Source organism: Dactylosporangium sp. CA-152071 (genome assembly GCF_050936335.1).
GTDB classification, from domain to species: domain Bacteria; phylum Actinomycetota; class Actinomycetes; order Mycobacteriales; family Micromonosporaceae; genus Dactylosporangium; species Dactylosporangium maewongense.
This window is the reverse complement of record NZ_JBNJMZ010000001.1, coordinates 1,482,963-1,537,320: the sequence shown is the minus strand read 5'-3', so window position 1 is coordinate 1,537,320 and position 54,358 is coordinate 1,482,963. Positions and strand designations below refer to the sequence as shown.

Annotated in this window: 62 protein-coding genes and 1 pseudogene (2 of these 63 only partly in view); 28 read left to right on the top strand and 35 right to left on the bottom strand. The window is 68.8% G+C overall.

Features of this window, described 5'->3' with window-relative positions; all coding sequences use genetic code 11:
• A protein-coding gene (locus ACQEVZ_RS06505) for a sensor histidine kinase (RefSeq protein ID WP_433362621.1) crosses the window boundary here: on the bottom strand, positions 1–1,480 show its 5' portion. Its footprint begins 404 nt before the window's first position; the window shows 1,480 of its 1,884 coding nt (coding positions 1–1,480); it begins with the start codon at positions 1,478–1,480; the stop codon falls past the left edge of the window.
• A gap of 558 nt (positions 1,481–2,038) precedes the next feature.
• Between ACQEVZ_RS06505 and ACQEVZ_RS06500 the strand changes: the two genes are divergently transcribed.
• Complete coding sequence (locus ACQEVZ_RS06500; RefSeq protein WP_344513522.1) at positions 2,039–2,392, top strand: hypothetical protein; 354 nt, start codon at positions 2,039–2,041, stop codon at positions 2,390–2,392.
• Between the two features lie 329 nt (positions 2,393–2,721).
• Here the strand turns inward: ACQEVZ_RS06500 and ACQEVZ_RS06495 are convergent, their stop codons facing one another.
• Positions 2,722–3,552: a TrmH family RNA methyltransferase gene (locus ACQEVZ_RS06495; protein WP_433362617.1), complete on the bottom strand. Its 831-nt coding sequence runs from the start codon at positions 3,550–3,552 to the stop codon at positions 2,722–2,724.
• A 62-nt stretch (positions 3,553–3,614) separates the two neighbouring features.
• The gene (locus ACQEVZ_RS06490) at positions 3,615–4,427 is read right to left on the bottom strand and encodes a phytanoyl-CoA dioxygenase family protein (RefSeq protein ID WP_433362614.1); all 813 of its coding nucleotides are present in this window, start codon (positions 4,425–4,427) and stop codon (positions 3,615–3,617) included.
• Positions 4,428–4,747: 320 nt separating this feature from the next.
• Between ACQEVZ_RS06490 and ACQEVZ_RS06485 the strand changes: the two genes are divergently transcribed.
• Positions 4,748–5,242: a GyrI-like domain-containing protein gene (locus ACQEVZ_RS06485; RefSeq protein ID WP_433362611.1), complete on the top strand. Its 495-nt coding sequence runs from the start codon at positions 4,748–4,750 to the stop codon at positions 5,240–5,242.
• A 383-nt stretch (positions 5,243–5,625) separates the two neighbouring features.
• Here ACQEVZ_RS06485 and ACQEVZ_RS06480 read toward each other — a convergent pair whose 3' ends face one another.
• Both ACQEVZ_RS06480 and ACQEVZ_RS06475 read right to left on the bottom strand, forming a co-directional pair.
• Positions 5,626–5,874 carry a hypothetical protein gene (locus tag ACQEVZ_RS06480; protein ID WP_433362608.1) on the bottom strand — a complete coding sequence of 83 codons (249 nt, stop codon included), beginning with the start codon at positions 5,872–5,874 and terminating at the stop codon, positions 5,626–5,628.
• 1,102 nt (positions 5,875–6,976) lie between these two features.
• The gene (locus ACQEVZ_RS06475) at positions 6,977–7,165 is read right to left on the bottom strand and encodes a hypothetical protein (RefSeq protein ID WP_433362606.1); all 189 of its coding nucleotides are present in this window, start codon (positions 7,163–7,165) and stop codon (positions 6,977–6,979) included.
• Between the two features lie 294 nt (positions 7,166–7,459).
• Here ACQEVZ_RS06475 and ACQEVZ_RS06470 point away from each other — a divergent pair, with 294 nt between their 5' ends.
• Positions 7,460–8,209: a DUF2795 domain-containing protein gene (locus ACQEVZ_RS06470; RefSeq protein WP_433362603.1), complete on the top strand. Its 750-nt coding sequence runs from the start codon at positions 7,460–7,462 to the stop codon at positions 8,207–8,209.
• Here ACQEVZ_RS06470 and ACQEVZ_RS06465 read toward each other — a convergent pair.
• The gene (locus ACQEVZ_RS06465; RefSeq protein WP_433376649.1) at positions 8,121–8,513 is read right to left on the bottom strand and encodes a PP2C family protein-serine/threonine phosphatase; all 393 of its coding nucleotides are present in this window, start codon (positions 8,511–8,513) and stop codon (positions 8,121–8,123) included. The two genes, ACQEVZ_RS06470 and ACQEVZ_RS06465, sit on opposite strands and share 89 nt — an antisense overlap.
• Entirely contained in the window at positions 8,483–8,734 is a 252-nt protein-coding gene (locus ACQEVZ_RS06460) for a SpoIIE family protein phosphatase (RefSeq protein ID WP_433362600.1), read from the bottom strand. Before ACQEVZ_RS06460 ends, ACQEVZ_RS06465 begins: the two co-directional genes overlap by 31 nt.
• A gap of 637 nt (positions 8,735–9,371) precedes the next feature.
• Here ACQEVZ_RS06460 and ACQEVZ_RS06455 point away from each other — a divergent pair.
• Positions 9,372–9,761, top strand: coding sequence for an STAS domain-containing protein (locus ACQEVZ_RS06455; RefSeq protein ID WP_433362597.1), 390 nt, complete (start codon positions 9,372–9,374; stop codon positions 9,759–9,761).
• Between the two features lie 6 nt (positions 9,762–9,767).
• Here ACQEVZ_RS06455 and ACQEVZ_RS06450 read toward each other — a convergent pair whose 3' ends face one another.
• Both ACQEVZ_RS06450 and ACQEVZ_RS06445 read right to left on the bottom strand, forming a co-directional pair.
• Entirely contained in the window at positions 9,768–10,235 is a 468-nt protein-coding gene (locus ACQEVZ_RS06450; RefSeq protein WP_433362594.1) for a response regulator, read from the bottom strand.
• A 177-nt stretch (positions 10,236–10,412) separates the two neighbouring features.
• Positions 10,413–11,153 carry an RNA polymerase sigma factor SigF gene (locus ACQEVZ_RS06445; RefSeq protein ID WP_433362591.1) on the bottom strand — a complete coding sequence of 247 codons (741 nt, stop codon included), beginning with the start codon at positions 11,151–11,153 and terminating at the stop codon, positions 10,413–10,415.
• Here ACQEVZ_RS06445 and ACQEVZ_RS06440 point away from each other — a divergent pair.
• Positions 11,152–11,295 carry a hypothetical protein gene (locus tag ACQEVZ_RS06440; protein ID WP_433362588.1) on the top strand — a complete coding sequence of 48 codons (144 nt, stop codon included), beginning with the start codon at positions 11,152–11,154 and terminating at the stop codon, positions 11,293–11,295. The genes ACQEVZ_RS06445 and ACQEVZ_RS06440 overlap by 2 nt on opposite strands.
• A 481-nt stretch (positions 11,296–11,776) precedes the next feature.
• On the opposite strand, the gene ACQEVZ_RS06435 is transcribed toward ACQEVZ_RS06440, so the two are convergent.
• The 4 genes from ACQEVZ_RS06435 to ACQEVZ_RS06420 all read right to left on the bottom strand — a co-directional run bounded on the left by ACQEVZ_RS06435 (position 11,777) and on the right by ACQEVZ_RS06420 (position 13,982).
• Complete coding sequence (locus ACQEVZ_RS06435; RefSeq protein WP_433362586.1) at positions 11,777–12,112, bottom strand: STAS domain-containing protein; 336 nt, start codon at positions 12,110–12,112, stop codon at positions 11,777–11,779.
• A gap of 250 nt (positions 12,113–12,362) precedes the next feature.
• On the bottom strand, positions 12,363–12,974 hold the full coding sequence (locus ACQEVZ_RS06430) for a flavodoxin family protein (RefSeq protein WP_433362583.1): 612 nt from the start codon (positions 12,972–12,974) through the stop codon (positions 12,363–12,365).
• A 256-nt stretch (positions 12,975–13,230) separates the two neighbouring features.
• Positions 13,231–13,638, bottom strand: a complete 408-nt coding sequence (locus ACQEVZ_RS06425; RefSeq protein ID WP_354894065.1) for an ATP-binding protein — start codon at positions 13,636–13,638, stop codon at positions 13,231–13,233.
• A 203-nt stretch (positions 13,639–13,841) separates the two neighbouring features.
• On the bottom strand, positions 13,842–13,982 hold the full coding sequence (locus ACQEVZ_RS06420) for a hypothetical protein (RefSeq protein ID WP_433362580.1): 141 nt from the start codon (positions 13,980–13,982) through the stop codon (positions 13,842–13,844).
• Positions 13,983–14,002: 20 nt separating this feature from the next.
• Here ACQEVZ_RS06420 and ACQEVZ_RS06415 point away from each other — a divergent pair, with 20 nt between their 5' ends.
• Together ACQEVZ_RS06415 and ACQEVZ_RS06410 are read left to right on the top strand one after the other, a co-directional pair.
• Positions 14,003–14,800 (top strand): oxygenase MpaB family protein, encoded by a 798-nt coding sequence (locus ACQEVZ_RS06415; RefSeq protein WP_433362577.1) that lies wholly within the window; start codon positions 14,003–14,005, stop codon positions 14,798–14,800.
• Positions 14,801–15,023: 223 nt separating this feature from the next.
• A complete protein-coding gene (locus ACQEVZ_RS06410) occupies positions 15,024–15,959 on the top strand; it encodes a hypothetical protein (protein WP_433362574.1) in 936 nt (311 codons plus the stop codon).
• A gap of 326 nt (positions 15,960–16,285) precedes the next feature.
• Here the strand turns inward: ACQEVZ_RS06410 and ACQEVZ_RS06405 are convergent, their stop codons facing one another.
• On the bottom strand, positions 16,286–17,203 hold the full coding sequence (locus tag ACQEVZ_RS06405; RefSeq protein WP_433362571.1) for a helix-turn-helix transcriptional regulator: 918 nt from the start codon (positions 17,201–17,203) through the stop codon (positions 16,286–16,288).
• A 125-nt stretch (positions 17,204–17,328) separates the two neighbouring features.
• Here ACQEVZ_RS06405 and ACQEVZ_RS06400 point away from each other — a divergent pair, with 125 nt between their 5' ends.
• Positions 17,329–18,282, top strand: coding sequence for an aldo/keto reductase (locus ACQEVZ_RS06400; RefSeq protein WP_433362568.1), 954 nt, complete (start codon positions 17,329–17,331; stop codon positions 18,280–18,282).
• 37 nt (positions 18,283–18,319) lie between these two features.
• Complete coding sequence (locus ACQEVZ_RS06395; RefSeq protein WP_433376646.1) at positions 18,320–20,533, top strand: LamG-like jellyroll fold domain-containing protein; 2,214 nt, start codon at positions 18,320–18,322, stop codon at positions 20,531–20,533.
• Positions 20,534–20,537: 4 nt separating this feature from the next.
• Here ACQEVZ_RS06395 and ACQEVZ_RS06390 read toward each other — a convergent pair whose 3' ends face one another.
• On the bottom strand, positions 20,538–20,846 hold the full coding sequence (locus ACQEVZ_RS06390; protein ID WP_433362565.1) for a hypothetical protein: 309 nt from the start codon (positions 20,844–20,846) through the stop codon (positions 20,538–20,540).
• 344 nt (positions 20,847–21,190) lie between these two features.
• Here ACQEVZ_RS06390 and ACQEVZ_RS06385 point away from each other — a divergent pair, with 344 nt between their 5' ends.
• The 4 genes from ACQEVZ_RS06385 (at position 21,191) to ACQEVZ_RS06370 (ending at position 24,327) form a co-directional block, all read left to right on the top strand.
• A complete protein-coding gene (locus ACQEVZ_RS06385; protein ID WP_433362561.1) occupies positions 21,191–21,643 on the top strand; it encodes a hypothetical protein in 453 nt (150 codons plus the stop codon).
• A 185-nt stretch (positions 21,644–21,828) separates the two neighbouring features.
• A complete protein-coding gene (locus ACQEVZ_RS06380) occupies positions 21,829–22,542 on the top strand; it encodes a DUF2625 family protein (RefSeq protein ID WP_433362558.1) in 714 nt (237 codons plus the stop codon).
• 407 nt (positions 22,543–22,949) lie between these two features.
• Positions 22,950–23,162, top strand: coding sequence for a hypothetical protein (locus tag ACQEVZ_RS06375; RefSeq protein ID WP_433362555.1), 213 nt, complete (start codon positions 22,950–22,952; stop codon positions 23,160–23,162).
• Between the two features lie 211 nt (positions 23,163–23,373).
• Complete coding sequence (locus tag ACQEVZ_RS06370; protein ID WP_433362552.1) at positions 23,374–24,327, top strand: DUF6928 family protein; 954 nt, start codon at positions 23,374–23,376, stop codon at positions 24,325–24,327.
• Positions 24,328–24,516: 189 nt separating this feature from the next.
• Here ACQEVZ_RS06370 and ACQEVZ_RS06365 read toward each other — a convergent pair whose 3' ends face one another.
• The 3 genes from ACQEVZ_RS06365 to ACQEVZ_RS06355 form a co-directional block, all read right to left on the bottom strand.
• Positions 24,517–25,179, bottom strand: a complete 663-nt coding sequence (locus ACQEVZ_RS06365) for a hypothetical protein (RefSeq protein WP_433362549.1) — start codon at positions 25,177–25,179, stop codon at positions 24,517–24,519.
• Positions 25,180–25,459: 280 nt separating this feature from the next.
• Positions 25,460–26,071, bottom strand: coding sequence for a DUF6193 family natural product biosynthesis protein (locus ACQEVZ_RS06360; RefSeq protein ID WP_433362546.1), 612 nt, complete (start codon positions 26,069–26,071; stop codon positions 25,460–25,462).
• Positions 26,072–26,269: 198 nt separating this feature from the next.
• Complete coding sequence (locus tag ACQEVZ_RS06355; protein ID WP_433362543.1) at positions 26,270–27,187, bottom strand: HEAT repeat domain-containing protein; 918 nt, start codon at positions 27,185–27,187, stop codon at positions 26,270–26,272.
• A gap of 33 nt (positions 27,188–27,220) precedes the next feature.
• Between ACQEVZ_RS06355 and ACQEVZ_RS06350 the strand changes: the two are divergent.
• A pseudogene (locus ACQEVZ_RS06350) lies at positions 27,221–27,660 on the top strand (DDE-type integrase/transposase/recombinase).
• Here ACQEVZ_RS06350 and ACQEVZ_RS06345 read toward each other — a convergent pair.
• Positions 27,616–27,930 (bottom strand): twin-arginine translocation signal domain-containing protein, encoded by a 315-nt coding sequence (locus tag ACQEVZ_RS06345; protein ID WP_433362540.1) that lies wholly within the window; start codon positions 27,928–27,930, stop codon positions 27,616–27,618. The pseudogene ACQEVZ_RS06350 and the gene ACQEVZ_RS06345 sit on opposite strands and share 45 nt — an antisense overlap.
• A gap of 185 nt (positions 27,931–28,115) precedes the next feature.
• Between ACQEVZ_RS06345 and ACQEVZ_RS06340 the strand changes: the two genes are divergently transcribed.
• Positions 28,116–29,237 carry a glycoside hydrolase family 19 protein gene (locus ACQEVZ_RS06340; RefSeq protein ID WP_433362537.1) on the top strand — a complete coding sequence of 374 codons (1,122 nt, stop codon included), beginning with the start codon at positions 28,116–28,118 and terminating at the stop codon, positions 29,235–29,237.
• A 420-nt stretch (positions 29,238–29,657) separates the two neighbouring features.
• Here the strand turns inward: ACQEVZ_RS06340 and ACQEVZ_RS06335 are convergent, their stop codons facing one another.
• A complete protein-coding gene (locus ACQEVZ_RS06335) occupies positions 29,658–30,266 on the bottom strand; it encodes a TetR/AcrR family transcriptional regulator (protein ID WP_433362534.1) in 609 nt (202 codons plus the stop codon).
• A gap of 74 nt (positions 30,267–30,340) precedes the next feature.
• Positions 30,341–30,634, bottom strand: coding sequence for a putative quinol monooxygenase (locus ACQEVZ_RS06330; protein WP_433362531.1), 294 nt, complete (start codon positions 30,632–30,634; stop codon positions 30,341–30,343).
• A 102-nt stretch (positions 30,635–30,736) separates the two neighbouring features.
• Here ACQEVZ_RS06330 and ACQEVZ_RS06325 point away from each other — a divergent pair, with 102 nt between their 5' ends.
• Positions 30,737–31,348, top strand: a complete 612-nt coding sequence (locus tag ACQEVZ_RS06325) for an NAD(P)-dependent oxidoreductase (RefSeq protein ID WP_433362528.1) — start codon at positions 30,737–30,739, stop codon at positions 31,346–31,348.
• 271 nt (positions 31,349–31,619) lie between these two features.
• Here the strand turns inward: ACQEVZ_RS06325 and ACQEVZ_RS06320 are convergent, their stop codons facing one another.
• A complete protein-coding gene (locus ACQEVZ_RS06320) occupies positions 31,620–32,843 on the bottom strand; it encodes a D-alanyl-D-alanine carboxypeptidase family protein (protein ID WP_344506021.1) in 1,224 nt (407 codons plus the stop codon).
• A gap of 229 nt (positions 32,844–33,072) precedes the next feature.
• Entirely contained in the window at positions 33,073–34,047 is a 975-nt protein-coding gene (locus tag ACQEVZ_RS06315) for a helix-turn-helix transcriptional regulator (RefSeq protein ID WP_433362524.1), read from the bottom strand.
• A 62-nt stretch (positions 34,048–34,109) separates the two neighbouring features.
• On the opposite strand from ACQEVZ_RS06315, the gene ACQEVZ_RS06310 reads away from it, so the two are divergent.
• Positions 34,110–34,559 (top strand): hypothetical protein, encoded by a 450-nt coding sequence (locus tag ACQEVZ_RS06310; protein WP_433362521.1) that lies wholly within the window; start codon positions 34,110–34,112, stop codon positions 34,557–34,559.
• Between the two features lie 323 nt (positions 34,560–34,882).
• Positions 34,883–35,287: an SMI1/KNR4 family protein gene (locus tag ACQEVZ_RS06305; RefSeq protein ID WP_433362518.1), complete on the top strand. Its 405-nt coding sequence runs from the start codon at positions 34,883–34,885 to the stop codon at positions 35,285–35,287.
• A gap of 65 nt (positions 35,288–35,352) precedes the next feature.
• Here the strand turns inward: ACQEVZ_RS06305 and ACQEVZ_RS06300 are convergent, their stop codons facing one another.
• From ACQEVZ_RS06300 to ACQEVZ_RS06275, 6 genes are all read right to left on the bottom strand, one after another.
• Positions 35,353–35,682 carry an ATP-binding protein gene (locus tag ACQEVZ_RS06300; protein ID WP_433376643.1) on the bottom strand — a complete coding sequence of 110 codons (330 nt, stop codon included), beginning with the start codon at positions 35,680–35,682 and terminating at the stop codon, positions 35,353–35,355.
• Between the two features lie 246 nt (positions 35,683–35,928).
• Positions 35,929–36,711 carry a class I SAM-dependent methyltransferase gene (locus tag ACQEVZ_RS06295; RefSeq protein ID WP_433376640.1) on the bottom strand — a complete coding sequence of 261 codons (783 nt, stop codon included), beginning with the start codon at positions 36,709–36,711 and terminating at the stop codon, positions 35,929–35,931.
• A gap of 241 nt (positions 36,712–36,952) precedes the next feature.
• Positions 36,953–37,759, bottom strand: coding sequence for a hypothetical protein (locus ACQEVZ_RS06290; RefSeq protein WP_433362515.1), 807 nt, complete (start codon positions 37,757–37,759; stop codon positions 36,953–36,955).
• Complete coding sequence (locus ACQEVZ_RS06285) at positions 37,760–37,882, bottom strand: hypothetical protein (RefSeq protein ID WP_433362512.1); 123 nt, start codon at positions 37,880–37,882, stop codon at positions 37,760–37,762. It lies immediately after the preceding gene.
• 128 nt (positions 37,883–38,010) lie between these two features.
• Positions 38,011–38,616: a hypothetical protein gene (locus tag ACQEVZ_RS06280; protein ID WP_433362509.1), complete on the bottom strand. Its 606-nt coding sequence runs from the start codon at positions 38,614–38,616 to the stop codon at positions 38,011–38,013.
• A gap of 173 nt (positions 38,617–38,789) precedes the next feature.
• Positions 38,790–39,206: a hypothetical protein gene (locus ACQEVZ_RS06275; protein ID WP_433362506.1), complete on the bottom strand. Its 417-nt coding sequence runs from the start codon at positions 39,204–39,206 to the stop codon at positions 38,790–38,792.
• 312 nt (positions 39,207–39,518) lie between these two features.
• On the opposite strand from ACQEVZ_RS06275, the gene ACQEVZ_RS06270 reads away from it, so the two are divergent.
• Positions 39,519–39,869 carry a PadR family transcriptional regulator gene (locus ACQEVZ_RS06270; RefSeq protein WP_344506030.1) on the top strand — a complete coding sequence of 117 codons (351 nt, stop codon included), beginning with the start codon at positions 39,519–39,521 and terminating at the stop codon, positions 39,867–39,869.
• A 56-nt stretch (positions 39,870–39,925) separates the two neighbouring features.
• A complete protein-coding gene (locus tag ACQEVZ_RS06265; protein WP_433362502.1) occupies positions 39,926–40,942 on the top strand; it encodes a hypothetical protein in 1,017 nt (338 codons plus the stop codon).
• A 174-nt stretch (positions 40,943–41,116) separates the two neighbouring features.
• Here the strand turns inward: ACQEVZ_RS06265 and ACQEVZ_RS06260 are convergent, their stop codons facing one another.
• Complete coding sequence (locus ACQEVZ_RS06260; protein WP_344506032.1) at positions 41,117–41,428, bottom strand: EthD family reductase; 312 nt, start codon at positions 41,426–41,428, stop codon at positions 41,117–41,119.
• A 329-nt stretch (positions 41,429–41,757) separates the two neighbouring features.
• Between ACQEVZ_RS06260 and ACQEVZ_RS06255 the strand changes: the two genes are divergently transcribed.
• From ACQEVZ_RS06255 to ACQEVZ_RS06230, 6 genes are all read left to right on the top strand, one after another.
• Positions 41,758–42,045: a winged helix-turn-helix transcriptional regulator gene (locus ACQEVZ_RS06255; RefSeq protein WP_433362499.1), complete on the top strand. Its 288-nt coding sequence runs from the start codon at positions 41,758–41,760 to the stop codon at positions 42,043–42,045.
• 69 nt (positions 42,046–42,114) lie between these two features.
• Positions 42,115–42,312, top strand: a complete 198-nt coding sequence (locus ACQEVZ_RS06250; RefSeq protein WP_433362496.1) for a hypothetical protein — start codon at positions 42,115–42,117, stop codon at positions 42,310–42,312.
• Positions 42,312–43,202, top strand: a complete 891-nt coding sequence (locus ACQEVZ_RS06245) for a PhzF family phenazine biosynthesis protein (protein ID WP_433362493.1) — start codon at positions 42,312–42,314, stop codon at positions 43,200–43,202. The genes ACQEVZ_RS06250 and ACQEVZ_RS06245 overlap by 1 nt, the downstream gene beginning before the upstream one ends.
• A 279-nt stretch (positions 43,203–43,481) precedes the next feature.
• Positions 43,482–44,351: a DUF1152 domain-containing protein gene (locus ACQEVZ_RS06240; protein WP_433362490.1), complete on the top strand. Its 870-nt coding sequence runs from the start codon at positions 43,482–43,484 to the stop codon at positions 44,349–44,351.
• A gap of 614 nt (positions 44,352–44,965) precedes the next feature.
• Positions 44,966–47,101, top strand: a complete 2,136-nt coding sequence (locus ACQEVZ_RS06235; protein ID WP_433362487.1) for an FAD-dependent oxidoreductase — start codon at positions 44,966–44,968, stop codon at positions 47,099–47,101.
• Between the two features lie 475 nt (positions 47,102–47,576).
• Positions 47,577–48,410 (top strand): hypothetical protein, encoded by an 834-nt coding sequence (locus tag ACQEVZ_RS06230; RefSeq protein WP_433362484.1) that lies wholly within the window; start codon positions 47,577–47,579, stop codon positions 48,408–48,410.
• 382 nt (positions 48,411–48,792) lie between these two features.
• Here the strand turns inward: ACQEVZ_RS06230 and ACQEVZ_RS06225 are convergent, their stop codons facing one another.
• Entirely contained in the window at positions 48,793–50,202 is a 1,410-nt protein-coding gene (locus ACQEVZ_RS06225; protein WP_433362481.1) for a hypothetical protein, read from the bottom strand.
• Positions 50,199–50,657, bottom strand: a complete 459-nt coding sequence (locus ACQEVZ_RS06220) for a SigE family RNA polymerase sigma factor (RefSeq protein ID WP_433362478.1) — start codon at positions 50,655–50,657, stop codon at positions 50,199–50,201. The genes ACQEVZ_RS06225 and ACQEVZ_RS06220 overlap by 4 nt, the downstream gene beginning before the upstream one ends.
• A 610-nt stretch (positions 50,658–51,267) precedes the next feature.
• On the opposite strand from ACQEVZ_RS06220, the gene ACQEVZ_RS06215 reads away from it, so the two are divergent.
• Entirely contained in the window at positions 51,268–52,074 is an 807-nt protein-coding gene (locus tag ACQEVZ_RS06215) for a hypothetical protein (RefSeq protein ID WP_433362475.1), read from the top strand.
• A gap of 170 nt (positions 52,075–52,244) precedes the next feature.
• Positions 52,245–52,712, top strand: coding sequence for a hypothetical protein (locus ACQEVZ_RS06210; RefSeq protein ID WP_433362472.1), 468 nt, complete (start codon positions 52,245–52,247; stop codon positions 52,710–52,712).
• Positions 52,713–52,716: 4 nt separating this feature from the next.
• Here the strand turns inward: ACQEVZ_RS06210 and ACQEVZ_RS06205 are convergent, their stop codons facing one another.
• The 3 genes from ACQEVZ_RS06205 to ACQEVZ_RS06195 all read right to left on the bottom strand — a co-directional run.
• A complete protein-coding gene (locus tag ACQEVZ_RS06205) occupies positions 52,717–53,004 on the bottom strand; it encodes a hypothetical protein (RefSeq protein ID WP_433362469.1) in 288 nt (95 codons plus the stop codon).
• Positions 53,005–53,182: 178 nt separating this feature from the next.
• Positions 53,183–54,076: an RNA polymerase subunit sigma-70 gene (locus tag ACQEVZ_RS06200; protein WP_433362466.1), complete on the bottom strand. Its 894-nt coding sequence runs from the start codon at positions 54,074–54,076 to the stop codon at positions 53,183–53,185.
• Positions 54,049–54,358: the final stretch of an alpha/beta hydrolase fold domain-containing protein gene (locus ACQEVZ_RS06195; protein ID WP_433362463.1), read on the bottom strand. It continues 500 nt past the right edge of the window; only the last 310 of its 810 coding nucleotides appear in the window; its start codon lies off the right edge, out of view; the stop codon is at positions 54,049–54,051. The genes ACQEVZ_RS06200 and ACQEVZ_RS06195 overlap by 28 nt, the downstream gene beginning before the upstream one ends.

Here is a 54,358-nt window from a genome sequence, read left to right as displayed (position 1 = left end):
TGCGGCGGGCGAGCGCCTTGACCGCGGGGACCAGTCCGCCCTGGGAGAGCAGCGCCGGATGGATACCGCGGACGATCCGCTGAAGGTTGTCGAAGGCGGCGGACAGCCCTGCGGAGGTGTCCGCCAACCGGGACCGTACCTCGCCGAACTCCTTGGGGATCATGGCCTCGGCGAAGCGCAGCTCCAGCCCGAGTGAGATGAGCCGCTGCTGGACTGTGTCGTGCAGTTCGCGTTCGATGCCGCGGCGTGCCTCGTCCGCGGCGTGGACGAGCCGGGCCCGCGACGCGGTGAGCTCCGCCCGGCTCTCGGTGTTGGCGATCGCGGTCGCGACGAGCTCGGTGAACTTCGCAAGCTCATGCTCGATGCCGAGCGGCGGCGGGCCGGCCCGCCGCCATAGGGCGATGACGACGCCCCAGACCCGGCCCTCGACGACGATCGGCGCGCCGACCGAGGCGTGCATGCCCTCCGCGTGGGCGAGCTCGGCCAGCGGGCCGCTGCGGCCCTCATACGAGTCGATGCGGGTCGGACGGGAGCCGTGCAGCACCAGCTCCGCGACGCCACCGGCGAAGTCAACCTGTTTGCCCAGCATCGACTGGGATCCTGGCGCTCTGTTGTACTCGGCGACGCCGGTCACCGTCCTGGGACCGTCCCAGCGCCAGACCCGCGTGGCGTCCGCGTCGAACAGGTCGGCCGCCTCGGTGGCGACCGCTGCGACGATCTCGGCGAAGGCGACGCCGTTGGCCACCAGCACTGCCACCCGGCGTAACGCCGCCTGCTGGGTGAGGAGCGCCTGCTGCCCGGCCCGGCTCGCCTGCAAGGATCGACCGGCCCGCAGCACGGTCGCCAGCCCGGGCACCACCCCGTCCCGCAGACGCCGCAGGACACGGTCCGGGACGTCTCCGGGGACGACGAGCGCGCCCGGGTCCAACGGCAGCTGGATCTGGCCCTCGCGCCGCGGTACCGGGTCAGGCTCGATCGCCGCATACGGCAGCCGCATGGCGTACGCGATCCGATCGGAGGCTTCCGGAAGTACAGCGCGCACATCGTCGGCGCCGAGGATGAGCCGGGTCATCTCGGCGACCGCGTCGGCGTCCCGTTTCCGTTCGATGGACTCGAGCGCCCGCGCGCGGGCCAGCTGCGCCAGCGAACCGGAGACCGTGGCGACCATGAGGTACACCGAAAGCCCGAGCCAGTCCCGCCAGTCCCCGGTCTGGAAACGCCCGATCGGCGGGGTGTGGAAGTAGTCGAACGCGAGCGCGCTGACGATCGACGTCGCCACACCCGCCCACAGGCCCCACACCGTGGAGACGACGAGGACACCAGGCAGGTAGACGAGAGCCAGGGCCTCCATCGGAGCAACCTGCCGCAACGGGACGACCAGCAGGGTCTCCACGACGGTGAACCCCGCGCCGACTACGATCCCTACGGCGGCTGACGGCTGGCTGACCCGCACCAGCCATGACGCTAGGCGTCCGTGCATCAATCGACCCTCTTGTCGAACACATCGGTTCCGGCATGGCTGGGCAGGCGGAGCCGGTCGAGCAGAGGCAACCAATCGATGCTAGGGCGGCAGGCATCGAACGCCGGACTCCTGGCGGCCCGGGCGCAGCGAATCACCCCAAAATTCACCTCGGATGCGGCGCATCACCGGGCCTGCCGGTCGCGATCCTGGCCTTCTTCGCGGTCGTCGGAACGCTCCACACCATGTTGGAGTAGCCGGTGGTGGGCCTGAAGTCGTACGGCGCCAGGCGCACCCGCTTCAACGGCCCCGTCTTCGCCGTTCACCCGCAGATGTCCGCCGAGGACATGGCCACGTCCCACTTCCGAGGCCCACAGGACATGGAGGTCCGCACCGACGGATGGGTCCGACATCGAGCGCCTCGGCGGGTCCGCACGTCAGGGCCGCTTCAGGGCCGATCCCCCCGGCGGAATCAACCGGTCCCGTGATCGCTCACAGCGAGCCTTCACGGTTTCGCGAGTCGCAACACCGACACGCCGGAATCGACCGCCGGGAAACGGTGATCAATACAGTGCAGGCATGTTCGACAACCGCAAGGTCCGCAAGAACGGGCTCGCCGCGCAGGCGCTGGTGCTGTCCGCCAAGGAACACTCCAGGTTCAGCTCGAACGAGAAGCCCCGCTACGACTTCGCGCTGGAGGTCCGGCCGCACGACCGCGCACCGTTCCAGGCGCACGTCCGGCAAGCGTTCTACATCGCCGAACGCAAGCCGGTCGAGGCGGAGGTGGTGCGGGTGAAGTACGACCCCGCCACGCTGAAGGTCGTCTTCGACCTCGAGGGCGACCCGCGGTTCGACCTCGAGGCGATGCAGCGGCGCACCGCCCAGATCAACTGGGAGACTCACCGCCGCGGCGGGCCGGGTTCGCCGTCCTGACGACTCAGCGCGCGACGGGCCCGGCTGGCACACCCGGTGCCGCGGGTACGCCGGACGGTAGGGAACCTCAGATGCCGCAGGTGAAGCGGAACCGTTCCCAATCGCCGATGCGGGTGGCGTCGGAGTGGATCGTGTCGGTGACGCGGCCGCCGGAGTCACGGCGGTGAGGTAGTGGCCGTTGACGGTCTGGATGGCGTATGCGCCGCCGCCGAGCGCGACCGGGGCCAGCGAGGTGACGGCTGACGGTGCCGACCACAAAGCCGGCGGTTGCCGATGTCGACGTCGTCGAGCAGCAGGATAGCCGCCGGAGGCCGCCGGCGATCAGTGCGCTACCGCCGGGCAGCAGCGGTTCGCTGGCGTGCCGATTCGTACAGCACGACCGTCGCGGCGGTCGCCGCGTTCAGGGAGCTGGCGGACCCGAACATCGGAATCCGGACGAACTGGTCGCAGGCCGCACGCCAGCCGGAGCTGAGGCCGGTGGTCTCGTTACCGACCAACGTCAGCGTGGCTTGCGTGAAGTCGTACTCGGCGGCGGCCAGGGCGCCGCGCTCATCGGTTCCCACGATGCTCATGCCGATGCCGTCGGCGCGGACGTCAGTCACCCAGGACAGAACGGCCTGGTGTGAGGGCATCTGGACCACGGGCAAGGCGAACAGCGAGCCGGTGCTCGCCCGGACGGCCTTCGGGTCGTATACGTCGGCGGCGTGCCCGGTGATGATGACACCGGAGGCGCCGAAGGCGTCCGCGGACCGAACGAGGGTCCCGATATTGCCGGGGCTGGTGGGCCGATCGAACACGACGGTGAGCATGGTCGGCCCGACCGGGATACGGCGCAGGTCGTCCTCCGGCATCGCGGCCACAGCCAGCAGCTCTGGAACTGTGTCTACCTTTTCGCCTAGTTCCTGCATCAGTTCAGGGGAGACGGCGATCTTCTCGGCCCGGACCGTGTCCAGGGCCTTGCGTGCCCAGCGGGACAGCTGAGCGCTGGTGTCGTAGAGCAGCTCTCGGATCTGCCAGCCGTGTTCGATGGCCATGGTGATCGGGCGTACGCCCTGCACGAGGAACTCGCCGCGACGCTGCCGCTTGGTCCGATTGCCGAGGAGAGCCTGCCATTGCTGGAACCGCGCATTGCGGCCACTCACCCGCAGACCCATCGCCAACCCCGCCTCCGTCGCTCGTCGCCCACCCATGCCCTGCCTGGTGCCTGCTGCGCCTGCCATGTCTACCCGGCTCTGCAGTTGGTGCCGTCCCCGTCCAGACCGGGGGTGTCGTGTCCGAGGCCGCGACGGATCGCGATCTCTACGGGTGAGTACGCGCCGTCGGTCCGCTCCAGTTCGTACGGTGCAGCCGGCATCAGCGCTGGCTGGGCCATGAAGCGCGGCCGCACCCCATGGTGCGGTTGCGCCGCGTGTACCAGGAATGGATGGCACAGGAAGACGTCGCCTGGGGACCCGGTGGCGAGGACGAGTGGCCGGTGGTCGGACGCCGCCACCAGATCGGGCGCAATGGCCAGCCCGCTCGCTCCGTCCTCCCCGTACTTCTCCAGCACCTTCGGTACGTCGAGGTGTGACCCGACCCTGATCCGGGTCGGGGCGTCCTCCTCGCCGACCTCGCTGAACAGGAACAGCATCAGCAGCGCCCGGCCCCGTGAGCGCACATTTGTGAAGTACCAGCTCTCGCCCTCCGGCAGATAGCTCCCCTCGATGTGCCAGCCCGCGTCGTCCGGCTCCATTTCGTGCGGGAAGCGCAGCGGGAACGTGCCCAGTGAATAGCGCGGCTCCCAGCGTCCCGCGCCGACGAGCAGGTCGTACGCGTGATGGAGGAACGGGGAGTTGGGTGCGGCGGCGAACGGCCCCTGCGCCATGCCGGATACCCAGTGCACGGGCTGCGTCCACGTTGCCGGATCGTCCGGTTCGCAGCCCGTCTCGCGCCATAGCAGCCGCGCGCAGTCCGCAGCCACACGCGGCGCGACGGCGCCCTTCACCTTCACGAAGCCGTCGCGAAGAAAGCGGGATACCAAGGTTGTGTCATCCACGCCCCCATCGTGCGGCGACATCGGTCCCGATCACCCGACACTTTCCGCACCGCTTTTATCGGATGTGCCGCAACAGCGAAGGCGCACGATCGGATCGGACCACAGCGATCGGGCGTGACCGGTGTGCCTTCGACCAAGGTTGATGCCAGAAGGAGGCTTGATGATCTCGGCGCTCAACCGACTCGCCGACGTCGACCGAGGCGTTCGGGCGGGCATTCCGGGCGGTCATCGGCGCTGGCCCTGGTGATGTGCGCCGCGACGGAGACCCCTTCGCACAACCACAATTCAAGTTCCGCCTGACCGTCGAAGGGAACGAACACATGGACACCCGCATCGTCGACCATCCCGCGTTCCGGCTCGTGGGGCACGCCGCCCGTGTGCCGCTGATCCACCAAGGCGTCAACCCGCATATCCAGCAGCACATCACCGCACTGCCGACAGAGGAGCACCTGCGCTTGAAGGCCCTCGGCAACGCTGAGCCGAGCGGCCTGCTCGCGGTCAGCGACGATCTCGACCCCGACTACACCGAGGGCAGTGAGCTGACCTACCTTCACGGGGTCGCCGTGTCCCCGGATACGCCGGTCCCCGGCGGCCTCGACATCATCGAGGTCCCGGCCGGCAGATGGGTTGTCATCCGGGACGCGGGACCGTATCCGCAGACCCTGCAGAAGACCTGGGCCACGGCCGCAGCCGAGTGGTTCCCCTCCAACCCGTGGCGACTGCGGCCAGGTCCGGAGATCGTCGCGGTGCTCGAGCCTACGAACGGCTTCAGCACCGCAGCCCGTGAGCTCTGGCTGCCCGTCGAACCGGCGTAGCGACCTGGCGGGCATCCAGCCGCAGCCGGGTGTGGGTGGGGACCCGTCACGGTCGCAGCCGTGGCTGGCGGGAGTGAGGTTACAGCGGGCGACGGTGACGACGCCGGCGCTGGCGGCTCGGATTGGGGTGCGGCGGGTTGCGCCGAGGGCCACGCCGTGGTGGCTGGGTCGTTGCGTGGTTCTGAACCCCGACACGATGGGGGCCTCGACAGGCGTGACCTATCGGCACGGCGGTGTGCCGGTGGTAGGAGTCCTCTTCCTGGCGAGGGGTGAGGCATCCGTAGTGCGCGGGCACCAGGGCAGTGACGCCGACCAACAGGAATGTGCACAGCAGTACACGACATCGTCGCGGCGCCCGACGGTCCGTGCTATGCCTGACCTGGCTACGCGCCGGCACCGATCGGGTCGCCCGGGCGGGCCGGCTGCGCGTTGATCCGGCGGTCGTCCAGCAGTTCGCGCACGAGTGCGGCCGGGCCACCCAGATAGGTCGACGTGAGGTCGATCTCGGTGGCGACGCACCAGGAGTGGTCGTCGGGCCACCACAGGTTGGGACTCTGCTCCCACGACAGATCCCACAGTGCCCGCGCGGCGTCGAGCCCGCCGCGGTACAGCGCGAAGGAACGAGATGGCATCTGGATCCTCGCCGGTGGAGGGGTGAGCCACGCCGGTGGATCAGCACTGCCGTCGCTGGTCAGCGCGGTCATCGCGGGAGGCCCATGCAGCCAGGCGTACCCGTCCCAGATGGCAAACCAACACGATCCCGGTTCGGGTGCGTGCCGCGGGAGCACCTCGAGGAGCGCGTCCAGTTGCGGCCGGTCGAGTGTACCGGCGTCCGGATGGCGGATCCGCGCGTATGCCGCGAACGCCTCGGGAACCAGGCTGCCGACATCCTGGGCGAACGGATGCAGTCTCTCGACGATCCACCGCGCCGCTGCGACGTCCTCGGACCACTGCACGCCAGGTCACCCCCTCGTTATTACTCCTCCGTGGTGCGGAATCCCCAGCTGGCGCTCACCACCGCATTGTCGCGGGCACTGGCTGGACGGCTGGAAACCGGAACGTACCACTCAGCACAAAGCACGATCACCGGGAGTGCCGAACTATTCGTGAGGCGAACCAGCGCCCCGTCCTGATCGTTTTTCAGACGGCACTCCGTTTCCGGGACGGCAGGCGACGACAGTTCGTCCGGGCACGCAATTGCGTGCGGTTCGGATGTCGGCACTCCGTTGTCGTCGAGCGCGCCTTGGAAGAGGCGGACATCGACCGCGGTCGGGTGCGACTGCGTTGGTAGCCGTTCGTCGAGCCGTAGCCGCGCTGCTCCCACCCATACCACCGGCTGCGGTAGAGCGTCACGTCGACGTGCGCCCCGAGCCCGGAGCACACGGTGCGGGCGACAACATTGATCGAACCGTTGACGTGGCTGGAGGAATGCGGCCGATCGGTCTGACCGTAGCAGCCGGGCGCCAGTGCCGGCGACACGCTCCCGCCACTTCCGAGCGCACTCTTGTCGGGTGCAATGAAAGGCTTTCCATCGGCGGTGCGGGACTTCGATGTCGGCGACCAGTGATCCGGCGACGCGCTTGCCGGAGAAACGGTCGCAAAGACACCGATGAGTCCACCGACCGACGGTTCCTGCACAGCAAGGACCGACCGGACTCGTCGGCTGGTCCTGGTGGCAGACGACGCGACGCTCAGACGCAGACGGCGTCGAGCGCCTTCTTGAGGGCGGCGGGCTCAGTGGGTGTCATCGGCGCCCTCACGGACCGTCGGGAGCCACTCGTCCTCTTCCTCCTGGACGTGGTGGGTGACGTTCTCGATGAGCATGGTGACCTTCGCGTCGAAGTGCTCGTCGTCGGGGTTCATGGTGAACAGCTCCAAGCACAGCACATCGGCGACGTGATGTTGCTCGTACGACTCCAGCACGTCCTTCGGTCAGTACCTCGAGGATCTCCTGGGCGATCTTCGACCTGCGCTCCGCAGCACCGTCTTGCGCGGCCCGGAACTCCTTGAACAGCCGCTTGACGTGCCTGTGGTCGTCGTTGAGCATCACGATCGCGTCGGTCGACATCGCCACTCCCTGTGCGTACGGACGGGATGATTGCGGTCCGGGCACTCTCCTGTTGAGCTGCGCAGACGCGGATTCATCCGATCCCGGTGAGAGCCGACTCCGCGGCGTGGCCCGGGCTTGGACCACGCCGCGGTGGGTAACGGAAGACCATGACTGCTAGCGCGATCGAGGTCCAGCGCTATCTCGGCGACGTGGACTACCCGACGGACAAACAGCACCTCGTCGAGCAGGCTCGCGACCACGGTGCCAACGAAAATGTCATGCGGACCCTCCGGGACCTTTCCCGCGAGCGGTTCGCCTCACCGAACGATGTCACCCAGGCGATCAGCGAACCGTCGAAGGCGCGCGACATCGTGGAGATCCTGCTCGCCAGGCACACCGAGATCAAGCAGATGTTCACGCGCGTCAGCTCCGCTCAGGGGAAGCAGAAGGAGGAGCTGTTCCACGATCTGGTCAGGATGCTGGCTGTGCACGAGAACGCCGAGGAAGTGGTCGTACATCCGGCGGCGCGTGACCTGATTCCCAACGGCAAGAAGGTGGTCGGCGAACGGCTTCAGGAGGAGTCCGAGGCCAAGCGGGCGCTCGCTGACCTCTACGACCTAGGTATCGATCATCCCGAGTTCGACCAGCACCTGCGCGTTCTGGCCGAGTCGGTGGTGACCCATGCCATGGAGGAGGAGCAACAAGAGTTCTCGCAGCTGCGTCAGCGCGCCGACATTGACCGGCTGCGCCGGATGGCGACCGCGTTCGAGGCGGCCGAGGCGGTCGTGCCGACACGCCCGCATCCGGCGGCCGGGGAGTCCGCGGTCGTCAATCTGATGGTCGGCCCGCCGACCGCGGTGTTCGACAAGATCCGCGACGCGATGCGCGACTGGCGTGAGCGCACGGGCGAGGGATGAACGATTCAGCCTGTGACAGAGCGGCATGACAGAGCCGGCGCAGCGCTTCAGGCGCCGGCACCTGGCCGGCGGTGCGTTGTACCAGGTCGATGAGCCGTTCGGTGCCGAACAGCTCGCCGGTGCGGTCCCTGGCTTCGGTGATGCCGTCGGTGAAGAGCAGCGGCCGGTCACCCCGCTCGAGCATCTCCTCGGCGATCTCGACCTGCGAGTCGTCGAGCCCCAGGGGCATCCGACGGCCACTCACAAGGCTGCGGACCACTTTGCCGTGCCGGATCAGTAACGGCTGCGGATGGCCGGCGTTGATATAGCGCTGACACCCACTGGCGAGGTCGAGCTCGGCGAGGACCGCTGTGGTGACCGCAGTCCGGCCAGGTGCTCTTCGAGCGCCTGGTCGGCGGCCCGAGCCATGGCGTCCAATCCGGCACCGGCCCGCCGGGCGGCCCGGATTGCCGACATCACCACCGTGGTGCCGAGGCCGGCGCGTAGCTCGTGCCCTGCCGTGTCGAAGATGGCGAAGAACAGCAACGGGTCGTTGAGCGCGTACCGACGAGGTGACCGAACAGCTCGCAGCCGTACGTGACGTCGTCATCGGGGGAAGGTTACCGGGTTACGGTCGTTCTGACCGCCGCCACCGGGCGGGGTACGCGAACGGCAGGCCGCCCAGCAGCAGGCGGCCGAGGCGGAACGCCGCCACGAGCAGGCCTGTGAGCTCATCAACGCGCTGCAACGCGATCTGCTGCCCGCCGGAGTGCTGGTGCTGCCCCAGATGCGGTTCGCGGCCAGTTGCCTGTACGCCGAGTACGGTCGGCTCCTTCGCATCAGGTGTTGTCGGTGTCGCCGGTCAGTCGTTGTCCAATCGAGCGGGTGTTCACACGTCAGGCAGGTGCGAGCGCGTACTGCTGATGGCCGTGGCCTGACCGGCACGGGTGTTCGGGTCTGTACGCCCGGCTGGCATACAGGTCCTCGCCCACCTCGCGGCGTGCGTGCCCCAGGCTGAGTGACCTCTCGCCGGGCCTGTCGCCGCGCGCGGGTCGGCGTCGCCACTTCGGATTCCTCGATCGCGGTGCTGTGCCGTCGCGGTGATGGCTGTCGTTGTGTTCGACCTGCGGGACGGATCACGCCGGGTTAGGCTGGCCGCCTACTGCGGATCAACGGAGCGTGCATGGGCCCTGATCAACAGCCCGCGCCCTCGCCGGACAGCGGGCCACGCCTCGCGATTACCTCCGCCACGCCTGGCGAGGCAGGCGCCGTGGTGTTGACGGTCGTCGGTAGCCTCGACTTCTACACCGCGGCGGCGTTCATCACGGCGGTGCGGGAGGCATTCGATGCCGGTGCCAACGTGGTGCGGGTGGATCTGGGCGGGGTCGGGTTCTGTGACTCGTCCGGGCTCGCCGTTCTGGTCCGCGCGCACAAGGCCGCGCAGCGCGACGGCCGCCGCTTCACGATCTGCAGTCCGGGTCATGTCCTCAATCGCATGTTCGCGCTGACCGCGCTGGACACCGTCCTCGACATCGCTTCCGCCCCGAACGGCGAAGCCAATTCCGGGTCCTGAGCGCGCTCAGGGCGCGGTGGTACCGGGAAGGCGGACGGTGCCGAGCCAGAACTGGTTGATCTGGCGCACGATGGCGACGAACTCCTGATAATCGGCGGGTTTGGTGACGTAGGCGTTGCCGTGGGTGTCGTAGCAGGCGACGACGTCCTCGATCGCGCTGGACGTGGTGAGCACGACGACGGGAATGCTGGCCACGGTCGCGTCGGCCTTGATGGTGCGCAGGACCTCGCGGCCGTCGACGCGGGGCAGGTTGAGGTCGAGCAGGATGAAGTCCGGGCGGGGCGCGTCGGTGTAGTCGCCGCGCCGGTACAGGAAGTCGAGGGCTTGTTCGCCGTCGCGGGCGACGTGCAGCTGGCTGTCCTGGGCGTCGTCGCCGAACGCCTCGCGGGCCATGAGCTCGTCACCGGGGTCGTCCTCGACGAGCAGGATCTGCGCGGTGAGCGCCTGACCGGTGGGTGTCTGAGCCGGGGTCACGGGTGGTCCCTTCATCGAGCATGCCGCGTGCGCGCCGTCTGCGCGTTGAACGATGGAGAGAGCCCTGCTGTGATCGCCGCCCGCGCGGCGCGGCAGTTTCGAGCCGGCGCAACTGTACGCGCACCCGGTCGATCAACCAGCGCCACGCCAGGGCACGCTGCCGGTCAACGTCCGGGTTCAGCCGGCCAGAAGGTGAGTCCGCAGCGTGTCGAGGGTGCTGCGCAGTAGCCGGGAGACGTGCATCTGGGAGATCCCGAGCTCGGCGGCGATCTGCGATTGGCTGCAGCTACCGAAGAACCGCATGGTGACGATGACCCGCTCCCGCTCCGGAAGGGCGGCCAGCAGCGGCTTCAGCGCCTCGCGGGCCTCGACCTGCTCGATGCCGGGGTCGGCGCCGCCGATGTAGGCGCCGAGGTCGGTGTACTCGCCGTCGCAGTCGCCGCCGGCTGGGGCGTCCAGGGACAGGGTGCGGTACGCGTGGGCGGCGTCGAGGCCTTCGATGACGTCTTCCTCGCTGCAGCCGAGCCGGTCGGCGAGGTCAGCGACCGTCGGGGACCGGCCGAGGGACTGGGTGAGTTCCTCGCTGACGCGGCCGATCCGCAGCCGGATCTCCTGGGTGCGGCGCGGGACCCGCATGTCCCAGCAGCGGTCCCGGAAGTGCCGTTTGAGCTCGCCGGTGATCGTGGGGATGGCGTAGGCGGTGAACCCGACCCCGCGGGAGGGGTCGAACCCGTCGACGGACTTGACCAGTCCGACGCCGGCGACCTGGACGAGGTCGTCGAAGGGTTCGCCGTGGTTGCGGAACCGCTGGGTGAGGTAGCGCGCGAGGGGCAGGTACAGCTCGACGATCCGGCCCCTGATGCGGGACCGATCCGGGCTGCCCGCGGGCAGGTCGGCGAGCAGGGACAGCAGCGACATGACGAGCGGGGCGGTCGTGGTCGCGGTCCGCGACTCGCAGGTGTGGCGGCGGCTGCGCCGGCCGATCCCCGCCGCGGTGCTGAGCGCCGCGGTCACCGTCGCCGTGGCAGTGGTCGCGATGGGCGTGCGGGGGCGGCGGTGAGCGGCATCGTGGGCAAGCTGGCGTACAAGCCGGTCGGGTTGCTACTCGGGGCGGCCGTCGACCGGGGCGGGGCGGTCGCGGTGCGCCGCACCACCGGCTCCTGGCCCACCTGAGCACCGCCCGCCGGCCCGGGCAGCGGGCAGGACCAACGCCGGGAGCCGGGTCCACTCCGGCAGGTCGCCGGGCGGGTGGTGACGTTCGCGGCGGGACTTGCCGTCGGGTACGTGCTGGGCCTCGGGCCGGACGTGAGCGGTACGAGCAGCTCACCGCGCACGCCCGCCAGCTGCGGACCAATCCGACCCTCGACCAACTCGAAGCTGCGGCTGCCGACCTCATCAACAACCGGCGCGGCACGGACACCGCACCGGCCGCAACTCCGCCGGATGTGGCACCGGGCAGCGCTAGCGTCGCCTCACCGGCTATGCCCTGACGCCTGACCGTTTCCCCGGCGGCAACCGGTCCTGTGACCTCCGGAGGCAGCTCATGCCCCGGCGCCGCCGGGCAACGCGTCCACGATGGTGAAGACACGATCGAGGGCGGTCATCCGGAAGACCCGCAGCAGCCGCTCGTGCGGGACGACGAGCGCCAGCCGCCCGCCGGCCTCGTCCTGTAAACGCTTGTGCACGCCGACGAAGACGCTCAGCGTGGTGGAGTCCAGGAAACCCACACCGGTCAGATCAACGGTCAGCGCCGTCGCACCGTCGTCCAGACGGGCGTGCAGGAACTGGCGTAGTTCGGGGCTGGTGGCGACGTCGAGCTCACCGGTCACCGCCACCACGGTCGGCGATCCTGCCGGAGAAGCCACGGACAGCTGCATGACGGGCTCCCAACGGCCAATGGCGGACGGCACATCGTAGCTCCCACGTCCGGCGGCCGCCTGGATCGCTGCGGGACTTGAGCGCGTCGCGTGGTGACGGTGTTCAGGGCCGGCCGTCACCACGCGTCAGGCGTCTCGCGTCACCGCGGTCGATCGAGCGGTACGGTCACGCTCCTTCACCACCACGCAGTACGCGTTTCTTGAGGGTCACCGGTACCAGCGAGTTGAGCCTGCAGGCAGGTGCGGTGCGTCAGGTGGACGGCTGGTACGGCTGGGCGGCCAGCAGCCGCGCGAGGTGGGCGGCGTTGGCGGCGAGGGTCTTCGTCGCCGCACCGGTCGTGTCCGGCTTCGGGCCGGCGTCGGCGTAGTCCACCTTCTGCATGGCCTCACCGACCCAGTACGTGCCGCCGGCCGCCGGGATCGTGAAGCCGACGTCGTTGAGGGCCTGGAACACCTCGGCGGTCACGTGGTGTGCGCCGTCCTCGTTGCCCACCACCGCGACCGTTGCGACCTTGCCGTAGGTGAGTAGTCTGCCCTGCTCGTCGGTCTCGGACAGTTCGGCGTCGAGCCGCTCGAGGACCACCTTGCACACCGACGCGGGCTGTCCCATCCAGATCGGCGTGCCGATCACCAGGATCTGCGCGTCGAGCAGCTTCGCGCGGATCCGCGGCCAGGCGTCGCCGCCGCCTTCATCGGTCGAGACGCCGAACCGGACGTCGTGGTCAACGACCCGGATCACCTCGCCGTCGACATCGTGATCGGCGAGCGCGGCCAGGACCTCACGGCCGAGTAGCTCCGAACTCGACGGGGCCGGAGACTTCTTCAGCGAACAGACCAGGACCAGGGCACGCAACGACGACATGATCCCGTCCGTACCCTGCACTACCGGCGTCGAACCTTCCGCCTTTGATACCGGTCGAGCTGCGAAGCGCCGACTGGCCTGGACTCCGGTGAGCCGCGCCGAAGACCAGGCCGAGGGAGTGCCCGGCCAGCCGGCGCCAGAGTCCAGCCCGCCGTCCGGCAGCGTCTGCCGTGGACGCCTGAGCCTGCGACATGTTCATTCCCAGACCGCCATGCCGGCGATGCGCCGCACCCCGTCCTGCGCAGTACTTGCGAGGTCACAGCGGAATGTCGAGCCACACGTCCTTGCCATCGTCCGGGCCGGTCGACACACCCCAGTCGACGGCCAGCCGCCCGAACAGCACAGTGCCGCGGCCGCGCTCACTGACCGCGTCGGCGGCAGGCGGGCGCCACGGCCGCACCGGCGCCGGGTCATGCACGACGATGTGCAGCACCCTGCCGGTGCAGCAGACCGCCACCCGCTCGACACCACCGGCGTGCTGCAACGCGTTGGCCGTGAGCTCACCGAGCAGCAGCTCGGCATCGTCGAGCAGGCACGGCCGGAGCGGTCCGTCGAGCAGGCCCGGGACAACGCGCCTCAGCCAGGCGCGGGCCTCCGCGGACACAGCGACATCGTCGCAGCGCGCGGGACTCCACCGGGCCTCCCGCCCGTGCTCCTCAACCATCGTCGCCTCCTCACCACGCCCCCTCGTCCATCCGTTACCCGAATCAGGTGCGGCTATCCGACGAACGATCCGTGTGGACAAAGCCGGTCCGACCGACCGGATGAGCGCGTTTGCTCAGCGCAGCGCGTTGCCCGCGCGCCACCACGCAGGAAGTCAACGTCGGTGCATAAACTCAAGATGAACGGGTACGCCGAATATGCGGGTCACAACGAGCAGGGTGACCAGTAGCAGATGTTGCGGGTGGCGCCGCGACGGCGCTTTGGATGCAGCTCCACCGTCACCGTGGAGAGCCAGAAGGCCGACGTCACCGTCACCGCGATCGCGCTCACGAAGAGCAGTAGCATCCCGTGGCTATCTTGGCGGTGTGCGCCGCTACCACCTACGAGACCGCGTCGCCGGCCTCGACCCGGTGCGCGACCACGCTGAGATCGTCCGTCTGCTCATGTTCCACGAGTTCCCGTGGGATGTGCGCATGGCCGGACGCCTGATGATCTGGCACCTGTACGCCAACCCGCCCGTCGCCGCCGCGGTCGGCCACACCGACGCCCTGCTGGAACGGGCCGAGATCACGTCGCTGACCTTCGGCGACCTCGTCGAGCACGGCCTGGACTCCCCGCGGGGCCGGGAGATCCTGCGATGGGTCAACCGCAGCCACCGCGGTACCCCGGCGACCGCCGAGCACAACGCGTTCGCGCTCGCCGCCCTGGCGGTGACGCTGACCCGCTGGCTGGACCGCTTCGGCTGGCGGCCGCTCACCCCGGGCGAGCGCACCGCGCTGGCCGTGTTCTACGCGGAGCTCGGCCGGCGGATGGGCGTGCGCGCCCTGCCCCGTTCACCGGACGAGCTGGCCCGCGAGCTGGAGCGGGCCGAGGCCGGCTTCGCCTTCAGCGAGGCCGGTCAGCTGTGTAGCCAACGCACGCTGGCGATGGCGAGGTCCCGGGTCCGGCCGTGGCTGCGCCCGCTGGTCCGCCCGGTCGTGGCCGCCCTGCTGGCCCCGGGCACCCGAGCCGCCGTGGGCCTGCGCCCGCCGCCCCGGCCCGTGCGGGCCGCTGTGCACGCGGCCCTGCTCGCCCGCCGCTGGGTGGTGCGCCTTCTGCCGCCCCGGGCGACGCCTACCACCCCGCGAACCCGGCGCCGCCTGGCCGACCAGACGCCGGCGTAGGAGTGCAGGCCGTTGGCGACCGGCTTCCGGCCGGCGCGGTGGGACGTCAGGTCGCGGGTTGTGGTCCGCGGCGCGTCGACGGGACGGTCCGTGACGCGATACCGGCCAGAGATCGGCGGGGCCATGCCGCCGGCATCGGAGGATGCAGCGCGCCGGCGGCTGGGGTTGAGGCTAGCCTGCGGCATGCAACTGGCGGCTGTCATGGTCGGCGAAGGGATGACGGGTGGCGCAGGGCGATTGGGTGCCTGATGAACTGGATCTGCCGTGGCTGACCCAGTTCGACGTGCGGACGCTCGTGGCGGGTGTCCCGGCCGGTCCGGTGGGCGCGGACGACCCGGTGTGGGAGACGTTGCATGACAACGGGCTGCTGCCGTCCAGGGTTCGTGATGCCATCGAAGGTCTGCGGGGTAGCAGCCCCGCCACCATGGCTGAGGCGCTCGTCGATCTTGGATGGACAGTCTGCAGTGATGGCAACACGAGCGCGTCGGGTGCCTTCGTCGTGCCGATGTTGATCCGTGCCGCGGCGGATACGTCTGCTCAATCGCGGGCTGACGCGCTGCAACTCGTTGGTGACCTGGCCCGCGTGTTTACCCTCAACATGGAGATGCGGCCGTCGATGCTTTGGGTGATGCAGCCGATGCCGGTCTACGATTCCAGTGGCTATCTGGAGAACTGGGCGGTTGAGGCCGCGCGGATGATGGTCGGGCGCGACACGGATCTGCTGGTTGAGTTGCTGGACGACGACGATCCCGACGTCCGAGGTCGCGCGGCCTACGTGTTGGTCACCGCGTTGCCGGTCGATGGGGACCTGGTCGAGATCCTGCGGTTACGACTTACGGCCGAGACCGTTGCGTCGGTGAGGATGATTCTTGTCATCTGTATTGCGCAACACCTCAGGGAACTGGACCAGGTTCCAGAGGCGCTGGCATGGTCGCGGGCGAACTGGTCGGATCGCGCTTCGCCGCTGGAGATCCGGCTCGGTGGTGTGATCGCCTGGCTCAATCTCACCGACGAGGCCGTGCCGCCGGAGTTGCGGAAGGTGTTGAGTGAACTGCCGATGCCGGCTGTCCGAGAGCTGTCGGAGCAACTTCCGTGGATCTGGTGGCTCAACTACCAGACCGATGGGATCGCGAATTGGTGGCAGCGGTTGATCCAGTGACCTGAGTGCTGCTACGCAGGGTGATCCCACCCGGCCCCGCCGTGACCCGAGGCGTGCACGTGGAACGCGGTGCCCGCACAGATTCGGCGTCACCGAGACTTGCAACGGACCGACAAGGTTCAGCAGCCCAGCCCGGGGGATCTCTGCGTTCAGAGTCGACGCAACCGCCGATCGAGCCGCCGCACGCTGTCGGCGGTCACGTGATTCCCTGGTCTGGGCTCAAGTAGTGGGAGCTCTCCCGTGACTGGTCGAGGATCAGCAGTCCTGGGTGGGTTGTCCATCGCCGTACGGGATCGGCGGTGTTTGTTGTTGTTTGTCGCTGTAGCTCATGAGGTCGGAGCGCCGCTCTGATGAAGAGGGCCTGCCGCCCGAGATGGGGTGGCTGACCAGCTGGCGAGGAGTTTGAGTCGGTCTTCGGACGCGGTGCCGGGTTCGGCGGTGTAGATGATCAGGTTGTGCACGGCTCGGCTGGACAGGGGTAGGTCGAGGTGCTGGAAGGCCAGTTCCAGGTGGCCGACCTCGGGGTGCTGGAGTCGTTTGATGCCGTCGTGGCGGATCAGGACGTCGTGCGCGGCCCATTGGTCGCGGAACTCGGGGCTGAGGGTGGACAGCTCGCCGATGAGGTCGCGCAGCGCCCGGTCGCGGGGCTCGCGAGCGGCCTCGGCGCGCAGCAGAGCGGCGGTGGCGTTGCCGGCGGCGTCCCAGTCGACGAAGAAGTCGTGTGCGCCAGGGTCGAGGAAGATGAAGCGGGCGATGTTGGGGCGGCCGCGCTTGTCGATGGTGGCGCTGTCGAACATCGGTGCGTACAGGGCTCGGGCCAGGGGGTTGCTGGCTATGACGTCCGTGCGGCCGCTGCGCACGAACGCCGAGGACATCGTCATGGAGTCAAGCAGCCACTGGACTCGGGGCGGGACCTCGACGTCCCGGCGACGCGATGGCGTGCGACTCCCGGCCCGCGATGACTGGGCCAGGTCGAACAGGTAGGTGCGTTCGTCGTCGTCCAGCCGCAGGGCGCGGGCGACCGCGTCGAGGACGTCGTCGGACACGCCGGCGATGTGACCCTTTTCCAGCCGCGTGTACCACTCTGTGCTCACGCCGGCGAGGACGGCGACCTCCTCGCGCCGCAGCCCGGCGACCCGGCGACGGGCGCTGGTCGGCAGCCCGGCCTGTGCCGGGGTGATCTTGGCGCGTCGGCCGGCGAGGAAGTCCCGGATCTCGCCGCGGTTTCCGGGCTGCTGGTCCATGTCCGTCACCGTATCCGCCGGTCACGGCGCGAGGGGGGTAGAGGTTGTACCCCCACAAACGCGACCTTCTCCGGTACCGGCGATCGCGGTCTTCTGGGACCGAACGCGTAACGGAGGTAGGGGACATGACGAGCAAGACGCTGACAGCGCCGGCGGTGGCGCTGGGCACGTGGGCCTGGGGAGACAGCGGCGAGGCGGGCGACGGCTACTTCGGCAGCCAGCTGACCGCGTCCGGCCTGCGCGAGGCCGTCGAGAAGGCGCAAGCGAACGGGTTCACCTTGTGGGACACCGCGGTGGTGTACGGCATGGGTCACTCGGAGACGGTCCTCGCTCAGGCGCTGAAGGGCTACGCCCGCAGCGAGTACCAGCTGTCGACGAAGTTCACCCCGCAGGCCGCGGGCGACGGCGACGATCCGGTCGCGGAGATGCTGGAACAGAGCCTCGAACGATTGGGCACGGACTATGTGGATCTGTACTGGATCCACAACCCCGCCGACGTGGCCCGCTGGACGCCGCCGCTGATTCCGCTGCTGCGGAGCGGCAAGATCAAGCATGTCGGCGTCTCGAACCACAACATGAAGGAGATCGCTCTCGCCGACCAGATCCTCGGCGAGGCCGGCTTTCGCGTGGAGGCGGTCCAGAACCACTACAGTCTCCTGTACCGCGGCTCCGAGCGCGCGGGCATTCTCGATCACTGCCGCGAGCACGACGTGCGGTTCTTTGCCTACATGGTCCTCGAGCAGGGATCGCTGACCGGCAGGTACGGCCCAGCCCATCCGCTGCCCGCGGGCAGTAACCGGGCGGCCGCGTACAACGGCATCCTGCCCAAACTCCAGGCGCTGACGGACAGGATGCGGGCGATCGGCGGGGCCCGGGGCGCGTCCGCCGCCGACGTCGCCACCGCCTGGGCCATCGCCAAGGGGACCACCCCGATCATCGGCGTCACGAAGGCGAGTTACATCGACGGGTTGGTCCGAGCTCGCGGCCTCGAGCTCGCCGACGAGGAGATCGCGGAGCTGGAGGCGCTGGCGGACGCCGCGGACGTCGACACGCGCGGCTGGTGGGAGCACGAGATGTAGCAAGCACTCTCTCCGCCCGTGTGGAGAAGGCGCTTCGCTGAGCCGGCACAGGGGTCGGGTCGTCTTCGGCCCGTCCCCCGCTCGGCTGCGTCGACTCGCGGAACCAGGTGCCTGTCGGTTCAGTTGCGTCAAGCGGCTGCTCACGAGGCGCCGTCGGGTCGTCGAACTGCTGATTTGGCCAGTCCACGACCTGGACGCCATCACTGGGGATGCGTGCCGTGGAGGAGCCGGGTGCGGGAGCGGCCTGGGCTGTGGTTGGTGGTGCCGGTTCGGTGGGCTGCAGTACCACCAGAGCTACGGCAAGTGGACGTTCCTCTCGCCCAACGCTGACGTCGCGAGCCCCAGCCAGTACTACGCTGCGACATCCTCCAACGCGCTCGCGGCGAACACGTGGGTGCATCTGGTCGGGGTGTTCGACGCCAACACCAAGCGGCAGTCGCTGTACGTCAACAACGTGCGCGGCACCGACAGCACCAACCCGACCCCGTTCGAGTCGGCCACCGGCACGACCATCGGCGGCGTGACGACAACGGTCGCCTCGGACCACTTCAACGGTTCCATCGACAACGTCCAGATGTACCAGCGGGCGCTGTCCGACCAGGAGGTGCAGCGGCTCTACAACACCGGACGCTCCGGCACCGACACCGCCGCGACCGGCGAGCTCAAGACGACGTACACCCTCGACAACCGTGGCCTGACGACCGCGGTGCTCGACCCGAACGGCAACACCACCGACTACGAGTACGACGCCGCCGGCAGCCTCACCAAGACCATCGCCCCGTCGGTGAGCACCGAGGTGTACAACACGACAGCGGTGCAGGTCCGACCGACGACGACCATCGGCTACAACGCCTTCGGTGAGCCCGTCGAGCACCAGGATCCGCTCGGCAATGTCACGCAGGCGCGGTACGACGCGGCTGGTCGGGTGTGGAAGACGATCCTGCTGTCGTACACGCCGCCGGGCGGGGCGCCGATCGTCGATGCCAGCAGCACGGTCGTGTACGACAAGCTGGGCCGCACGACGTCGGCGACGGATCCGCGGAACAAGACGACGTCGTACGAGTACGACACGCTCGGCAACGTCACGAAGGTGACCGGGCCGACCGGGAAGATCACCACGGCGCAGTACGACGCGGTCGGTGATCTCCTCGAGGCGGTCGCCCCGACCGGTGCGAAGATCACCGCGACGTACGACTACCTGGGCCGGAAGCTGACCAGCACGCAGGTGGTGCGGCAGCCGTCGCCGGTGTCGAACACGACCACGTATGACTACGGCACCGGCGTGTACGGGGACGAGGAGCCGGCGGCCGGTCCGTGGCTGCGGAAGGTCATGTCGCCGGGTGGTGTGGCGGCGGAGATGACGTACAACACCCTCGGTGAGGTGCTGACGCAGAAGGACGGTGCCGGCAACGTCACCAGTACCGCCTACGACGGTCTCGGCCGGCCGGTCCTCGTCACGAACCCGGACAACACGAAGACCAGCACGGTGTATGACGGCGCCGGGTGGGTGGTGCAGGCGTCGCAGCTCGACGCGGCGAACGCGGTGCTGACGACGCGTTCGGCGTCGTACGACAACAACGGCAACCTGGTCACGGCGACGGACGCGCGTGGGCACACGACGACGTTCACGTACAACCCGCTCGACCAGATCGTGGGCGAGTCGCAGCCGGTGACGTCGACGCTGTCGACCAACACGTCATTCGGGTACGACGCCGCGGGCAACCGGACCCGGTTCACCGACGGGCGCGGCAACAAGTTCTGGAGCACGTACAACACGTGGGGTCTGCCCGAGTCGCAGATCGAGCCGTCCACGACCGCGCACACGGCGTTGGCGGACCGCAAGGCGACGAACGTGTACGACCTCGGCGGGCGGCTGACCTCCCAGCAACTGCAGTCCGGCGTTCAGATCGACTACGCCTACGACGACCTGGGCCAGGTGACCGGGCAGACCGGTAGCGGCACCGCCGTGCCGACGGCGGCGCGGACGTTCGGGTACGACGACGCAGGCCGGATCACGTCGCTGTCGGTGCCGGGTGGCACGAACACGATCAGCTACGACGACCGTGGCCTGCCGTTGAGCATCACCGGGCCGGCGGACAACACGTCGTACACGTACAACAGCGACGGCAACCTGACGTCGCGAGCCGCGCACTGTCGGCGGCAGATGTGGGCAGGTGGCTGTGCAGCGGCGCCCGTCGATCAACTCAGGCCCGACGAGGACCGCCACGCGATCCCTTGGCAGCCGGTTTGAGGTCCTACCTCGGCAGGCTCTTCATGCACACTCGTATCGGACGTCCGCCCGGCCCGTCCATACGCAGGTCCGTGTTGGTCTGCGGCCAGGCACCGCAGGGGATCCGGCCTGCCTTGTCGTCCTCGATGTCCTCGACGCCGAGGACGACATGGTCGGCGTCGCCGTCATCGCAGCTGACCACCGCCAAGCGCACGAGCTGGACGCAGTCACCGGCCTTGAACCGTTCGCGGTGGTGGCGCAGCAGCACGCCGGTGGCCATCGCGGCGACGACGACCACCGACGTGACCACCAGCAGCACCTTGAGTCTCGGCACCGCCGAAGAGTACTGGTCGGACGAGCTGCCGACATCGAAGAGGTCGCCCTCCTGGTCGGCAAGGGTGGTCCACTGTGCACTGGGTCAGGGCGCGGGGCTGTCAGTTGGCGAGCTGATCGCGGCAATTCCGCACATTCGATCATGGTGTTGGTGCTTGGGGGTCACGCTCGCCAATCGTTGGAGGGAGCGGTGATGGAGGGATGTGTCCTGCCAGGCGCAGGGACGCGTGGGCTGACGTAGCCAGGTTTCACCGACCTTGCCCTCGTCGCAGGGCGACGAACCGAGCCCTATATGCTCGCGCCGCTTCGATGACAACGGGGAGGTACGAAGCGGTGCGGATTTTCATGGTTGCAGGGGTTGCCGCGGCGGTGCTGGCACTGGGCGCAGGGTGTGCGGACGAGGGCGGGGCGACCGATGCGGGGGCGTCCGCGGCGGCCACGACTGCAGCGGCGTCGCCGTCGGTGGCGGGTGGGGAGGCCGCTTGCGAGCCGATCAAGGCGTTGCAGGTGCAGTACTTCGACAAGGTCATCGCCGCGCTGCAGAAGGCTGGGCAGGCCGCCCAGAGCGGTGACTCAGCCGGCGGCGCCGCGGCACTCGCGGACGCCCGGAAGCTTGCCACCGAGTGGGCCGGCAAGCTCGAGCCGGTGGCGGGCCAGGTCAGTGACCCGGAGTTGAGATCGGCAGTGTCGCAGTTCCTGGGTCAGCTCAAGCAGTTCGGCACCGGCCAGGCGAACATCGCCCAGATCCAGACGGCCGCGCCGGCCCTGACCTCCGTGCTGCTCAAGGTGTGCCCGTAGGGCTGACCAATCTGGTCGGGTGCGCGCAAATCAAGCAGTTCAGCGCGCCGGTCGCCGCGTGACCTCATCACGCGGCGTAACGGACGCGGTCAACTCGCGTTCACCCTCGGCGGCATGTGCGGACGTCAAGATCCTATGGTTGACCGCTCACCGCGTTGGTGCATCGCGCACGGCATGATGATCGGATGCGCAGTGCGGAAGAGCTGATGGCGACGCCCGATCCGGCGTGGCCGACGCTGGAGGCGGAGCTACTGTCCAATCCGCAAGTCACCATTCTGTCGGTTCCTGCTGGGGCCGGCCGGGACTGCTTGTACCGGCTGCAGGTTTCTGCCCGGTCGCGGCTCGGCGCTTTGGCGTTGCACACAGGTGGGTTGCTCGTGGATGACGGCTGGCTGAGGGTGCTTGGCGGCGGCGATGAGGCTGGCCTGCCGTCATTGGCGCAAGCCAACGACTTGCCCGGCGATGGTCGGCCGCCCGCTTCGCTCGTGGTGGGTCATGACGTCCTCGGCGGGAGGTTCGAGGTCAACGGCGCCGATCCAGCGGCGCTCGGTCGTCCCGGAGACGCCGGCGAGGTGTGCTACTTCGGCCCTGACACGCTGACATGGGAGCCCCTCGGCGCAGGTCACGGCGCCTGGCTGTCATGGATCGCCGAGGGCGGCACAGCGCAGTTCTACGCGTCGTTGCGGTGGACGGACTGGCAGGCGGAAACCCGCGCGCTGCCGCTGTCGCACGGCCTCACGGTCTACCCATTCCTGTGGTCCCGCGAAGCGCACGAGAACCTCGCCGCAACCACCCGTGGTCCGGCCCCGATGGCCGAATTGTTCTCGCTGCAGGACGAGTTCGCCGCGCGATTTGCCGAGGAACCAGACGCCACGGCGTTGCACATCCGCGTCGACTGAGCAACCGGCCCCCGACGACCCGGCGTCAACCTGCGCGACAGGCGCTCACCACCAGGACGGCAAGCCTCAGCGTCACCGCTCCCGTCAGTGGTGGTGACCAGCACGGTTCTACCGACGCGCACCAGTCGCGGCATGTGCGGACGTCCTGCTCATCTCGTCGTAGGTGTCTCGGCCCGGCTGTGGTAGGAACGGCGCCATGCCGATCGAGTTCGTTGCGTCCGTGGCTGGCGTCGATGAGGAGGACTGCTTGGTTGCCGCCGTCGGGGAACGAGACGACGGCACCGGCCGCGCCCTGATCTTCCAAGCCGGCGATGAGCCTCCCGGTGCCCAGGACGTCCAGGTTGGGCATGGACACCTACTGTTTGAGCACCGAGTGCCAAGGAGCCGCATACGGGTGCATCCGCGAATTGAGCATCGACGGCGACCGAATGCGCGTCGTCGTCAGCGAAGACGCACTCGCCGACCTCGGCCTGGAAGACGCCGAGATCATCGTCAAACTGGCAGCAGATCCGCAGACGCTCGCGACTTTCCGCGAGTACCTGGCACGAATCTTCGAGTACCTGGCACGAATCTTGACGTACGGGCGACTCGACGCGCGACCGGCAGTACTGCGTCTGTAACCACTGCTGAGCGCAAGCCACATGACGGCCGCCCGCGCGGATCGGCGGCATGAGCGCGCGCACCAGATCTTGGTACGCCCCTGCCTCGCGGCCCGAAGACCGCTGTCATCGTGATGTACGGAGGTGGTCTGCCGAGGGCGGCCAGTCCCGAGCTGACTGTCTGGCCGACGGAGGCATTGGGTCCGGGGCCGTTGCCGTAGCGTGTCCGGACGTGGGTGCCAAGACAGCGCTGCTGCTGTACGCCGAAGGCGATGTGGGTCAGGCGCTGCACGATGCGGCCGAGCTGGATCGCGCGGCGGCCGAGGCGCTGGTGGCGCGGTTGTTTCCCGGGCGCGATGTGGTTGCGGTGGAGGACGGCAACCTGGGGCGGAACATCAACCCGACGGCCGGCCTGCTGTACGTCGGAGTGTTCCGGGGTCTCACCGTCATTTGCGCAGCCGACCTGGGCGAGATAAGGCCTGGCGATCTACGGCCGGGTTGGCTGGCCGAGGGGGCGGGTCGGCGCGTGATCCTGCATTCGATGCATAGCGTCTCGGATTTTCTCGGCTTCGCGGTTTGGGGCGCAGACGGAACGCTCGAACGAGCGGTGTGCTTGAGCCCTGATGACGGCATCGTCGAGGATCGCGGTGACCGACTGCCGTTCGAGCAGGCCTACTGGGCTGGGCGGCATCCGGTCGACGATGACGCCGATGACGCCGAGCCCTATCCGTTGCCGTTTCATCCTTTGGATCTCGGTGAGGACGCGCTGGCGGCCTTGTGCGGGTTCGTTATCGAGGGCATGCCGCTGGAGGAGATGCCCGATCTTTACCGGGTGCCGCTGGCCGGCTTCCGGTTGGGCGTACCGAGGCTGACGCTGGAGCGATCGCACGGCCGCCCGATCGCGCAACCGTCGGCCCTCGATGTCGAGTCGCAGGTCCGCCGGCTCGGTAGCGGGCTCGATTATCTGATCGTCGACATGGGCGGCGAGAACTACCTGCAGGCGGCAGTCGGGGGTCGATTTGAGATCCCGGCCGGAGTGTTCTGGGTCGAACGGCGCGAGGGCAGCCCGGATCTTCACTTCAGATGTGAAGTCGACACGCTTGGTGAAGTCGCCGAGATCTTCCGCGGTTACCTCGTGAACCAGGACGGTTGGGGCGACCGCCACTGGGAGCAGATCTGGCTGTAGCCAGCCGAGCCGACCGACTCCGGAGATGCCCGGCGAAACCGACTCAACCAAAGAACTGCCAGCTCGCACGCCTATCGGCCAGATCACGGTGCGATCCAATGCGGAATATTGGTCACCAGCTGTGACGAGCGGAGACCGGCTGGGCGCGCACGGTCAGCGGCATGTCCGGATGTTCGATGGCGGCCGGCCTCACAGGTCGAGGACGGCTCGGATCTTGGCAAGCTCCTGCTGGCTGTCCGTGGCCATGAAGGTGTACAGGGCGGTCTCGCCCCGGACCGCGATCATGATGCGGGCGGGGCCGGTGAACCGGTACACCGCGTCGCATGGTTGGTTGCCGGCCCAGGCGTATGTCGTGGGAAGTTCGAGGTAGCGCTGTCGCAGCGTATCGAGTGCCTGTCTTGGCAAGCGATCGTCGTCCGTGAAGAAGGAGTCCTTGCCGAACGCCTGGGCCGTCCAGACTGACGTCAGAACATAGTTGGAAAAGTGGTCGGCGTACAGCTTCTCGAACGGATCATGACGGTCGGGGTCGATGATCCAGACTGGTGGGTCTTCGTCGACGGTGATCGGCGGTGCTTCTGGTAGGTCAAAGAGCGGTTCGCCGTCGTACCGTGGCGGTCGGAGCCGCACCACCCAGCGCCAGCAGCACTGCGAGTCGGTCTCGGTGACGAGCCGGCCGCCGTCAAGGTAGTCGAGGCCGTCGATCGGGTCACCGAGTCTGGCGGCGCTGACCAGGATGTTGTCGCTGTGGCGCGCGAGCCATTCCACTGCTCCCTGTATCGAGTACCACTCCCGCACAGCGAGCGGCACATGAAGACCCCACTCGCGTTCCAGCGCGTCGATCCAGCCCGACACGACAGGGTCCACCGACGGCCTGAGACCGTTTGTCCGGTATGCGTCAGCATGCCACCACACGGGCGGAGACCTCCTCGAAACAGGTCGCCATGCTTTCACATCGAATGCGCGCACATCGGCACGAGCGTGCACGGGCCCGAGGGCACGCAGGCTCCAGCGGGAGGTACGGAGCGTCACGACTACTGATGAGCCGCAGCGCGCGATCGGCGGCATGTGCGGGCGCCTGACCAACCCGCACTCTCGCGTCGGCTCGTCGACGGCCGTGTAGGTAGTTTGCTCGTCACCAGGTGGCAGCTGTTGCGGCTGCCGTTGTCGCGGCGGTTGCGGCGTCCTCGACGGGTCCAGTCGGGCCGTCGTAGACGTGCACCCTGAAGGTGTCCTCGCCCGTCGGGTGGAACGCCAGGCCACGGCGTACACCATGAACGGAATCGGCTGCGTGCAGCAGATGCAGGGTGCCATGGCTGACCCACGGTCGCAGCGCTCGCAGTGTCCTATTCGCCGCGGCCGCCGTGACGATCGCGTGCAGGAATGGTTCACCGTTATCGGTCAGCACGCCCCACAATGTTTCGGTCGCGGCCTGAGCATCGCCGGCCTGGAGGTACCGCGCCACGTTGCTGCACAGATCCCGCAACGGCAGGTCGTCCTGCCAAGCCCGCAGCGAGTTGACGACGTCGTCCACACCGGGTGCGTGCCCCCAAGCCGCAAGCTCACCGCGGTGGTCCCAGATCGTCACCAGAGTTGTACCGCTGCTGCGCCGGCGGACGCTGATGAAGCCGCCTGCCGTGAACAGGATCGCGGCAACAGGCCCATAGCGGTCCCGACCATCGCCGAGCCCTGGCAGCGGCGCCCCAGACCGCTCGGCACGACGACGCAACTCCTCAACAAACGTCACATGCTTACGGTATCCACGCGCCAGCCCGCGGGGCCGGAACGAGACACGGGCGCCCGACCAGCGGCAGATCCGTGCAGTCGACCTTGATTGACCGGGGGCCGTGGACGTGCCAGTAGGGTCTGCCCCTTGCCGGACGACATCGATTCGGCGGCTTGCCGCGCAACCGTCGACGACCTGTGTGCCGTGCGCAGCGGGCCGTCAGGTCGCAGCGGGTCGCGGCACTCCCAGCACGCCGAGACCGCGGGCTGCTCCGGCGCGTACCTGCGGCGAGGTGTCGGCGAGCAACGACAGCAGGGCATCGGCCGCCACCGCCGAGCGATCAGTGCCGACAGCCAGGTTGCCGATCGTCTCGCCCAGTGCTGACCGGACACTCACGTCAGGATCCTGGATCAGCCGTGCCAGGTGCTCGACGGCAGCTGCGTCGGCGAACCAGCGCAGATGCAGGACCGCGGATTGCCGGGTCCAGGCGTCCGGGTCGTGCAGGGCGGACAGCACCAGCTCGTAGGCTCGTCGGTCACCTTTGAGGCTCGACAGGGCGCCAAGCGCATCTTGACGGATCCTTGCGTCGGGGTCGGCCAGCGCCTGCCGCAGCAGTTCCACGTCGCTGGGCTGGATGACATAGCCGAGGGCCCACAGCCCGGCACTGCGCAGGTCGCGATGGCCGGTAGCGATGAACGACATAATGGTGGGACGGCACGCCGCCGGGTCCGTCTCCATGATGTCGGCCAGCCATGCGCAGAAATTGTCGAGGTCGTTACCCCGCAAGGGACGGGCGAAGGCACGCAGCAGCAGCGGGAAGGCGGCAACCCCGCGAAGGCCGGCCAGGATGTAGACCATGAAGTCCCGGCCGTACCAGTCGTCCTCGTCGAGATACCGTTCCAGCGCGGCCTGAACGGGCGGGATCAGCGAGCGGTCTCCGCTCATGGCCAGCTCACGCACTGACGGCCACGGGTCACCGTCCAACGTCTCGACATGACGAAACACCTCAGCGAGCGTCATCTGCACCCCCTCCCGAATGCTCCGACGAAGGATCGTCGCCACATGTGAAGCGTTAACGCCGATCATGCCATCCGCACGATCGCACTCCGAGCCGGCGACGGCAGCGATCAGGGTCACCAGCAAGATCCCGCGCGCGCTCATCGGCCATGAGTGCGCGCTGGCCGCCTGGCCGGGCACCCTCTTCGCAACGTGTCCGTCACGGCCGGCCGCCATTCACCCGGTGACGGGTGGCATGTCGATGAGACGTACGTCAGGGTCAACGGGGTGTGGCGGTACGTGTACCGGGCGGTCGATCAGTACGGGCAGGTCATCGACGTGTTGGTGTCGGCGCGCCGCGATGCCGACGGGCCCGGCGGTTCTTCCGGCGGGTGCTGTCGACGTTGAAGGTCAAGCCCACCAAGGTGTCACTGACGTCGCCGCGGTCTACCCCGGCGTGCTGGGTTGAGCTGATTCCGCAGGCGTGGCACCACGTCGAACGGTATGCCAACAGTCCGATCGAGGCTGATCGCAGCCAGCTGAAACGCCGGTTGAGACCGATGCGCGGACTACGAACGGACAAGACGGCTCGCCCTGGCGATTTGACCTTGTGACCAGACGCGGGCGGGGGTTTTGAGCGCGTCCGTCGATCCCACAACGCAACGGCGCCCGAAATGGCTCCAGGCAAGGATCCGCAGCGCCTCGGACAGCTTGGCTGTCGGCAACGCGAAGTGCTCCGCCGGCCCGCCCGCGAACACACCGGCGCCGTAGGTGTCGTCATCTTCATGGGCGCAGCCGGCGGCCAGCGCCATGCCGGCGACTGCCGCGCCACCGACGAACTGGCGCCGACTCAGCCGCGCGGACAGCAGGTTGGATGAGATCACACCCTTCTGTTGCCACAGCGGCCGGATCGTTTACCGGCCGGAGCCGTCCAGCCGTCACCGGCCGTCGGTTCAGGGACGCACGCAAAAGGAAGGACTCTTTACAGTAAGCCAAGTTTGCGATATGAAAAAAGTCCGCCAATTCGATCCAGGTCCATGTCCCACCAGCACCCCTCAGGAGCAGCCTCATGGACAGACGACGATCTGGGTACCTACGCCGGGTTCTCGTCGCGGCCGCCACCGCCGTGCTCGGCACCGTCATCCTCGTCCCGGGCGCCGCATCCGCCGCGGGCACGGGTGCGATCACCGGCTACGGCGGCAAGTGTGTCGACGTCGCGTCGGCCAACAGCGCGAACGGCACCCAGGTACAGCTGTGGACGTGCAACGGCACCAACGCGCAGAGCTGGACCGTGGGCACCGACGGCACCATCCGGGCCCTCGGCAAGTGCCTGGACGTCTCTGGTGGCTCCACGGCCAACGGGGCCAAGGTCCAGCTCTGGGACTGCAACGGCACCGGCGCCCAGCAGTGGGTCGCCAACGCGGCCCGCGACATCGTCAACCCCCAGGCCAACAAGTGCCTCGACGCCACCGGCGTGAGCTCCGCCGACGGTACTCCGCTGCAGATCTGGGACTGCGGCGGTGGCGCCAACCAGAAGTGGAACGTCCCCGGCGGTGGTGGCGGCGGCGGTACGAGCGGGTTCGTGGTCAGCGAGGCCCAGTTCAGCCAGATGTTCCCGAGCCGGAACTCGTTCTACACGTACGCCGGGCTGACCGATGCCATGAAGAAGTACCCCGCGTTCGCCACCACCGGCAGCGACACGGTCCGCAAGCAGGAGGCCGCGGCCTTCCTGGCCAACGTCGGCCACGAGACCGGCGGGCTCGTCTACATCAACGAGATCAACACCGCCAACTGGCCGCACTACTGCGACTGGAGCCAGCCCTACGGCTGCCCGGCCGGGCAGTCGGCGTACCACGGCCGCGGCCCGATCCAGCTGAGCTGGAACTTCAACTACAAGGCGGCCGGCGACGCGCTCGGCGTCAACCTGCTCAACAACCCAGACCTGGTGGCCACGAACTCGTCGATCTCGTGGCAGACCGGCCTGTGGTACTGGATGACCGGCACCGGCGGCGCGGGCACCACGTCGCACAACGCGATGGTGAACGGGCAGGGCTTCGGCACCACCATCCGGGCCATCAACAGCATCGAGTGCAATGGCGGCAACCCGGCGCAGGTGCAGAGCCGGGTCAACCTCTACAACCAGTTCGTCGGCATCCTGGGCGTGCCCGCGGGCGGCAACCTCTACTGCTGACGGGGACGAGCACTGTCATCGGACGGACCGGTCACGCCCGCGGCGCGACCGGTCCGTCGCATCGGCGACGAAGCACGCGCCGGGCCGGCTCGACCCGGTGCAGGACGCGTGTGTTCCGGCGTCCGTTCGCCGAAGGCGCAGACGGCGGGGCATGGATCGCATCAACGATGCCGATGTCCTGTTCCGGAGCCAGGGTTGTCGCGACATGCACGATGACGTTCGGCTCATTCAAACGCCGGGCAGTTCGAGGTGACATACCTCCTCAAGGTCACGTGCCCGCCCATGGCAGGTCCCGCGCGGCTGCCGACATGGAGATTGTCATGCTTCGTGGCGGCGGTCCGGCGCGTCGAACCGCGGCCGCGCTGCTCGCACGTACCGATGAGCGGACGCTGTGTCGCTGAGGCCGATGCCCGTAATCGTCTAGATCGGACCGGGTCGAAGTCCGTCGCAGGCAATCTCGATCATGCGTTGTTGGGCGGTCGCATCGCCGGTGCGGGCGATGCAGCCGGCGATGAGGGCTTTGACGTCGGCGTTGTCGGCGTCGCCACGGACCGCTCCGGCCTGTTGAGCTCGGGTGAGGAGACCCGTCAGGGCCGCGTTGAAGTCGCGGATGGCCGTGGACGCTGCGGTCTCGAGGTCGACGCCGGCGCCGATGAGGGCATCACCGACGGCGTGATCGGCGGCGCTCTGGCGCACCAGGTGCGCGAAGAAGGAGAAGAACGCTGTTGTCGGGTGTTCCCGGGCGGCGATTTCTTCCGCGCTGTGGACGAGTTGCTTGATCCGGTGCAGTGCGACCGCCAGGAACAGCGCCTCCTTGGTGGGGTAGTGCCGGGTGACGGTGCCGGTGCTGACACCGGCCCGGCGGGCGATCTCGCGGATCGAGACCGAGACACCGTGCGCCGCGAAGGCGTCGAAGGCCACCTCCAGGACTCGTGCCTGATTGCGTCTGCCGTCGGCGCGCTGGGGCCTGGACGGCTCCGCGATCGCGTCGAGGTGGGTGGCATCCGGGTTGCGGTCCGATGGTGGCATCGCTGTGATCGTAGGCTGTGCCGCGCCGACATCCCGTCGCGCGTTCGGCGATGCCGGCACGGATTCAGGTTCGTTCAGCCGTGCAGTGGCCGGGACCCGCTGATTTCGTACCACACGACCTCCACGCTGCGCACGTCAGGCACCGCGGGCGCCGACTGTGCGATGCCGGCCAGGTGCGTGGTGAGGTGCGCCTCGGACTCCCACCGTTCGTAGATGTTGACCCGGTCCGGCTCGATCGGGTCGGCCGCGACCACGTAGTCGAGGCATCCCGGCGTGGTTCGGACGTGACGAAGGACCGGGGCGAGGCTTTCGAGGAGTACGCCTCGGCGTTCGGGATCGACGTAGCCGGTTCCGGCAACGATCAGCATGGCTGGCCTCCAGGGTTGACGTCTCGCTATCTCCGGGGCACTGTAGCAGTTAAACGGCACATGCGTGCCGGATAAGTTGATCTTCTGGTGATGGGAGCACCCATGCGATTGGCGGTCTTCGGCGCGACGGGCCGCGCCGGCCGGGTCGTCGTCGACCACGCGCTGCGAGGCGACCACGAGGTCTGCACACTCGCCCGCGACCCGGCCCGACTCCGTCCACGCGCCGGGCTTCGCGTCGTCGGCGGCGACGTACGCGATCCGGCGGCGGTGGCCGAAACGCTTGAGGGCGCCGACGCGGTCATCAGCACGTTGGGCAGGCGGCGGCAAGATGGCGACGTCTGCACCGACGGCATCCGCACGGTGCTCTCCGCCGTAGCCGGCAACATGCCCCGTCGCCTCATCGTCCTGAGCAACTACGGGGTTGCGGACAGCCGCCGCCGCACCGCGTACGTCGCCGTGTCGTGGCTGCTCGAACGGGCCGTTCTTCGCGACAAGGAACACATGGAGGCGCTGCTGCGGGACAGCAACGCCGACTGGACCATCGTGCGCGCACCGGTACTCACCAACGGACCCCGCACCGGCCGCTACCGCACCGGCGTCGACCTCCAACTTTCCTTTACCGCCAAGGTCTCCCGCGCCGACCTCGCGGAATTCATCCTCACCGAGCTACGCGACAACGCGCACATACGCCAATCCGTCACCATCACCTCGTAAGACGATGCCGACGCCCGCCTGGCCGCCAGGCCCGCACGCGCCACGGCGGGCCGATGCACTCATCTGTCATGCGACGCCCCGCCGCGACGACGAGTTCATCCGCCGCCGGCTGGGCCGACGCCTACGTCCGGCGGCCGTACGGTGATGTGGCAGCTCTTGCAGCGTTCACAGGGATCATCGCCGCGGAGACGGACACCCCGCCCAGTGAACCCGGGCGCTGACCGCGTCGTGCCGGACGCTCACGCGGGCCATGCCGCGTGAGCGGCTGCGCTCACCCGTGCGTGATGCGTTCCCACCAGCTCGGTGGTTCGAGCGCGTCGGTGGCGTGCACGGCCGTGGTCGCGGCAGTGGCCAAGGCGGTGAACTTGAGCGTGCCGGCACCGGTGCCCGCCGCGATGCGGCCCGGCAAGGCGCCCACCGTGTCGATCCGGTACGTCAGGCCGGGCCAGCCGACCACGTCCACGTCGCCGGTCGCGGCGAGGGGGGTGCTCCTGCCCGTCGGTCCCCGGAGGGTCGCCACGACCTCGCCGGCGTGCACGGCCTTGTACTTGTGCAGCAGGCCGCTGCTGGCCTGAATCAGGCGACGGCTGGCCTCGAAGGCGTCGGCCGGGCTCGGGCCGGGAGCGAGCACGGCACCGATGACCCTGAACCGTTGCCCCTCCGCGGAGAACTCGGCCGCGAAGAGCAGGCAGCCGCCGGCCTCGTCGGTGAAGCCTGTCTTGATGCCCACGAGCCCGTCCTTGCCGAGCTGGGTGTTGACGTTCTCGACCTGCCCGACCACGGGCAGCGTGGCCTTCGGCATCGCCACGATCTGCGCCAGCGCCGGCACCTGCATCGCCACCCGGGCCAGGGTGACCTGGTCGGCGGCGGTGCTGACGGTGGTCGGATCGAGCCCGGACGGGTCGGTGTACTTCGTATCGGCCATCCCGAGCTGGGCCGCGGCCTGGTTCATCTTCGTGACGAACGCGTCGCTGCTGCCGGCGTCCCACCGGGCGAGGATGTGGGCGACGTTGTTGGCCGAGGGCAGCAGCAGGGCCTCGAGGGCCTGCCGTTCGGTGAGCACCTCACCGGCGACCACCCGGACCACCGACTGGCCGGAGGCGAGCTGGGCCGGGTATGCGGCGGCCTCCTCCGGCGAGACGATCAGCGTGGGGCCGTTCTCGTCGAGGCGCAGGGGATGATCCCGCAGGATCACGTACGCGGTCATCACCTTGGTGACGCTGGCGATCGGCACGGGCCGCGACGCACCGGAGCCGCCCACCCGGCCGAGTCCGTCGATCTCGACCGTCGCCTGACCGGCCTGCGGCCACGGCAACACCGGCGCAGCGCCCGGGATCGTGTACGTCTGCGGCAAGGTCTGCTTGATCTGCGGCGCCGGCACGGTACGGGTGAGCCTGAAGGTGACGAACCCGCCGACGGCGAGCGCGACGACCGCCGCGGCCACGGTCAGCCACAGCCGCAGCCCCTGACGACGAACCGGCGACGGCGCAACCACCGGCTCAACACTGATCTTGGTCAACCGAACCCCCACGGCGGATCGCTCGAAGGTCAAGCCGTGGCACGAACACGGCAAGCCGCCGCTACCCAGTGCGACCGCCGGCTAACGTCCGAATTGCTCGATCGACTCCAGGCGGCCGGAAAGCTGGCAGCGACCCTCCGGCCACCAGCTACCGCCCGCCGTCCTGTACATCAGGCCGGCTGGAGCGGCGTACCGAGCGCAACGTTCACGGGTACAGTCGGGCCATCGCGTGGATCGTGTCGGTCATGTGGGCGATGAGTTCCGCAGGGGCGAGGACCTGAGCGTTCGCGCCGAGCTGGAGCAGACCGGCGGCGGCATGGCCCACGCTCTCCAATGGGATGGTGACGCGCTGCCAGCCGTCCGGGTCGGCGGGCGTGAGCGTTCGCAGCGCCAGCCGGCTTGCCTTCGGGCCGAGGACATCGGGCAGGGCAGCAAGCCCGGCGGGCGACAGCCGCACGACGGCGACGTCCGCGATTTCGGCCCGCTCGTACCGTTCGACGTTTGCCCGCCAGAACTCGGCCAGATCGAAGCCATCCGGCCGGGCGAACGTCTCCGGTAGCGGCCGCAGATCCACGATGGACGCGACCCGGTAGGTGCGCGGTTCGCCAGTCCCGTCGGCGATCAGGTACCAGACCCCGGCCTTGAGGACCAGGCCCAACGGGTGCAGCCGCCGGGTGACCTCGCCGGGTTCGGGTGCCCACCGCCGGTACCGGATCTCGACTGCCTGGTCCTGCCAGAGCGCCTCGGCGGCGGCGGTCAGGTGCGGCACGACGTCCGGATCCCGGTACCACCCCGGTGCGTCGAGGTGGAATCGCTGCCGGATCCGCATCGACGCTTCCCGGTACGGGGTCGGCAACGCCGCCATCAGCTTGAGCTCGGCGGCGGCCAACTGGGCACCGAAACCCAGCTCCGCGGCCGGCTGCGGCATGCCGGTCAAGGACAGCGACTCGGCCTCGCCGGCGGTCAGCCCGGTAAGCCGGGTGCGGTACCCCTCCATCAGCTGGTAGCCGCCGGTGGGGCCGGGCTCGGCATAGATCGGCACGCCCGCCGCGGCGAGCGCCTCGACGTCGCGGTACACGGTCCGCGGGGTGACTCCGAGCTCCGCAGCGAGTCGTGCCGCGCTCATCCGGCCGCGGTTCTGCAGCAGTAGGAGCAGGGACAACAGTCGACTGGCACGCACCTGGGACAGTCTGCCAGGCCACTGACAGAAGATGTCAGGGGTACTCCGACACGATCGTCTCCATGAACGACTTCGACTTCCTCATCGGTTCGTGGAACGTGGTCAACCGGCGCCTCACCGCCCTCTTCACCGGCAGCGACGATTGGGAGGACTTCCCGGGTACCTCGACCTGCCAGCACATCTTCGGAGGCAGCGGCAACACTGAAGAGATCATCTTCCCGACGCTGGGCAGCCGCGGCTTCACGTTGCGCCTGTTCGACGTCGAGCGCGAAGAGTGGTCGATCTACTGGGCCAGCAGCCGAACCGGACTGCTCTACCCGCCGGTGGTGGGCACGTTCAGCGATGGTCGCGGCGACTTCTACGGCGACGACACGCACGACGGCAAGCCGATCAAGGCTCACTTCATCTGGTCGGACATCACTTCCACCTCGGCACGGTGGGAGCAGGAGTTCTCCGCCGACGGCGGACAGACGTGGGAATCCAACTGGACCATGGAGCTCACCCGCGCATGACCTACGGCCCGGCGACCACCATCCGGCGACTACCTGCATAAAAACAGATGCGGGCGCCTCGGCTTGTCCGGTCAGGACGCCGGCAACGCGGGAAACGTTGGATTGCGCTTGCTCTTTCCATCCTTGGCGGTGCGACCGTCTCGTTCACCGTGGCCGCCTTCAGCATGGCGTCCTATGCACCGTGGCGGTTCGTCGCGTTTTCTCCCGCTCGAAAAGCCATCGCGGGTTACGTTCCCGACGCCACAGCCCGCTGCGGCAGATGTGCGCACGCGGGTCGATGCTCGGCGCGCTGGCTGTCTGCAGGGCGGAGTTAGGGTTCGCACGTGGATCTTGCGGAGTTCGACATGCTGGCCGAGCCGTTGCGGCAGAGGTCGGCCCGGGAGCAGGCCCGGCATGGTTTTGCGCTGGTCGATGGGCTCGTCTCCACGCCTGAGGTGATCGCGCTCGTTGAGGGCCGGATGGGCATCGTCCTTCCGGACAAATACAAGGTGTTCATGACGCGATACGGCGGTGGCCGGTTCGGTTTCGTCGAGTTGTTCCCGCTCGTTGAGCCGGGCAAGCCGGCCAGGTACGGCGATGTCTGGTCGGAGTACGAGGAATGGCTCCCCGAGGGTGACTTCGTCGCCGTGGCGGCGGTGGGCACCGGCGACTACTGGGGGTTCCCGGTCACCGAAGGGCGCTGTCACGACCAGGTCTGGTTCCATTTTCCACGACCAGGACGATCATGAGCCGGTGGCCGCGGACTTCCTGGAGTTCATCGCCGAACAAGGGTTGAAGAGTCCGGCCGATCGCGTCATGGAACGCCGCGCTCTCGACGATCGCCGTTCTTGATGATCAGGCGCGCAACGTTCGGCACGACCGGAGGCCCGGGCGCGGTCGTGCCAATTGCCGTTTGTTTGTCGTCGGCGGCTTTGACGAGTTTGGCGGCCATGACGTAGCGGACCCGGTAGCCGGCCATCGCGGCGGCGCCGAGGCCGATGAGCAGGTGGCTTTTGCCGGTGCCGGAGTCGCCGATGAGGCAACGGGGTTCGCCGTTGCGGACCCAGGCGCAGGTGGACAGGGTGTGGATCATTGCGGGGTTGACGGTGGGGTTGGCGTCGAAGTCGAAGTCGAAGTCCTGCAGTTCTACGCCAACACCGGCCGAGCACCGAACACCATCATCGCATACGGGCGTGCGGCCAGATGATCATCTGCTCTTTCTGACCGAGTCCGACACCGACCCGGGCCCTCCGTGACGGGAGCGCTGCCCACAGAATCTCGGACGCCCCGTGCGGCCGACCTGCACAGGGCGCCATTGTTGCCCTTCAATCAGCTCCCCAGCGGGGACACGCGCGCTCTGCTGAAACCAACCGCCACTGGTCGAAGCGATTCACCGGACTCGTTGGGCGATCCTCAGCTCAGTCAGGTAGCGCTTGACAATTTGACCCCCGTAGTCCACGTCGATCAGCCGCGCGATGGAGTTCAGCAGTGCGTTCCGCTGCACGTCCGGCAAGGCACGGTGTCCGGAGTGGGTCAACAGCAGATCCAGGTAGTCAGCTGTCGAGTACGGCAGCTCCCACTCGTATCGGTAGAACTTCGCAGGCCCGAATCGCCCCGACGAGGTGAGCTCCCGATCGTCTTCGACGATGTCACGAGCAGTCTCAAGACGCAGGCCCGGTGGGGTCGACGGATCGAAGCGCTCGTAGCACTTCTGGATCTCAACGAAGAATGCCTCGGTCCAGGTGCCGCCAGCGATGTGGTGGGTTCCCACGGTGGCCAGCAGGCCACCGAGACGCAAAGCGTCAGCAGACTTCGACACCCGCACCGCGGGGTCGATCCAGTGAAACGCGGTAGCGGAGAACACCACGTCGAACGGTTCACCGGGCAAGGGCCACTCCTCGAACGCCGCCGTGACGACCTCCACCGCGTCGAACGCGGCAAGATTTCGCCGAGCCACAGCCGCCATGTCGGTGCCCAACTCGACAGCCACGATGCGGTAGCCCCGCTCGGCCAACGGCACGGTCGCCTGCCCAGTGCCACAGCCGATCTCCAGCACTCTTGCCCCAGGCGCTACCCCGGCCGCAGCGAGATCATCAAACATCTGCACTGGGTATCGGGGGCGGGCACGGTCATACCGTGCAGCGTCCTCGTTGAAGGTCTCTCGCAACCTCACGTAGTCATTGCTATCGCTCACCAACAGAGAGTACGGGCGCAGCTCCTACGGCAGGCACCCAATTCTCGATGCCAGGCACGGCAGGGTCCAGCCGCTCGCCCGCCTGCCGATCGTTACCGGTGATCAAACGTTCGGCTCTTCGAGCGCCGCGAGACAGCTTCTGGCACTGTGTCGAGCACGGCGAACGGCAGATCGTCTGTGGCCAGGACGCCGGTGTTTCGACGCTGCCGCTTCGTTGTGGTTACGGCTGCGGGTACGTCTTCAGCAGCCGGGCCGCCTCGGCGCGCAGCTCCGCTCGGGTGAGACCGCCGCCGAACATCGAGTCGGCGACCCGGTCCAGGAACCGGATGAACTCGTCGGCGCCCGCCGGTGGCCGGCCGGGCAACGGCCGGAGGCGGCCGCGCTTGCGGGCGTTCCACTCCTGGATCACCCGCACGCTGGCGTCGTCGGCGCGCTGCCAGCACTCCCACCAGTCGAGGTCGTCGAGTTCGACGGCCGGGTACACCGTGTCCACCGGCACGAGTCCGAGCGCCCGCACCAGCCCGTCCAAGGCCGTCTCGTTGGTACGGGTGCCGATCGCCTCGGCGATCCGTGGCGCGGTGGTGTCGAGGCCGGCGTCGGCGGCCCAGCCGGCCAGGTGGTCCGCCAGGCCGGGCAGGTCGTTCGCCGGCACGTCGTCGCCGGCGGGCAGCGGCACCGTGGAGTCGTCGTGGTGATCGAAGATGCAGCCCTTGTCGTTGTCCGCGGCGCGGGCGAAGTGCGCCAGCCACAGCCGGCCGTCGGGGGTCGCGCCGCCGTACTGCAGGCAGTAGCTCTCCTTGATCTCCACCGCCAGCACCGGCGCACCGGTGGCGATCGCCAGCGGCACGGGCCCGCCGTGGATGGCGGGCCACTCGTGATGCATCGGCGTCATGAGGCCGGCAAGCTGCCACCCCTCCTGGTGCCGGGTGATGAGCATGCACCGGCTGCCGAACGCCGACCGCATGCCGGGCACGTGCGGCAGCGGCGTCGCCGACCGGGCCAGTACATAGGTGCCGTAGAAGGCCATTCAGCGCCCCGGTGCCTGGTCGAAGTGGGTCGTGAAGAATCCGATCGGGTCGCGGTGCAGGTCGTCGGCGATGGCCTGGACGGTGGCACGCGCCACTGCCGGCTTCGCGTCGACAAGCTCCACCCCGACCGGCTCGGCTTCAACCCGCCGTGGGACGGCACCCACAGCACCTGACCAGCGCGGCCCACCACCAAACCGGCTCCGGCATCCGCTCGCCGGCGCGGACTGGCATCGCACTGATCAACGACCAACTACCCGCGCGGCACGTGCTGCATGATCAGGTGAGTGAACGCGGTGAGTCGTGCCCGCACGTCGTCGGAACTCCATGCCCGCTTGGACGTAGCGTGCAAGCGCAGCTCGATGTACAGGTTTCGGGTCAAGCAGGCCAGCTTCGCATCGACCTGGCCGCCGCCGTCGAGGAGCCGCCGGGTGAAGAACGCCGCGTCGCCGAGGTCGGCAATGACGTCGCCGACGAAGCCGTCCCGGTTGCCGAAGTCCGCGCCTTCCTCGTTGAATCGGTTCACTGCGTCGTTGACGGTGACGTACACGCGCAGTTCGTTCGTGCCGGTCTCACCCGCGAGCGTGAACAGGCAGCCGTTGTCCAGCTGCTTCCAGTCGCTGACGGGACCGGCCTGCTCGCCCATGTTGCCGTTGATCAGGACACAGACATCGTCCGGTCGACGGTAGTCGCCCTGGCCGGAATCGCCCTGGCCGACACGCGCGGTCAGGCGGTCACGGAACACGTAGCCGGCGGCGACAGCACCACTACAGCAAAGCACCGCGACCAGGCCGATGATGCCGAGGGTGAGCCCAGCACGAGGGCCTCGCCGCTGCGGCACAGGGAAGGGAGCGGTCATGATCACGGAGTATCGCGGCCGGCCTCGCGGAAGGCAACATCGTGCCGTTGCGCACGGCCGGTGGCGTGACCGGATGGCTGATCCCCTGCGTCAATCGCGGCTTGGCGCCTCGATCGGATCACGGCCAGCCGTTCGAACGGGCGGGCATTGCGGCTCGCAGTGCCTTCACACAGTCAGACGCCGGCGCCAGACCGATGCAGGCGCTGTCCTAACGTAGCGGCCAGCGCCGTGCTGAGGACCTGATACGCGGGGTCGCGGGTGAGCCACAGCAGCTTGTGCCGCCGTCCGTCAACCATCCGCAGTCGTAGACCATGCGCGGTAACACCTCGAACCAGACGCGCGTGCGCGACGTCGGAGAAGGCGATGACCTTGTTGGTCGGGTGTTCGGCCAGCAGTCGATCCAGATCGAACGCGGCAATGTCAGCACGTTCCAGTGGCTCGGCCACCGTCGGCCCCAATCCGTGAGCCCGCGTCGCCTCGAGGCTGAGCCGACGCCGCATCAGCCCGGTCGACGTGAGCCACAGCTCCCCATGGAACCAGTCCAGCCACCCGGTCGTGCAACTGCGGGTCACACACTCAGCCACGTTCATGATCCGTCAGCGTACGAGGTCCCGCGCGATCGCAACGTCCCTCCGAGATGATTTCTGCTCGCTCGGCAACACCGGACACCGGCCATCGACCACGCCTGTCTCGACGGCATGTCACTGAGCGCGCTCGATCAGCGGCCATGAGCGGATGCTGAGCTTCCACGCCCCATGCGCCGTGGATCGAGCCGCCATCCGGGCGCCGTCGGCGTGTGGCTGGAACAAGGTTCCGGATGCGGTGACGACGCAGCTGTGTCTGGGTTGTGGCCGGCGGTGGCAATCTTCCCTCATACCTTCGCACCCGATATATTGGCTCGCGTGGAGACCCCGCTGCGAGAGCCCACGTTCTTGATCCTCACTGCCCTGGCCGGTGAGCCTCTGCATGGGTACGGCTTGATCGCCGAGGTGGACCGGTTGTCCGGCGGCCGCGTCTCGCTGCGGCCCGGCACGCTGTACGGTGCGCTCGACCGGTTGGTCGACGCCGGCCTGGTGCGTATTGACCACGAGGAGATCGTAGAAGGCCGGTTGCGCCGCTACTACCAGCTCACCGAGTCCGGCGGCGAGGTGCTGGCCGCCGAAACCGAACGCATGCGCCGCAACGTCGATGCCGCAACAGTCCGGTTGCGTGCCATCCAGGCTGCGCCCCGCCTCAGTGGAGGGGTCGCATGAGCCCGGCGGAACGCCGGCATGATCGCCCGGAAGGGCGGGACCAGGGAGGCCCGACCATGACCGATCTGGAACGCCGCTATGCGCGCTGGACGGCGCTGTTCTATCCGGCCGGTTATCGGCGGGAGCGTGGTTCGGAGCTGGTGGACACCTACCTGTCCCTGGCCGCGCCCGACCGTAAGAGGCCCTCGGCCGCCGACGTCGCGGACCTTGCGGTCGGTGGGCTGCGCCGGCACCTGCGGGTCGCGCAAGGCCTCGGTCCCGGTTTCCGGCTCGCCGGCGTGCTCGCGCTGGCCACGCTGGCCGCGTTCGCGACCGGGTGGGCGATCTTCGAGGCGGTGGTGCCCTGGGCGCCGTGGTTTCCGTATCGCGGGCCTTTCTTGTCGTCGCTCGGCGTCCCGGTGTGGGCAGCCTGGTTGCTGGCCGTCGTCGTGTACGTTGTCGCGCCCGGCCGGTGGTTCCGGTGGGCGGTCGGCCTCGCCGTGTTGGTGACTGCGGGAAGCGTCGTGCTGGCTGCGATGCCGACCGGAATGCACCGGCCGCCGCTGCTCGTGCTGCTGCCCCAGGTCGTGCTCGGTGTCGTCGCGCTCGGTGCGGCCGGGCCTCAGCCCCGGTGGGTTCGGCTGATACCGCTCGCCGCCGCGGCAGCGAGCGTGCCGGTCGCCGCCAGCACCGCGCCGCGCTTCGTCTTCTTCGGCGACTTTTACTACGCAGCTGCCCCGACAGCATTGCCTGCCGCTGCGGTGACACTGCTGATCGTCGGGGCGCTGCTCGCGTTCGGCCTGGCCGCCCGGCACGACTACCGCGGCGTCTGGGCGCTGCTGATCCTGCTCACACCGATCGGAATGCTGGCATTGAACTCGCTCGGTGCGATGCTCGACGACAGCGGCGCCGGCAGGCCCGTCACCCCGCCGTGGTCATCCATGGTGGCCGCGTCAGTGCTGGTACTGATGGTCGGCCTGGTTTCGATGCCGCTGGCCATCGCGGCGCGGGGTCGACTGTCGTCAGGTGGCCGGCCGTTCCACACCGACGCGGGTCGTTGCCCAACCTGCGGCGCGCGCTCAGAGTCGGCGTAGGATTCCGGCTCCGGACAGCGGTCCCGAACCACGACCGGGCACGGATTCGCGACTCAGCGCCGACCGAGTACACGCACATCGGCGGAGTCGGTTCAGTGAGCGCCGGACCGTTCTCGTGCCGGCGCGCCACATATGGAGAGCCACACCGGCCCGGCTATCCGCCGGGGTTCAGGCTCAGCCGGTGCCGTTCTGCACCGGATAGTGGATGACGACCGCACCACCGGTGGCGTAGTTGGCGACATCGGCGGTCACCTGCCGGCCCTGTGGAGACGCCCTCGCCGCGGTCATTGCCGCAGCGTCGGCGAACTCGGCTTCGAAGACCGCGAAGTACGGCGTCTGACCCTGCGTCGCTGCCACGTCGAAGCTGTAGCGCCACGCGAGCAGGCCGGGCAGGCGCGTGACCAGCGGGAGGTGGTTGGTCACGTAGTAGTCGCGGAAGTGGTCGGGATCGGTGGGTGTGGGATACAGGACAACCAGCTTGTGCATGACAACCTCCGTTTACACGATCCAGTCGGTGATGAGGGTGCCGGCGCGATGGTGGGCGTTCGGCCTGAGGTGACGACGCCCCACCGCCGGTCCTTCAACAGGCGCAGCACCGCGGCGGCGTCGGGGTATACGGGAAAGAGCACGCCGTCGACGTCGAACAACACCGCCTTGTAGACGCCTCACAAGGCCACCCCTGCCGCTTCGGAAATCGAATCACCTCACCGGACGCTAGTGTATCGAAGATCGAAGCATCAAGAGGGGCGGCACAGGCGATGACGGTACCCAGGCCAGGCCGGCCCGTGCGCGGATCGAGCACCGGGCGACCCCTCATGGCCGCCCTCGACCTCTTCGGCCGTCGCTGGAACCTGCGCGTCGTCTGGGAGCTGCAGCATGGGCCGGTCGGGTTCCGCGCGCTGCGGCAGCGCTGCGACAACATGTCCTCCAGTGTCCTGCGGCAGCGGCTGACCGAACTCCTTGACGCCCAACTCGTCACCCAGCAGCCGGACGCGGCCTACGCGCTCACCGATCTGGGTCGGGGCGCCTGCCAGGCATTGCGCCCGCTCGCCCGCTGGTCCGACGCGTGGGCCTCGGCCCTGAGCGAGGACGGCAAGGACTGAACCCGTGAAGCGCCGCCCCCTGGCGCTTCGGAAACCGAATCGCCTGGAAGGGTGGCCATGCTTATCCGGATGGTGGACGCCCTGCACGACTCGTGCGACGTCGACGACGAACTGTGGCGGTCCGCGCGGGAATTGTTCGACGAGCGGCAGCTGCTCGACGTGCCACTGCTGTGCGGGTGGTACCACGCGATCTGTTTCGCCACCCGCACCGCTCGCGTCGAACTCGAGCCCGGTGCTCCCCGCTTCGTCGACGTCACGGCCGCCTGATGGCCGGCCCGCCGGTGGCAGTGGTGAACGCCTGCACCCGCGATGGGGAAGGCGGCAGCCCCACCGCGGTGGTGATCGACGACGCCACGCTCACCGACGACGACCGTCACGCCATCGCCCGTAGGATCGGCACCTCCCACACCGCGTTCATCGACACCAGTACAGCGGATGCGCCCATGGTGCGCTTCTTCACCAGCGCCGGGGAACTCACGAACTGCGGCCATGGCATCATTGCCGCGCAAGCCATCCTGCTGCACCGCAGCGGCGCCACCGAGCACCACGGCAGCCTGCGCACCGCAGGCCGCACCTTCGCCACGACCGCCGTCCGCCGCCACAACGGCATCGAAGTCCGGTTCGACCAAGGCGTCATCGCCCTGGCGGACTACGCCGACGCCACTGCCGGCGGCATCATCGCGGCCCTCGACCTGCAACGAGCGGACATCGCCGCCGACGTACGGGTCGCCTCGCCCGGCACGCCACGACTTCTCGTCCCCGTCCGGGATCACCTGACGCTGCAGTCCATGCGGCCCGACTTCGGTCGGTTGGCAACCGAGTGTCGCCGGCTCGGGTATCTCGGCTGCTTCACCTACGCACTGTCGCCGACCGCAAGAACGGCCGCGGCCCGCATGTTCGCCCCCGCGATCGGCGTCAACGAGGACATCGCGAACGCCAACAGTGTCGGCTGCCTTGCCGCCCACCTGCTCGACACATCCGGCAATGGCGACATCGACATCCACCAGGGCGACACGCTCCGGAGACCGTCATCGATTTTCGCCAGCGCGACATGTACTGGATCCGGCATCGTCGCCAGAATCGGCGGAGTGGTCGACCTCGGCCCGCCCATCGATCTCCGTGCGCCAAAGCCGTCGAGCCACCTTCCCTGCCGATGATCGGATGCACGGTCATCGGCAGTTCAGCGCGCCGGTCGCCGCGTGACCTCATCGCGCGGCGTAACGGACGCGGTCAACTCGCGTTCACCCTCGGCGGCAGATGAGCGCGCCGAGCTGCGGACGGGTCTCGCGCCAGTCAAGCGACTCAGGGGGTCGCATTCCGGGCGCATGCGATCAAGAATTCTGCCTATGGGATGGTCGCTTGCTACGCCTCCGCTGTTCGCGGCGCTCGAACCGGCTCGCCGAGTCCTGTTGGCGGGAGCGGGGGGTGGATTCGACGTGTACGCCGGGCTTCCGCTGGCGTTCGCGTTGTGGGATCGGGGTGTCGAGGTCCACTTGGCCAATCTGTCCTTCGGGCCGTTGACGCTGGTGCCACCCGAACAGTGGCTGGAGCCCAACGTCGCTGCCGTCACGCCGGACGTCGCACGGCGTGTCTCGTACTTCCCGGAACTGGCCCTCGCCCACTGGCTGGCTGAGCAGCGACTGCCGTCGACCGTGTACGCGCTGCGCCGAACTGGGGTGCAGCCGCTGCGCGCCGCGTACCGCAATCTTGTCTCGTCGCTCGGTGTGGACGCGATCGTCCTGGTCGACGGCGGCACCGACATCCTGCTGCGCGGCGACGAGTCGGGGCTGGGTACCCCGGTCGAGGACATCGGCAGCCTGGCAGCGGTGGCCGGGCTCGATGTACCGATCAAGCTTGTGACGTGCCTGGGCTTCGGCATCGACGCCTACCATGGGGTGAACCACGTTCAGGTCCTGGAGAACCTCGCGGCGCTCGACCGCGACGGCGGCTATCTCGGCGCGCTGTCCATCCCGAGCGACAGCCGCGAGGCAGCCCTGTATCGCGACGCTGTCGCAGCCGCGCAGGCCGCGACACCGCAGCGGCCGAGCATCGTGAACGGCCAGATCGCAGCGGCGCTGAGCGGCGAGTCCGGAGACACCGGGTTCACCCGCCGACTGTCCGGGTCCACGCTGTTCGTGAACCCGCTGATGGCAATGTACTTCACCGTGGAGCTCATGGCGCTCGCAGCCAGATGCCTGTACCTGGACCGGCTGGAGGAGACACCTACGGTTCGGCATATCGAGGTCCAGATCGAGCAGTACCGCAGCGGCGTCGACAGGCGCATCCCCAGGGCTTTCCCGCATTAATTGGACGGCGCTTGGCCCGCGCCATCCGCATCTGGCCGATGAGCGAGCACCTGATCTTGACAGCGATGCGCCATCCGTCCGTTCCTGCACTACCTGCCTTCGCACCCGCTTCCTCAGTCCGGTCGCGCTGTCGCCGCGGCGTTGGCACTCGGCGTCGATCCACGTGCTGCTGCGCGGCGACCTTCCACTGTGGACGTTCAACTCGGTCAGGGTGACCGTGCTGGCCACCGTTGGCCTGGTCTTCGTCGACTCCCTGGCGGCTACTCGCTGGGCTGGCGCGGTCCGGGGGCATCGTCTTCGACTGCGTGGTGTCGGTGCTTACGGTGCGGCCGATCGTCCTCACTGTGCCGCTGGCGCGGTCCGCGCCAGCACCGAACACTAGGCGCTCCGGTTGGCCTGTCGGCCCTGGGACCGCGACGGCGCGGGGGCCAGACGTTGCCTACCCGGTGATGATGGCTGGCTCGATCCTGACCATCATCCCCATGGCTATCGTCTTGGTCGTCTTCCAGCACTTCTTCGTCCGCGGAGTGGCGCAGTCCGGCGTGGAGCGCTGACCGGGGCCGACGTGTGCCCGCACAGGTGTGGTGGCCGCGCGAGGGGGCAGAGCACAAGGTATGGCGAGGTACAAGGTGGGCTACATCGTCGGCAGCCTCGCGGCCGCCTCCATCAATCGTGCGCTGTCCAGGGCGCTCATCCGCCTGGCCCCGCCGGAGCTGGAGTTCGTGGAGATTCCGATCCGCGACCTGCCGCTGTACAGCTACGACTACGACGCCGACTTCCCCGCCCCGGCCCGGGCGTTGAAGCAGGCCGTTGCCTCCGTCGATGCGGTCCTGTTCGTCACGCCGGAGTACAACCGCTCGATCCCCGGCGCCCTGAAGAACGCCATCGACTGGGCGAGCCGGCCCTGGGGCGACAACTCGTTCACGCGCAAGCCGTCGGCCGTGATCGGCGCGTCCCCGGGCAAGATCGGCACCGCGATCGCGCAGCAGAGCCTGCGCAGCGTGCTCGGCTACTGCAACTCCCCCCAGATGAACGCCCCGGAGGCGTACATCCAGTTCCGGCCCGGCCTGATCAGCGAGACGGGCGAGGTCGGCGACGCAGGCACGGAGCAGTTCCTGCGGAAATTCATGGCGGAGTTCCACGGGTTCGTCGCCCAGGTCATGACGGCGCTGCCCCGGGCCGGGGCGCGCAGGGCGGAGCAGCGGCGGCCGCCCGCCGCTGGCGAGGCGGACGCGCTGGTGGTCGGCGCCGGTCCGGTCGGCCTGATGGCCGCACACGAGCTGCTGCGCCGCGGGATCGCCGTGCGGCTGGTCGACGCCGCATCCGGCCCGGCCACGACGAGCCGGGCCGCCGTGATCCATCCGCGCACCATCGAGATCCTGGACCAGCTGGGGCTCTACGAGGAGTTCAACGCCCGCGCGGTGCAGGGCAGAGGGATCGCCTTCGACGCCGACGGCCGGCAGTTGGCCTCGATGGACCCGTCGTTCACCGGGCACGCCACGCGCTTCAACCGGATGTGGCTGCTCGACCAGGCCATCACCGAGCGACTGCTGCGCTCGGCGGTCGAGCGGCTCGGCGGTCGCGTGGAGTGGGGTGTCCGGCTGACCGGCGTCGAACGGGACGCCGGGACGGTACGCGCGACGCTGGATCACGACGGCAGGGTGGAGGAGACGACGGCGCCGTGGCTGGTCGGCTGCGACGGCGGGCACAGCACGGTCCGGGAGCAGCTGGGCGTAGTGCTGAAGGGCGAGTCCACCGAAACCTGGCTGATCGCGGACGCGGAGATCGACTTTGCGCGGCCGGTCGAGCACGACCGGATCCGCTGGATCCGGGCGGACGGCGCGTCCATGATGCTGTTTCCGCTGGTCGGCGAGCGCCGCTGGCGCCTGCTCGACACTGTCGACGTCGACTACGGGGGCGATGACGACGCGGTCGCCGAGCGGTTCGCCAGGAAGCTCAGCCGCGGTCTGGGGACCGAGGCGCGAGTGGAGCGCCCGACCTGGGTGTCGGTGTTCACCATCCAGCAGCGCGCGGCGCCTGTCATGCAGTCCGACCGTTGCTTCCTGGCCGGCGACGCCGCGCACGTGCACAGCCCGGCGAGCGGACAGGGCCTGAACACCGGCGTGCAGGACGCCTTCAACCTGGCCTGGAAGCTCGCCGCGGTGATCCGGGGCCTGGCCGGCCCGAGCCTGCTGGACACCTACAGCGCCGAGCGGGTCCCGGTCGGGAAGGCCCTGCTCCGCTCGACGCGGACGGCGACGGAGCTCGTGGAGCTGCGCAACGCCGTGATCGACGAGCACCTGCCCGCCGTGTTCGAGGTGGCCAATGCATGGCCCCCGATCTTCCAGGCACTGAACCGGAGCCTCTTCGGGGCGATGTCGGGCCTCGGCATCGCCTACCGGACGAGCCCGCTGACGGTACCGGACACCGACACGCTCCGGCCCGGGCCCGCCCCCGGGGAGCGCGTGGTGCAGGTCCGCCACCCCGAGGCGGACACCGCCGGCTGGCGGAAGCTGTTCGACGCGCTGCGCGGCCCGAGCTGGCTGCTGGTCACCGCAGACCAGACCACCGGCGGTCAGGAACTCTCCCTACCGAGCCTGGCGCAGACGTGCGCCGTCGGCAGGCCCGCCTCCGACACGCTCGGCCTCGAAGATGGCGGGTGGCTCCTCGTCCGGCCCGACGGCTACGTAGCCGCCCGCGGGCATGGCCAGGACCAACTCAACCGCGCTCACTGCCGCATGCCACTGTGAACGCCGAGACGACGCTGGCGGTTCGCGCGCACCGCCGCAGCGGATCGGGCGGCTCCGGGGATCCGCGACGCGCCATTCGGGGAACCCTACCAACCATGATCAGGCGCGCACACATGCCGGTGAGCGCCTGATCTTGGTCGGACGCCAGGAGTTTGACGTTATCCACCCGCTCCCAGGCGCACGCCCGGCATCGGCGCTCTGACCGGCCGGCGTAAGTCCGAATCCGTACGAACCTGGCTCACTGCAGCTCGACGACGACGGATCATCGCTATCTGACCAGGTTGTGGTGATCATCGCTTGTTGGCTGCCGCAGTATTAACCACTCGACATACCGGTTCATGGCGAGGCACGCTGCTCGCCGTGTGCTGGACCCCGTTGTCCTTGCCGCCGAGGCCGACGCAACGACAGGCGCCGGATCCTTGTTGGCCGGCACGCCGGTGCTTGCGCTCGTGGGTCGAAACGGAGGGATGAAGGGTTGGCCGGCCTGAGCATCGTCGTGTGCCTTCCGCCGGATTCGGTGGCGGACGTCGTCGCCGCGCTCGACAGTGTGATGGCGCCGTTCGAGGCGATGCGGGGCTTCGCCCCGGAGCGGGACCAGTGGGAACGGTGGTCCATCCGGGGTGGCTCTGACGGCTTCGGGTTTCGGGTCCTGCCGGGTATGGAGCACGATCCGCGCCTCATCCACGATGAGCCCCACTGGCAGCACGGTCCCCAGCCGAGTTTGGCCGGTATGTGTGCGGGCGGCCCGAGAGGACTGCTTGACCTGGCGGGCCCGGTCGCCGACGCGGAGATCGCGGCTGGGCGGCTGTGGGACCTGTTCCACCAGCTCCGCGGCGAGATGCCGACCGTCCTGCCGCTGGAACACTTCAGGACGCTACCGGAAAACCAGGTCCGTTACATGCCCGTCGGCGGTAACCCTGAGCAATACCCGTTGCAGCCGAACCACAACTTGACGCAAGCGCTGCAGCAGTACCGAGCGCAACCACTGATCCAACAACTCCGCGCCGCGCCGTGCTTCAGCGCGGGCGTGGTCCGCGAGCTGCCGGACATGCTGCCGTGGTTCGCGCTGCCCCGCGAGGAGTATGTGGCTCAGCGGGCCGAGGACGCGTTGCGGCATTCCGAGCTGCTCACGCTCGACGGCTGGTGGATCGAGCGGAACTATCTACCGGTGCATGGAGCCTGCGAAAGCCTTGACACGTGTCCGCACCGCGCCGACCGGAGCGAGCCATGGACGCGAGCGGAGATGGCCGCCTACTTAGAGCACCTGGCCGAGGACGTCATCATCGTCCAGCTGCATTGCAAGGTCTGAACAGCCGTTAACTGGACATGGAGCCGCGAAGAGCGCGCTGTATGCGGCTGTAGTCAGCTCGGCAGGCCTCTCGACAGAGCGGCGGGCGTCAGCTGTTGGACACGTGGACGAAGAGGTCGGCGAGCGGGGTTGCGTCCAGGTCGGCCGCGATCTCCACCATCACTGATGAGGCGCTGTCGGCGGCGACGGAGTAGCCGCCGAGGAGCCGGCCGTCCGGCCAGCCCCACGCGTCGGGCGTGCGGGTGACGAACGTCGGCGGCCTGTCCCCAGCGGCGATGGGCTCGGACTGTCGCTCATGTCGGGCACCGTACCCGGCCGCAAGCTGAAACGCCGTCCCCGAACCGCGAACGACGCAGCATGTGGCGATTGAATGGGTGCGCGCTCATGCCCCTGGTCGGGCGCTGCCATCGCCAAGTCGTCCCCGTCCGTAGTGGGACCTGGGGCCGTGGCGTTGGGTGACGCGCCGGCGGCGGCGCAACGCGAGCCACAGTACGAGAACACCGAGCAGCAGCACCGGTAGTACGCCTGCGATGAGCTTGACGAAGAAGGGCGGAAGAGGGCCATAGTCCGGGTTGCCGGCGTCGCGGAACTGGCCGGCGATCGCCAGGTGGGCCGCGACGTCGAGTTCACCCACCCCGTCCGGGGTCTCCAGCAGCACCATCGGGGCCGTGGCAGCCGGGGCGAGCTCGATGAGGCGCGCCCGGATGCTGTCGTAGTCGGCATTCGGGCGCCAGAAGTATTCGCGGAACGGTTGCAGCGGCGGCGCGCCTCGCCGGGACACCCCCGCGACGGCGATCGCGGTTCCGTCGTCGCGCCAGCCGATGACCCGCAGATAGCGGGCGTCCACGTCCCGGAGGGCAAGGGCTGGCTCGGCCGTGCCGGTGATGGCGTCGAACGGCACGAGCCGCCAGGACCGGCCGTTGACGAGACGGACGGTGACGAATGAGCGGCCGTCGGGCCGCCAGGCGCCGGGCCCGGCCAACGCCTCGTCATGCAGCGGCACCGTAGCGTACTGCGCGAGGCTGGTGCCGTCGAGGCGGTACAGGTTGAGCTGGTCGCGCACCTGCAGCGCGAGGCGGCTGTTGTCGGGCGACAGCGCCGCGACGACCGGCGTCTCCTTGTCGGTGTTGTCGATGCTGGCGGTCTCGGCCCGGCTGACGAGGTCATAGACGACGATCCGGCTCTGCCAGTGCTGGCCGCCGTCAACGTAGGTGGTGGGGCCTCTCTCGTAGTAGATCAGCAGCGTCCCGTCCGGGGAGAAGGCCAGCGGACTGCTGTTGGGAAACGTGAGCGAGACGCCACGATCGGGCCGCAACGACTGCACCGTCCCGCTCCGCGCGACGAGGTCGCCGTCCGGGGACAGCAGCGCCTCGTATCCGATGGCCCAGGGTGTGGAGTCGTTGAACACCCGGTAGCGGTCGCTGCCCGCCGCCACCACGGCGAAGCGTCCCTCGGCGATGCCGCCATGGGTCGCCCTGCCGCCGAAGATCACGGCGGCGGTGCCCGGCGGCGACTGCTCGACCGACGCGGTCCAGATCTTCGGCTCGTGAAGCGTGCGCGGCAGGCCGACGGTAACAGCCCCGGGGCCGCCCGGCACGCTGGTGCCGCCGGGGCGGATCGCCAGACCGAGTGACAAGGTGAGCAGCAAGACCATCACGGCGACGCCGCGCACCGCCCACCGTCGCCTGGCGCGCTTGTGGGCCCGGTCGAAGAAGTCGCCGGGCACCGCCGCGGCCGGTGCCTGACCGGCGAGCATCCGCAGGTTCTCGCGCAGCGACGTCTCGGTGTTCACATTCCCACCTCCACCTTCTGGGTGACCAGCTCGCCGAGCTCGGGGGCGAGCCGACGCAGGCGGTCGAGGGCGTGTCGGGTCTGGCTTTTGACGGTGCCGATCCGGCAGCCGAGGCGTACCGCGGTCTCGGCTTCGCTGTGGTCCTCGTAGAAGCGCAGCACCAGCACTGCCCGCTGGCGCGGGGTCAGCCGGCCGAGCGCCTGGCGCAGCACCACGGCCACCTCGGGATCCGGGCCGGCGGGCGCCTGCCGTTCGGGCAGGTCTGCGGTGAGCGTCTCGACCACGCGAATCCGGCGCTTGCGCCACCAGCTCACGTACTGCGTGTAGAGGACGCGGTACACGTACGCCCGCGGATCTTCGATCTTGTGCCAGCGGGTGACGGCCAAGGCGAGTGCGGTCTGCACGAGATCTTCGGCGTGGTGGCGGTCGCCGGTGAGCAGAAATGCCGATCTCATCAACGCATCGCTCTCGTCGCGGACGAAGTCGTCGAAACCTCGTCGCGCCGCATCGTGCTGTCGGATCACAGGTCCTCCCTCACACAGTACGACGCCTGGAGGGCGGCCATCGGAGGGAAGGAACTGCCCGGCTTTCGCCAATAGGCGATGTGTCGAGCGAGGCGGCGGTCGGCGAGGCGACCGATCGTGGAGCATCGGGCCGGGTTGCAGGCATCGGCTGTGCGAAGTCGCCGGTGTCGACCTCCGGGAAGGGCATGATGGACACACCGGTACCGTGCAGCACCGGTGCGCGGATGGTTCCGGTCTGACCGCCGGGCTGGGTGCGGTGTTCGAGTCGGACAAGGTGCCGGCGAGGCGATGGCCTGGGCCTGCGGCGGCTTGATCAGGTGCGCGCATCGTAGCCGCGATCCGATCGCTACGGGGCGCAACTGTCCGGGCTGGCTGCGGCGCGCGGAAGCCGATGAGCGGATGTTGCCGGGTTGGTCAGGTGGCAGTCGGGGGCGTGGGCAGGTCCGTGCGACCAACTTTTGTGTTTCACCGTTCGCCGGTCCTGCCGGTTTGTCCGGCCTCGACATGCCGAGGCCGGAACCTGCCTGGAACCATCAGAACCATGACGACCTTCCGCCTGCTGCGGCAGACGAATCGCTTCTCGCGATTCGCTCAGGTCACCGTCGAGGTCGCGGCGTCGAGCCGGTCCGAGGTAGAGGTGACCGCCGTCGCGGTCGACGAACACCGGCGGGAAGCTGAGCTGGGCGCTCGGTGGGCTCTGCGTGGACTGCCCGTGGCGGCGAGGGTAGTCGTGACCGCCGTGGTCATCACCGAGGTCGACACCAGCGTGGGCGACGTCTACGAGGCCACTGCCCGCGCCGTGTGGCAGGAGCTGCGGGTCGAGCACCGGGTGCCGTACGTAGGCTTCAGCGATTCCGAGATAGTCACGTCGTGGCTGAAAAGCATGGTGGGCCGACGGCTCGACGCCGTGACGGAGGCCCGGCACTGGTACGAGGGACGGCGTGGACCGGACGCTGAGAGCCTGCTCCACGCTTGGCTGTTCTTCGATTGCGCGATGCCGGTCGGTCTTCACGGCCGCGGCGACCAACTTCTGCTCGCGAAGGATTATCCGTACCGTTCCTACGACATGGACGAGTACGGAGAGGCCAGGGTCGGCCCGGCACGGCGTCCGGACGTGCTGTCCGGGTTCATCGGCGCTCGGCTCACCGACGGCGCCGTGATCGTCGGCCACGTCGGCCACGTCGGCCACGACGGCGACGCGGTCGCTGCTGGCCTCGTGCTGCGGTTTGAGAACGGCGACCTCGTTATCGGCACGCTCGGCGACGAGTGGGTTCTCGCCGTCGGCTCGGTGCCGGCGGCCGCCCACGACTGGACGGTGCAGCGCTTCGTGCATGACGGCTGCCAGTAGCCGTTCCTTCTTCATCTCCCAGCGGATCTGGCTGCGCATGCCGACCTTGCCCGTGTCATACCGGGTGCCCGCCCGGAGCTGGCGGGATCCGTTCATTCCGCCAGTAGTCGGTGCGCCAGCCTGCCATCACCCAGAGCCGATAGAGACCATCCGCTCATACCGCGAAGGGCGTGCCGCGTGCAGGACTGGGCTGGGACTACAACCTGTCCTTCTCCGGCAGCGCCACCACCGGCCCGCACGACACCACCTCCATGGGCGGCGGCCGCTTCCCCGGCGGCGGCAACGGCGGGGACTTCCAGCCGCCGGCCGGCATGCAGCTGCCCGACGGCATGCGACCACCCGCGGGCATGGGCGGCGGCATGGGCGGGCGCGGCGGCTTCGGCGGCAACAAGCTCAAGGAACGGTTCCTGGCCAGCAAGGCATTCACTTCGACCTATGACGACGCCTACCGCGCGCTGTACAAGAAGATCTACGCCGGCGCGGACGCCCTGAACATCCTCGACGGCATCACCGCGGTCCTCGGCACCGTCCAGGGCAACAACGCCGAGAAGACCAAGTCCGACGCCGAAACGCTGCGCACCCTCATCGTGCAGCGAACCGAACACCTCGCCGGCGACAGCGTCATCACCGGCGGCTGACCGATCAGCCCCGCGAACCCGCACCCGGCGACCCCGGGTGCGGGTGCTGCGCGGCATGCAGCGCAGCGGCCCGCATCCCCGCCGCGGCGAACTCGATCCGCTGCGCCGGCAACTCCAGCGCCGTGCCCTCCGGCACCGCGAAACTCAACGCGACAACCCCGTCGACCCGCACCGTGCGCACCTCCACCGCGGCCGGCACGCCGACGGTCCGCAGCCACCGCTCGGCCTCCCGCTCGTCAGCGTGGCCCAGGCACAAGCCGAAGTACCGCATCGCCGGCACGGACGTCCCCATCCGGCGATGGTGCCGAGCCGGGTGAACGGCCGCGGGTCGACCAGTCGACGGGCCCGTGAACACGCCGGATCGTCCACGTGGTGCTGACGTCAGCGGGGTGATGGCCGGGGCGACCGCGAGCGGGCTGCGACGGAACGTCACGAACGCCACCACGGTGCAGTTCACGCGGGCACAAAGCTCATACGTCAGGCTTCGGCGTGAAGATGTGCGCCAGTTGCGGGTCGCCGAAGAGGGTGATCGCGACGATTCCCTCCTCGGCCACGGTCAGCACTGCCACGCCGAAGGGCTCGCCGCGGAACCACGCCACCGCGGCGGGCTGGCCGTTCGCCTCGGTCGCCACCATCCGCCATTGTCCAGCGGTGCCCATCGCCGGCGCCGCGAAGGCGAGGCACGTCTCGAGACCCGTGTACGAGGCCCGCGAGCCGACCGGCTCGATGGCCGCGTCCGCACGTAGCACCGCACGGAACGCGTCGGCGTCGGACGCCTCCCACGCGGCCATGTAGCCGGCAAGCAGTTCCCGCGCTCGGGGCGAGGCGGCGTCCAGCACGTCGTCGCGGGCCGGCGCCGCCTCGGCGAGCCGGGCCCTGGCCCGCTGCAAGGCGCTCTTCACGGCCGGCACCGACATGCCCAGCACCTCGCCGGTCTCGGCCGCGGAGAACGCCAGCACCTCCCGGAGCAGCAGCACGGCCCGCTGGCGGGGGCTGAGGTGCTGCAACCCGGCCACGAACGCGAGCCGCACGCTCTCCCGTGCGGTCACCGCGTCGAGCGGGTCCGTCGGGAACGGCTCCAGCAGTCCATCGGCGTCGTCCGGGCCGAGACCGAACGAGAGCGTGCGCCGCTCCCGCCCTTCGATCACGTTCAGGCAGACGTTCGTGGCGATCCGGTAGAGCCAGGTGCGCACCGACGAACGTCCCTCGAACGCCGCCCATCCGCGCAGCGCCCGCAGATACGTGTCCTGCACGACGTCCTCGGCCTCATGGTAGGTGCCGAGCATCCGGTACGCGTGGGCGAACAACCCCCGGCGTTCCCCCTCGAACGCCTCGGTCAGAGCCCCAACGTCGGACGCACCCATGCCGCCAACCTCCCGATCGCCTCGTCGGCGACCGGTGCGCGCCCGGCGGCCATCTGGAACGTATGCAGCTGCCCGTCAAAGACGTCCAACCGAGCACCGGTCAGCCGCGCGAGGCGCTCGCTGTCACCCCGGCCGCTCTCGTCGCCGCCGCACTGCACGTACACCGGCGGCAGCGCGGACAGGTCGGCGTGGAAGGCGTTGACCTCCGGCGCCAGGCCGCTCACCTCCTCAGGCAGATACTGCTCGATGAGAGCCTGCACCATCGGCCGGGTGAAGAAGACG

What these genes read in the sequence shown, in the direction of transcription:
- ACQEVZ_RS06500 (WP_344513522.1), top strand. Translation starts at nt 2,039, where the DNA reads ATGTTCGACAACCGCAAGGTCCGCAAGAACGGGCTCGCCGCGCAGGCG.
- ACQEVZ_RS06485 (WP_433362611.1), top strand. Translation starts at nt 4,748, where the DNA reads ATGGACACCCGCATCGTCGACCATCCCGCGTTCCGGCTCGTGGGGCAC.
- ACQEVZ_RS06480 (WP_433362608.1), bottom strand. Translation starts at nt 5,874, where the DNA reads ATGCCATCTCGTTCCTTCGCGCTGTACCGCGGCGGGCTCGACGCCGCG.
- ACQEVZ_RS06470 (WP_433362603.1), top strand. Translation starts at nt 7,460, where the DNA reads ATGACTGCTAGCGCGATCGAGGTCCAGCGCTATCTCGGCGACGTGGAC.
- ACQEVZ_RS06455 (WP_433362597.1), top strand. Translation starts at nt 9,372, where the DNA reads ATGGGCCCTGATCAACAGCCCGCGCCCTCGCCGGACAGCGGGCCACGC.
- ACQEVZ_RS06440 (WP_433362588.1), top strand. Translation starts at nt 11,152, where the DNA reads ATGACGAGCGGGGCGGTCGTGGTCGCGGTCCGCGACTCGCAGGTGTGG.
- ACQEVZ_RS06445 (WP_433362591.1), bottom strand. Translation starts at nt 11,153, where the DNA reads ATGTCGCTGCTGTCCCTGCTCGCCGACCTGCCCGCGGGCAGCCCGGAT.
- ACQEVZ_RS06435 (WP_433362586.1), bottom strand. Translation starts at nt 12,112, where the DNA reads ATGCAGCTGTCCGTGGCTTCTCCGGCAGGATCGCCGACCGTGGTGGCG.
- ACQEVZ_RS06430 (WP_433362583.1), bottom strand. Translation starts at nt 12,974, where the DNA reads ATGTCGTCGTTGCGTGCCCTGGTCCTGGTCTGTTCGCTGAAGAAGTCT.
- ACQEVZ_RS06425 (WP_354894065.1), bottom strand. Translation starts at nt 13,638, where the DNA reads ATGGTTGAGGAGCACGGGCGGGAGGCCCGGTGGAGTCCCGCGCGCTGC.
- ACQEVZ_RS06420 (WP_433362580.1), bottom strand. Translation starts at nt 13,982, where the DNA reads ATGCTACTGCTCTTCGTGAGCGCGATCGCGGTGACGGTGACGTCGGCC.
- ACQEVZ_RS06405 (WP_433362571.1), bottom strand. Translation starts at nt 17,203, where the DNA reads ATGGACCAGCAGCCCGGAAACCGCGGCGAGATCCGGGACTTCCTCGCC.
- ACQEVZ_RS06400 (WP_433362568.1), top strand. Translation starts at nt 17,329, where the DNA reads ATGACGAGCAAGACGCTGACAGCGCCGGCGGTGGCGCTGGGCACGTGG.
- ACQEVZ_RS06385 (WP_433362561.1), top strand. Translation starts at nt 21,191, where the DNA reads ATGGTTGCAGGGGTTGCCGCGGCGGTGCTGGCACTGGGCGCAGGGTGT.
- ACQEVZ_RS06380 (WP_433362558.1), top strand. Translation starts at nt 21,829, where the DNA reads ATGCGCAGTGCGGAAGAGCTGATGGCGACGCCCGATCCGGCGTGGCCG.
- ACQEVZ_RS06340 (WP_433362537.1), top strand. Translation starts at nt 28,116, where the DNA reads ATGGACAGACGACGATCTGGGTACCTACGCCGGGTTCTCGTCGCGGCC.
- ACQEVZ_RS06335 (WP_433362534.1), bottom strand. Translation starts at nt 30,266, where the DNA reads ATGCCACCATCGGACCGCAACCCGGATGCCACCCACCTCGACGCGATC.
- ACQEVZ_RS06330 (WP_433362531.1), bottom strand. Translation starts at nt 30,634, where the DNA reads ATGCTGATCGTTGCCGGAACCGGCTACGTCGATCCCGAACGCCGAGGC.
- ACQEVZ_RS06325 (WP_433362528.1), top strand. Translation starts at nt 30,737, where the DNA reads ATGCGATTGGCGGTCTTCGGCGCGACGGGCCGCGCCGGCCGGGTCGTC.
- ACQEVZ_RS06310 (WP_433362521.1), top strand. Translation starts at nt 34,110, where the DNA reads ATGAACGACTTCGACTTCCTCATCGGTTCGTGGAACGTGGTCAACCGG.
- ACQEVZ_RS06290 (WP_433362515.1), bottom strand. Translation starts at nt 37,759, where the DNA reads ATGGCCTTCTACGGCACCTATGTACTGGCCCGGTCGGCGACGCCGCTG.
- ACQEVZ_RS06280 (WP_433362509.1), bottom strand. Translation starts at nt 38,616, where the DNA reads ATGACCGCTCCCTTCCCTGTGCCGCAGCGGCGAGGCCCTCGTGCTGGG.
- ACQEVZ_RS06275 (WP_433362506.1), bottom strand. Translation starts at nt 39,206, where the DNA reads ATGAACGTGGCTGAGTGTGTGACCCGCAGTTGCACGACCGGGTGGCTG.
- ACQEVZ_RS06265 (WP_433362502.1), top strand. Translation starts at nt 39,926, where the DNA reads ATGACCGATCTGGAACGCCGCTATGCGCGCTGGACGGCGCTGTTCTAT.
- ACQEVZ_RS06260 (WP_344506032.1), bottom strand. Translation starts at nt 41,428, where the DNA reads ATGCACAAGCTGGTTGTCCTGTATCCCACACCCACCGATCCCGACCAC.
- ACQEVZ_RS06255 (WP_433362499.1), top strand. Translation starts at nt 41,758, where the DNA reads ATGGCCGCCCTCGACCTCTTCGGCCGTCGCTGGAACCTGCGCGTCGTC.
- ACQEVZ_RS06250 (WP_433362496.1), top strand. Translation starts at nt 42,115, where the DNA reads ATGGTGGACGCCCTGCACGACTCGTGCGACGTCGACGACGAACTGTGG.
- ACQEVZ_RS06245 (WP_433362493.1), top strand. Translation starts at nt 42,312, where the DNA reads ATGGCCGGCCCGCCGGTGGCAGTGGTGAACGCCTGCACCCGCGATGGG.
- ACQEVZ_RS06235 (WP_433362487.1), top strand. Translation starts at nt 44,966, where the DNA reads ATGGCGAGGTACAAGGTGGGCTACATCGTCGGCAGCCTCGCGGCCGCC.
- ACQEVZ_RS06220 (WP_433362478.1), bottom strand. Translation starts at nt 50,657, where the DNA reads ATGAGATCGGCATTTCTGCTCACCGGCGACCGCCACCACGCCGAAGAT.
- ACQEVZ_RS06215 (WP_433362475.1), top strand. Translation starts at nt 51,268, where the DNA reads ATGACGACCTTCCGCCTGCTGCGGCAGACGAATCGCTTCTCGCGATTC.
- ACQEVZ_RS06205 (WP_433362469.1), bottom strand. Translation starts at nt 53,004, where the DNA reads ATGGGGACGTCCGTGCCGGCGATGCGGTACTTCGGCTTGTGCCTGGGC.
- ACQEVZ_RS06200 (WP_433362466.1), bottom strand. Translation starts at nt 54,076, where the DNA reads ATGGGTGCGTCCGACGTTGGGGCTCTGACCGAGGCGTTCGAGGGGGAA.